The organism is Shewanella marinintestina (assembly GCF_023283845.1).
Taxonomy (GTDB): domain Bacteria; phylum Pseudomonadota; class Gammaproteobacteria; order Enterobacterales; family Shewanellaceae; genus Shewanella; species Shewanella marinintestina.
Genome location: NZ_JAKILC010000006.1, coordinates 1 through 57671, shown reverse-complemented (window position 1 = coordinate 57671; position 57671 = coordinate 1). Strand labels below are relative to the sequence as shown.

General features: G+C 41.5%; 48 protein-coding genes (1 of these 48 running past the window's edge). 24 read left to right on the top strand and 24 right to left on the bottom strand.

Annotation, left to right across the window (positions count from 1 at the left end; all coding sequences use genetic code 11):
* Window positions 1-31, top strand: the end of a protein-coding gene (phoR, locus tag L2747_RS08260; protein ID WP_248998595.1) for a phosphate regulon sensor histidine kinase PhoR. The gene continues 1280 nt to the left of window position 1, outside the view; only the last 31 of its 1311 coding nucleotides appear in the window; its start codon lies beyond the left edge, outside the window; the stop codon is at window positions 29-31.
* A 194-nt stretch (window positions 32-225) separates the two neighbouring features.
* Window positions 226-1197, top strand: a complete 972-nt coding sequence (locus tag L2747_RS08255; RefSeq protein WP_248998594.1) for a PstS family phosphate ABC transporter substrate-binding protein — start codon at window positions 226-228, stop codon at window positions 1195-1197.
* A gap of 73 nt (window positions 1198-1270) precedes the next feature.
* Here the strand turns inward: L2747_RS08255 and L2747_RS08250 are convergent, their stop codons facing one another.
* Window positions 1271-2155, bottom strand: a complete 885-nt coding sequence (locus tag L2747_RS08250) for a collagenase (protein ID WP_248998593.1) — start codon at window positions 2153-2155, stop codon at window positions 1271-1273.
* 142 nt (window positions 2156-2297) lie between these two features.
* Between L2747_RS08250 and L2747_RS08245 the strand changes: the two genes are divergently transcribed.
* The gene (locus L2747_RS08245) at window positions 2298-4082 is read left to right on the top strand and encodes a M1 family metallopeptidase (protein WP_248998592.1); all 1785 of its coding nucleotides are present in this window, start codon (window positions 2298-2300) and stop codon (window positions 4080-4082) included.
* Window positions 4083-6675: 2593 nt separating this feature from the next.
* Here the strand turns inward: L2747_RS08245 and L2747_RS08240 are convergent.
* Complete coding sequence (locus L2747_RS08240; RefSeq protein WP_248998591.1) at window positions 6676-7158, bottom strand: glutathione peroxidase; 483 nt, start codon at window positions 7156-7158, stop codon at window positions 6676-6678.
* Between the two features lie 363 nt (window positions 7159-7521).
* Here L2747_RS08240 and L2747_RS08235 point away from each other — a divergent pair, with 363 nt between their 5' ends.
* Both L2747_RS08235 and L2747_RS08230 read left to right on the top strand, forming a co-directional pair.
* Window positions 7522-8061, top strand: a complete 540-nt coding sequence (locus L2747_RS08235) for a YfaZ family outer membrane protein (protein ID WP_248998590.1) — start codon at window positions 7522-7524, stop codon at window positions 8059-8061.
* 366 nt (window positions 8062-8427) lie between these two features.
* Window positions 8428-10110, top strand: a complete 1683-nt coding sequence (locus tag L2747_RS08230; RefSeq protein ID WP_248998589.1) for a 7TM diverse intracellular signaling domain-containing protein — start codon at window positions 8428-8430, stop codon at window positions 10108-10110.
* 62 nt (window positions 10111-10172) lie between these two features.
* Here the strand turns inward: L2747_RS08230 and L2747_RS08225 are convergent, their stop codons facing one another.
* From L2747_RS08225 to L2747_RS08215, 3 genes are all read right to left on the bottom strand, one after another.
* Window positions 10173-10349 (bottom strand): hypothetical protein, encoded by a 177-nt coding sequence (locus tag L2747_RS08225; protein WP_248998588.1) that lies wholly within the window; start codon window positions 10347-10349, stop codon window positions 10173-10175.
* A gap of 229 nt (window positions 10350-10578) precedes the next feature.
* Window positions 10579-11925, bottom strand: a complete 1347-nt coding sequence (locus tag L2747_RS08220) for an RsmB/NOP family class I SAM-dependent RNA methyltransferase (protein ID WP_248998587.1) — start codon at window positions 11923-11925, stop codon at window positions 10579-10581.
* A gap of 278 nt (window positions 11926-12203) precedes the next feature.
* On the bottom strand, window positions 12204-12881 hold the full coding sequence (locus L2747_RS08215) for a DUF2461 domain-containing protein (protein ID WP_248998586.1): 678 nt from the start codon (window positions 12879-12881) through the stop codon (window positions 12204-12206).
* Window positions 12882-13052: 171 nt separating this feature from the next.
* Between L2747_RS08215 and L2747_RS08210 the strand changes: the two genes are divergently transcribed.
* Window positions 13053-13505 carry a YaiI/YqxD family protein gene (locus L2747_RS08210; RefSeq protein ID WP_248998585.1) on the top strand — a complete coding sequence of 151 codons (453 nt, stop codon included), beginning with the start codon at window positions 13053-13055 and terminating at the stop codon, window positions 13503-13505.
* Between the two features lie 85 nt (window positions 13506-13590).
* Here L2747_RS08210 and L2747_RS08205 read toward each other — a convergent pair whose 3' ends face one another.
* Window positions 13591-15678, bottom strand: coding sequence for a putative Ig domain-containing protein (locus L2747_RS08205; RefSeq protein ID WP_248998584.1), 2088 nt, complete (start codon window positions 15676-15678; stop codon window positions 13591-13593).
* Between the two features lie 470 nt (window positions 15679-16148).
* On the opposite strand from L2747_RS08205, the gene L2747_RS08200 reads away from it, so the two are divergent.
* Window positions 16149-16355 (top strand): AbrB/MazE/SpoVT family DNA-binding domain-containing protein, encoded by a 207-nt coding sequence (locus tag L2747_RS08200; RefSeq protein WP_248998583.1) that lies wholly within the window; start codon window positions 16149-16151, stop codon window positions 16353-16355.
* A 111-nt stretch (window positions 16356-16466) separates the two neighbouring features.
* Here the strand turns inward: L2747_RS08200 and L2747_RS08195 are convergent, their stop codons facing one another.
* Entirely contained in the window at window positions 16467-16775 is a 309-nt protein-coding gene (locus L2747_RS08195; RefSeq protein ID WP_248998582.1) for a putative quinol monooxygenase, read from the bottom strand.
* 381 nt (window positions 16776-17156) lie between these two features.
* Here L2747_RS08195 and gad point away from each other — a divergent pair, with 381 nt between their 5' ends.
* From gad to L2747_RS08175, 4 genes are all read left to right on the top strand, one after another.
* The gene (gene gad, locus L2747_RS08190; RefSeq protein WP_248998581.1) at window positions 17157-18551 is read left to right on the top strand and encodes a glutamate decarboxylase; all 1395 of its coding nucleotides are present in this window, start codon (window positions 17157-17159) and stop codon (window positions 18549-18551) included.
* A gap of 60 nt (window positions 18552-18611) precedes the next feature.
* Window positions 18612-20351, top strand: a complete 1740-nt coding sequence (locus L2747_RS08185; RefSeq protein ID WP_220781516.1) for an aspartate:alanine exchanger family transporter — start codon at window positions 18612-18614, stop codon at window positions 20349-20351.
* Between the two features lie 346 nt (window positions 20352-20697).
* The gene (locus tag L2747_RS08180) at window positions 20698-21789 is read left to right on the top strand and encodes a PfkB family carbohydrate kinase (protein WP_248998580.1); all 1092 of its coding nucleotides are present in this window, start codon (window positions 20698-20700) and stop codon (window positions 21787-21789) included.
* A complete protein-coding gene (locus tag L2747_RS08175; protein WP_012156171.1) occupies window positions 21783-22697 on the top strand; it encodes a pseudouridine-5'-phosphate glycosidase in 915 nt (304 codons plus the stop codon). Before L2747_RS08180 ends, L2747_RS08175 begins: the two co-directional genes overlap by 7 nt.
* A 76-nt stretch (window positions 22698-22773) precedes the next feature.
* Here L2747_RS08175 and L2747_RS08170 read toward each other — a convergent pair whose 3' ends face one another.
* Window positions 22774-24729, bottom strand: a complete 1956-nt coding sequence (locus L2747_RS08170; protein ID WP_248998579.1) for a beta strand repeat-containing protein — start codon at window positions 24727-24729, stop codon at window positions 22774-22776.
* 680 nt (window positions 24730-25409) lie between these two features.
* Between L2747_RS08170 and gltS the strand changes: the two genes are divergently transcribed.
* The 3 genes from gltS to L2747_RS08155 all read left to right on the top strand — a co-directional run bounded on the left by gltS (window position 25410) and on the right by L2747_RS08155 (window position 27705).
* Complete coding sequence (gene gltS / locus L2747_RS08165; RefSeq protein ID WP_248998578.1) at window positions 25410-26639, top strand: sodium/glutamate symporter; 1230 nt, start codon at window positions 25410-25412, stop codon at window positions 26637-26639.
* A gap of 194 nt (window positions 26640-26833) precedes the next feature.
* Window positions 26834-27313, top strand: a complete 480-nt coding sequence (locus tag L2747_RS08160; protein ID WP_248998577.1) for an RNA polymerase sigma factor — start codon at window positions 26834-26836, stop codon at window positions 27311-27313.
* Window positions 27314-27327: 14 nt separating this feature from the next.
* Window positions 27328-27705, top strand: a complete 378-nt coding sequence (locus L2747_RS08155; RefSeq protein ID WP_248998576.1) for a DUF6768 family protein — start codon at window positions 27328-27330, stop codon at window positions 27703-27705.
* A 148-nt stretch (window positions 27706-27853) separates the two neighbouring features.
* Here the strand turns inward: L2747_RS08155 and L2747_RS08150 are convergent, their stop codons facing one another.
* From L2747_RS08150 to pepT, 4 genes are all read right to left on the bottom strand, one after another.
* Window positions 27854-28384, bottom strand: a complete 531-nt coding sequence (locus L2747_RS08150) for an NUDIX hydrolase (RefSeq protein ID WP_248998575.1) — start codon at window positions 28382-28384, stop codon at window positions 27854-27856.
* 98 nt (window positions 28385-28482) lie between these two features.
* Window positions 28483-29256: a tRNA (adenine(22)-N(1))-methyltransferase gene (locus L2747_RS08145; protein ID WP_248998574.1), complete on the bottom strand. Its 774-nt coding sequence runs from the start codon at window positions 29254-29256 to the stop codon at window positions 28483-28485.
* 141 nt (window positions 29257-29397) lie between these two features.
* Entirely contained in the window at window positions 29398-30090 is a 693-nt protein-coding gene (locus L2747_RS08140) for a Rossmann-fold NAD(P)-binding domain-containing protein (RefSeq protein WP_248998573.1), read from the bottom strand.
* Between the two features lie 165 nt (window positions 30091-30255).
* Window positions 30256-31479, bottom strand: coding sequence for a peptidase T (pepT, locus tag L2747_RS08135; RefSeq protein WP_248998572.1), 1224 nt, complete (start codon window positions 31477-31479; stop codon window positions 30256-30258).
* A gap of 303 nt (window positions 31480-31782) precedes the next feature.
* Here pepT and L2747_RS08130 point away from each other — a divergent pair, with 303 nt between their 5' ends.
* Window positions 31783-32568 (top strand): ABC transporter permease, encoded by a 786-nt coding sequence (locus L2747_RS08130; RefSeq protein ID WP_248998571.1) that lies wholly within the window; start codon window positions 31783-31785, stop codon window positions 32566-32568.
* Window positions 32569-32723: 155 nt separating this feature from the next.
* Window positions 32724-33461 (top strand): hypothetical protein, encoded by a 738-nt coding sequence (locus tag L2747_RS08125; protein ID WP_248998570.1) that lies wholly within the window; start codon window positions 32724-32726, stop codon window positions 33459-33461.
* 91 nt (window positions 33462-33552) lie between these two features.
* Here the strand turns inward: L2747_RS08125 and L2747_RS08120 are convergent, their stop codons facing one another.
* Window positions 33553-33780: a hypothetical protein gene (locus L2747_RS08120; RefSeq protein ID WP_248998569.1), complete on the bottom strand. Its 228-nt coding sequence runs from the start codon at window positions 33778-33780 to the stop codon at window positions 33553-33555.
* A gap of 238 nt (window positions 33781-34018) precedes the next feature.
* Here L2747_RS08120 and rsmS point away from each other — a divergent pair, with 238 nt between their 5' ends.
* Entirely contained in the window at window positions 34019-34177 is a 159-nt protein-coding gene (gene rsmS / locus L2747_RS08115) for a pleiotropic regulatory protein RsmS (RefSeq protein WP_248998568.1), read from the top strand.
* A 115-nt stretch (window positions 34178-34292) separates the two neighbouring features.
* Entirely contained in the window at window positions 34293-35036 is a 744-nt protein-coding gene (locus L2747_RS08110) for a DUF599 domain-containing protein (protein WP_248998567.1), read from the top strand.
* 139 nt (window positions 35037-35175) lie between these two features.
* Here L2747_RS08110 and L2747_RS08105 read toward each other — a convergent pair whose 3' ends face one another.
* Window positions 35176-36495, bottom strand: a complete 1320-nt coding sequence (locus tag L2747_RS08105) for an ABC1 kinase family protein (RefSeq protein WP_248998566.1) — start codon at window positions 36493-36495, stop codon at window positions 35176-35178.
* 195 nt (window positions 36496-36690) lie between these two features.
* Between L2747_RS08105 and L2747_RS08100 the strand changes: the two genes are divergently transcribed.
* On the top strand, window positions 36691-38058 hold the full coding sequence (locus tag L2747_RS08100) for a leucine-rich repeat-containing protein kinase family protein (protein ID WP_248998565.1): 1368 nt from the start codon (window positions 36691-36693) through the stop codon (window positions 38056-38058).
* A 151-nt stretch (window positions 38059-38209) separates the two neighbouring features.
* On the opposite strand, the gene L2747_RS08095 is transcribed toward L2747_RS08100, so the two are convergent.
* The 5 genes from L2747_RS08095 to L2747_RS08075 form a co-directional block, all read right to left on the bottom strand.
* Window positions 38210-39499, bottom strand: coding sequence for a DUF3300 domain-containing protein (locus L2747_RS08095; RefSeq protein WP_248998564.1), 1290 nt, complete (start codon window positions 39497-39499; stop codon window positions 38210-38212).
* A gap of 107 nt (window positions 39500-39606) precedes the next feature.
* A complete protein-coding gene (locus L2747_RS08090; RefSeq protein ID WP_248998563.1) occupies window positions 39607-41154 on the bottom strand; it encodes an ATP-binding protein in 1548 nt (515 codons plus the stop codon).
* Window positions 41155-41157: 3 nt separating this feature from the next.
* On the bottom strand, window positions 41158-41844 hold the full coding sequence (locus tag L2747_RS08085; RefSeq protein WP_248998562.1) for a response regulator transcription factor: 687 nt from the start codon (window positions 41842-41844) through the stop codon (window positions 41158-41160).
* A 57-nt stretch (window positions 41845-41901) separates the two neighbouring features.
* Window positions 41902-42219 (bottom strand): PepSY domain-containing protein, encoded by a 318-nt coding sequence (locus L2747_RS08080; RefSeq protein WP_248998561.1) that lies wholly within the window; start codon window positions 42217-42219, stop codon window positions 41902-41904.
* A gap of 431 nt (window positions 42220-42650) precedes the next feature.
* On the bottom strand, window positions 42651-43094 hold the full coding sequence (locus L2747_RS08075; RefSeq protein WP_248998560.1) for an Lrp/AsnC family transcriptional regulator: 444 nt from the start codon (window positions 43092-43094) through the stop codon (window positions 42651-42653).
* 122 nt (window positions 43095-43216) lie between these two features.
* Here L2747_RS08075 and L2747_RS08070 point away from each other — a divergent pair, with 122 nt between their 5' ends.
* The 4 genes from L2747_RS08070 to L2747_RS08055 all read left to right on the top strand — a co-directional run bounded on the left by L2747_RS08070 (window position 43217) and on the right by L2747_RS08055 (window position 48200).
* Window positions 43217-43648: a DUF2000 domain-containing protein gene (locus tag L2747_RS08070; protein ID WP_248998559.1), complete on the top strand. Its 432-nt coding sequence runs from the start codon at window positions 43217-43219 to the stop codon at window positions 43646-43648.
* A gap of 448 nt (window positions 43649-44096) precedes the next feature.
* Window positions 44097-45008: a choice-of-anchor H family protein gene (locus tag L2747_RS08065; RefSeq protein ID WP_248998558.1), complete on the top strand. Its 912-nt coding sequence runs from the start codon at window positions 44097-44099 to the stop codon at window positions 45006-45008.
* A 78-nt stretch (window positions 45009-45086) separates the two neighbouring features.
* Window positions 45087-45554 carry a hypothetical protein gene (locus tag L2747_RS08060; RefSeq protein WP_248998557.1) on the top strand — a complete coding sequence of 156 codons (468 nt, stop codon included), beginning with the start codon at window positions 45087-45089 and terminating at the stop codon, window positions 45552-45554.
* Window positions 45555-45767: 213 nt separating this feature from the next.
* A complete protein-coding gene (locus L2747_RS08055; protein ID WP_248998556.1) occupies window positions 45768-48200 on the top strand; it encodes a TonB-dependent receptor in 2433 nt (810 codons plus the stop codon).
* A 95-nt stretch (window positions 48201-48295) separates the two neighbouring features.
* On the opposite strand, the gene L2747_RS08050 is transcribed toward L2747_RS08055, so the two are convergent.
* Window positions 48296-49135 carry a sulfotransferase domain-containing protein gene (locus L2747_RS08050; protein ID WP_248998555.1) on the bottom strand — a complete coding sequence of 280 codons (840 nt, stop codon included), beginning with the start codon at window positions 49133-49135 and terminating at the stop codon, window positions 48296-48298.
* A gap of 257 nt (window positions 49136-49392) precedes the next feature.
* Window positions 49393-51678 (bottom strand): TonB-dependent hemoglobin/transferrin/lactoferrin family receptor, encoded by a 2286-nt coding sequence (locus L2747_RS08045; protein ID WP_248998554.1) that lies wholly within the window; start codon window positions 51676-51678, stop codon window positions 49393-49395.
* 376 nt (window positions 51679-52054) lie between these two features.
* On the opposite strand from L2747_RS08045, the gene L2747_RS08040 reads away from it, so the two are divergent.
* Window positions 52055-53377 (top strand): M20 metallopeptidase family protein, encoded by a 1323-nt coding sequence (locus tag L2747_RS08040; RefSeq protein ID WP_248998553.1) that lies wholly within the window; start codon window positions 52055-52057, stop codon window positions 53375-53377.
* 94 nt (window positions 53378-53471) lie between these two features.
* On the opposite strand, the gene L2747_RS08035 is transcribed toward L2747_RS08040, so the two are convergent.
* The 3 genes from L2747_RS08035 to L2747_RS08025 form a co-directional block, all read right to left on the bottom strand.
* On the bottom strand, window positions 53472-54635 hold the full coding sequence (locus tag L2747_RS08035) for a tetratricopeptide repeat protein (RefSeq protein ID WP_248998552.1): 1164 nt from the start codon (window positions 54633-54635) through the stop codon (window positions 53472-53474).
* A gap of 341 nt (window positions 54636-54976) precedes the next feature.
* Complete coding sequence (locus tag L2747_RS08030; protein ID WP_248998551.1) at window positions 54977-56356, bottom strand: DEAD/DEAH box helicase; 1380 nt, start codon at window positions 56354-56356, stop codon at window positions 54977-54979.
* Window positions 56357-56935: 579 nt separating this feature from the next.
* Window positions 56936-57412 (bottom strand): PH domain-containing protein, encoded by a 477-nt coding sequence (locus tag L2747_RS08025; protein ID WP_248998550.1) that lies wholly within the window; start codon window positions 57410-57412, stop codon window positions 56936-56938.
* Window positions 57413-57671 lie beyond the last annotated feature (259 nt).

Genomic DNA, 57671 nt, shown 5'->3' with positions numbered 1-57671 from the left:
GATTGAGTTTAATCAACAAGATCGTGCTTAGTTGAGCGAGGTTGGAATAGAAATTTTAAAATAAATTTCACATAAAAACAGGCTTTTGCCTGTTTTTTTATATTTAAATTAAAAATAAGCTGGTTTGTCATCGAAGTGTCACTTAGGAGTAATAGACTTGTCATCATTGAAGTCAATACTGACAGCGTTTTAAGAAACTAAGATAGCTAAACACTGGAGCAAAGAATGAAACTGAAACAACTTGTTGGCGCGGTAAGCTTTACTGCAGCGACTGTATTTTCTGCAGCATCAATGGCTGCAATCGACCAGTCTTTACCAACTTACGAAAAGACTAGCGGCGTGTCAGGTAACTTATCTTCTGTTGGCTCAGATACATTAGCTAACATGATGACGTTGTGGGCAGAAGACTTTAAACAGCTATATCCAAACGTAAATATTCAGATCCAGGCGGCGGGCTCTTCTACTGCGCCACCAGCTTTGACTGAAGGTACATCTCAGTTCGGTCCAATGAGCCGTAAGATGAAGCCTAATGAAATTGAAGCATTTGAAAAGCATTACGGTTATCAGCCAACAGCTATTCGCGTTGCAATCGATGCACTAGCAGTATTTGTGCATAAAGATAACCCAATTGAAGGCATGAGCATCGAGCAGATCGATGGTATCTTTTCTTCAACAGATAAGTGTGGTGGTGGCGACATTCAGCGCTGGGGAGAAGCAGGCTTAGACGGTAACTGGGCAGCTAAAGATATTCAGCTTTATGGTCGTAACTCTGTATCAGGCACTTATGGTTACTTTAAAAAGAAAGCACTTTGTAAAGGTGACTTCAAAGCAAACGTAAACGAGCAACCAGGTTCAGCATCAGTGGTTCAGTCTGTTTCGCAATCTCTTAATGCGATTGGCTACTCAGGCATTGGTTACAAGACTGCAGGCGTTAAAGCCGTGGCTATCTCTAAGAAAGGCACTAACTACGTTGCAGCAACAGCAGAAAATGCGGCAACAGGTAAGTACCCACTTTCTCGTTACTTATACGTATATGTAAACAAGCACCCGAACAAAGACTTAGCGCCAATGGATCGTGAGTTCATCCGTTACGTGTTATCTATGCAAGGTCAGAAGATTGTTGAAAAAGATGGTTACGTTGCACTTCCAAGCAGCGTTATCGCAAAAGACCTAGCTAAAGCAGGCATTCGTCTTTAATAGTGAATATCTAAGCGATAAAAAAGGCCTCAAATGAGGCCTTTTTTATGTCTTATTTTTAATCAATACATCGCTATTTGGTCGTTGACTTTAGCTGTTTAAGCCACGCATCAAATTCAGCATCCATCGATGTACCCCAGTCCGTAAGCAAAGCCTGGTAACGTGGGTAATCACCTGTTCGGGTAAAGCCAAGCATGCTATCGACTTTGTCTTTATGGTTCTCAATCATAAAACGCACCGCTAAATAACCCCAACGATAAACTCTGTCTGTACCGCCGTTTTTTTCATAGCTAGTGTTGAATATATCGCTGAGTGGATAGCTTTGTTTATTGCCGATTAATGCTATGGCTTTTGGGTTGTTATCGCCCACCGATATGTATTCTGCAACGCCTTCACTCCACCATACCGTATGTGGATAAAGCGGAGCCGGTTTAGGACAGTATTCTGGGCCACTGTGTGAGTCGTGCAGTGACAGGCAAAAGTCACCATAAAGGTTAAACCGGCCATCGAGGTAGTGCACATATTCGTGGGCGAGGTTCCATACTTGGCCCTTTTTTTCATAAGCGACAAACTCCGCTTGATTGTCACTTTTCCAAGGTAAACCTTCTAGGTACATTCCACCGTTATCGCTTGGCACATCAAAATGTTGAGTGACATGTTCTACATAATCTTCTCTAGAGTGGTAAACATTGGCGCGCATGTTGTGGTTATTATCGTTGGCGACAGGTTTGTTTAACGTACCAAAGAGCTGGTGGAAATTAGCTTCTTGAGTCTGTAATAGCTGACAAGCATCGCTTATTTGCTGTTTAGTCAGGGCTTGTGAGCGAATGACAATGGTATCGCTACAGGCATGGCTTTGGCTGAGCACTGCGTCAATATTGGCTTTAGGCTCTGCTTGTGCAGCAAAGGGCAGTGCCGTAATAAGCGCTAAAGGCAATAGGGTATGTTTATTTTTCATGAGGGTTTCTCTGATTTGTTATTTTGCATACAATATTCAGTAGTGTTTCATTTAGCTGTAATGATGTCAAACTGGGCTTTTATTCCCGCGAAATAGCGCTAAAATGCAACAAATTAATCAGTGACTTAAAAAAGGATATGCCGTGTTAAAGCAATGGGATAATAATCATGACTACCACTCGTTTGCCAATAGCGATGAGGTTAAAGTTAACCACCTTTCGTTATCACTGACGACAAATTTCGAGACTAAGCAACTTACTGGACAGGTCGAGTTAACACTTGAGTATATAAACTCTCAGGCCACTGAGTTATGGCTTGATACCCGTGATTTAACAATTACGGCAGTTTTGTCTGCTGCTGGCGAAGCGCTTGAATATTGTCTCGATAAGCAAAATGACACCCTAGGTCAACGGCTCAATATTCAATTGGCAACAGCGACGACACATGTGGTGATCCATTATCATACCTCGCCTCAAGCTCAAGGTTTGCAGTGGTTAACACCAGAACAAACCAGTGGCAAACAACTGCCTTTTTTGTTTAGCCAGTCGCAGCCAATTAATGCGCGTAGCTGGATCCCTTTGCAAGATACACCTAAGGCGAGAATCACCTTTGATGCGGTTATAAACGTGCCTCAAGGTATGCGTGCAGTGATGAGTGCAATGAATGATGCTAGCGCAGAGCTTAATGGGGTATTTACATTTACCATGGAGAAACCCATGCCGACTCATTTGTTGGCAGTTGCTGTAGGGGATATTGCTTTTGGTGAACTAGGAGCACGTACTGGGGTTTACGCTGAACCTGAAATGCTCGCTGCTGCAGTGGCAGAGTTTGAAGACACAGAGAGCATGGTTGCTGTGGCTGAATCTCTACTTGGCCCATATCAATGGGGCCGATATGACATGCTGGTATTACCACCGAGCTTTCCCTTCGGCGGCATGGAAAATCCACGCTTGGCGTTTATGACACCAACATTAATCGCGGGTGATAAGAGCTTAGTTTCAACGGTTGCCCACGAGCTTGCTCATTCGTGGACAGGGAATTTAGTCAGTAACGCTACTTGGCGCGATTTATGGTTAAACGAGGGTTTTACCACGTATTTTACCAATCGCATTGTTGAAGCTGTCTATGGCAAAGAGTTAGCTGAGCTTGAAGTGGTACTTGAAAATGGCCGTTTACAAGAAGCCATTTCAGCTACGCCTATCGCGCAACAGACATTGCCAGCCAACATGCAAGATCAAGATCCTAATGAAGCCTTTAATCGTTTTACCTATGACAAGGCATCAATGTTTGTGCATGACTTAGAAAAGCGTTTAGGTCGTGAGGCCTTTGATAAGTTCTTATTTGATTATGTACAGGCATTTGCGTTTGAAGCCATCACCACTGAAACCTTTATTGATTATGCTAAACAAACCTTGTTAAAGCAGCACAGCGATAAAATCACTGAAACTGAGCTATTGCAGTGGGTTTATGGTGAAGGCATGCCGAGCTGGTTTGTTGCGCCAACTTCAAACAGTTTAGTTAAGGTCACTATGGCGCTGCGAGCATTTGATGACGGGGCTGCAGCAAGCAGTCTAATGACCCAGGGCTGGCGTGTGCACCATTGGCAGTACTTCTTGAACAACTTACCAGAGCAAGTCTCTCATCAAGCCTTGAGTGATTTAGACTATACCTTTGAATTTACCCAATCAACTAATGCTGAAATTGCTTTTGACTGGTTTAGAGTCGCTGTCCGCAATCGCTATCAAAGCGTTTTGCCTTATGTAGAAGCTTATCTTATTAAAATCGGCCGAGGTAAATTTGTTAAGCCACTTTATGCCGAGTTAGTGAGTGCGGGTTTTGCGGTTGATGCCAAGCAAATTTACGCTAAAGCACGTGAGGGTTACCATCCGTCAATAGCGGTTATGCTGGATCAGCAGTTATTGAAGTAGTGTAAATTAGCAACGCTAGCCTATTTAGGGCTTGAGTTATTAGCAAAAAGGCAAAAAAATGGCAACCCAATGGGTTGCCATAAAAATATCTAACTCGGGATAAACTTTGTGCGCTAGCTAAAAGCTTATTCCGAAGGGCAAACCGAGTAGGGATGCCAAGGGAATGATGATGAACAATGAAACTAGCCTGAAAAGCTAAGGTTAAACCAAGATGACTAGTTAACAGTCATTTTCATTTAACGAGAATCGGTTCATATAGTCAGAGTGGTTATTTGCCTGTTAGTTCCCAGAACTTAGCAATAAAAGTAAAATTATTTCCAGGTAATAATTTAAGTGCTTTAAATACAACATTTTAGTTGTCTGTTTGATTTTGCTTTTAATCCAGAACCAAATTGAAACTCCGTTCATCATTAACGCTTAGACGCTGGCGAAGGTATTATAAGTAGCCTTGTTCACTGCCATTTGCCTTGTGACATCTAAGCCGTTTTAGAAAGTAGAGGTTATGGTAAAGCTGAGGCCGTTACGCGGTAAGGTTAGTCTTGAAATTTAAAGGTAAAAAAATGGCAACCCAATGGGTTGCCATAAAAATATCTAAATCGGAATAAACTTTGTGCGCTAGCTAAAGATTTATTCCTAAGGGCAAGCCGAGTAGGAATGCCAAGGGAATGATGATGAACAATGAAACTAAGCTCTAAGAGCTAAAGTTAAACCAAGATTACTGATTTACAGCAATTTTCATTTAACGAGAATCGGTTCATATAGTAAGAGTCGTAAACTTTCAATTAGTTCCCAGTTAATAGTGAAAAATGTATTGTTTTTCTATTTTAAGCTTAAGTATCTGTATTTTAATATGGTTTAAACTATGCGTTTTTATTTTTTGCGACCAGTAAAGCCTACGTTGTTGGCCAATATTTGACATAAGCTAAATAGCTATCGTTGGCGATGAGCAGTAATTGTGGGCTGAGATTATGACCTTGCAGAGAGCCTGGATATGGTAAAAGTCCACCAGTAGAAATTTGGTGTGAAAGGGTAAAAAAAAGGCAACCCAATGGGTTGCCATAATAATATCTAACTAGAAATAAACCTTGATGCGCTAGCGTAACGTTTATTCCTAAGGGCAAACCGAGTAGGGATGCCAAGGGAATGATGATGAACAATGAAACTAAGCTGCAGGAGCTAATGTTAAGCCAATATAAAAGTGTTCGAATCTTATATATTCACTTAACGAGAATCGGTTCATATATTCAGAGTCCCTAATTCCTATTTAGTTCCCAAGAAGTGACTATAAAAGTATATTCTATTTTTCAACTGTGCTTTAGTCGTTGTATTTAAAGCCTATTCTGCTTTGTTTTTTATTGGGTATGGCTTTGCTTTTTCATCTATAGTCATAAATATTGATAGCATGTCGGCAATAGTCATGGCAAAGGAGAGGGTTATAATGAGTCAAAGTTTGGTAGAAAGGTTAGCGAATAGCTAAAAAAAATGGCAACCCAAAGGGTTGCCATAACAATATCTAATTTGGAGTTAGTCGTTGTGCGCTAGCTTAACGTTTACTCCGAAGGGCAAACCGAGTAGGGATGCCAAGGGAATGATGATGAACAATGAAACTAAGCTGCAGGAGCTAATGTTAAGCCAATATGTAAGGGTTAAGTCTTAAATATTCACTCAACGAGAATCGGTTCATATAGTCAGAGTCCGATTAAATAAAATAGTTCCCAAGGTTGAATAGTTTTATTCATCCTTACACCTAAGATAGATGGAAGTTGCTGTTAAGTTGTTGATTCTATTTGTTTATTTGTTTATTTGTTTATTTGTTTATTTGTTTATTTGTTTATTTGTTTATTTGTTTGTTTTTTATTTATTTTTAATTTTTATGCGCTGTGGTTAAAGAGTGGCTCGTTGTTGATGTTATTCATATCGATTACGGCTTTATGCGTACTCAAGTAGGAAGCTTAACGAGTTTTTATCTCTTTAAGTATTATTTTGATTAGACGAGACTTTTGAACTTGTGAGTGAAGCAAAATAAAACTAACCGAAGAGGTTCTGTTGAGTAATCAAAGCCTAAATTCAAAGTAAAAAAATGGCAACCCAAAGGGCTGCCATAACAATATCTAAGTAAGAATAAGTCTTTGTGCGCTAGCTAAACACTTATCGTTACAGGCAAACCTAACTAGAATGCCAAGGAGAATGATGATGAACAATGAAACTAGCTATAAAGCTAATGTTAAGCCAACAAATAAGTATTTAATTCTTAAATGTTCCCTATAACGCGAATCGGTTCATGTAGTCAGAGTGCATAGAGCTCGATAAGTTCAATATCGCAACAAGTTTTCTATCATTAGTTTATAAAATGCTTTTAAATGAAGGCAGTAAAACTGCAGGGATAAAGGCAAAAAAAGGGCAACCCAAGGGGTTGCCAGGTTGATCTACATTGAGATCAAGGGGGCTGCGCTAGAAGCCCCAGGGAGAATGATGAACATGAAAAATATCCAATGCTCACAAAGTTAGAGACGGTTTAATAGATAAAGTTCAAAAAAATAAGCGATAAAAAATGATTTTTTTTTGTGCAAATTTAAGCCTATGACTTATCAGGTTAAAGTAGATCTATAATATCTTTTTCTAGAGCCATAGGTTTGGTGGTTGGTGCAAATCTCTGCACGACTTGGCCCTGTCTGTTGACTAAGAATTTTGTAAAATTCCATTTGATTTTTTCAGAGCCTAATAGACCTTTTGCTTCTCGTTTTAAGTAGGCGTAAAGCGGTGCTGAATTGTCGCCATTGACTTCAATCTTTTCAAACAGCGGAAAGGTTACACCAAAGTTTAACTCACAGAATGAGCTAATCGATTGGCTATCGCCCTTCTCTTGATTACCAAATTGATTACATGGGAACCCGAGGATCACTAGACCTTGGTTTTGATATTTTTGATAGAGAGCTTCGAGATCTTTGTATTGGGGAGTAAATCCACATTCACTGGCTGTATTCACTATAAGAATAACTTTGTCTTTGTAGTCGGCAAGGGGAACCGTTTGTCCTTGAATATTGTTAGCCGAAAAGTCATAGACTGTCTTTGTCATCGTTAGCTCCTTAGGTGTTTATTGTTGATTTAAGGTTGTATTTTGTTACTCAGTATACCTTTATATAATTTAATTCACTCAACAAGAAATAAACTTTTAATTAGCCCTAAGAATTTCTAGCTATAACTGGTTAGATAATTGTAATCATAGCCAATCTTCAGCCTTTAAACTGATATGGGATCGATTATTTTCTCTTGTGTTGTCACCCCTTGTTGCAAGTGTATGGTTTTCGTTTTTTTAGTTGCGATCAGGTTTGGTTAATGTAGGCTTTTCAATAAATCTTTCTCTAAAAATTAGGTTTATCTAAAAAGCTAAGATCAGTTTGTGTATGCTCTTGGCAAAGTTAAAATACAGAGACATTTAATGACTAGGAAATCCCTATTAGCCGCAATTTTACTTTCGGCTTTTTCAATTAATGCAAGTGCAACAGACTTCACATTTGGCTTAAATGACGACATGTTGTCGACTGAATTGCAGTTTGATGTCAATAAAGATGTAAACGCATCTGTAGAATATATTTATGCGGATACTGGCGGGCAAATGTTATCTGGTGCTATGCACGTTGCACATGATGCGGGGATCCACCACTTTGAATTAGGCGCTAAATTTTCACAAGTCTGGTCTGATAGAAGCCCGAATGGTAATTTTGTTGGGATTGGCGGTCGTTATGCATTACATTTAGGCTCAAATGTATCATTACAAGGTTCAGGCTATTATTCTCCTTCAGTCTTATCTTTTGGTGATATTGATGGATCTTGGCAGTTTGATGGAAAAGTGCAATACGCGCTTAATCCGGCATTGGCATTATTTGTAGGCTATAGAAATATTCGCCTGCAATATGATGAGCAATCTAACTCAACGCTAGACTCCGGCTTTTATCTAGGCGCAAAAGCATCTTTTTAATGCATTATCGGAGTAATTAATCGGTCTACTATAGCTAAGTCGATGCAAAATCAACTTAGCTATTTTTTGCAATGAGCTAAATAATTCGCTGCTCATTTGTTCCACACTCATTATCTTTCCTGCTATTAACCCCAACATTCGCCATAGAAAAACAGCTCGCCGCTGGCAATAATCTCCACAATAATTCACTAAAGAACGTTAATTTTCTAGATCAATGGCATTCAGTCTCTCCATTAAATACCTTAAGAAAACGCTCTATGACTAATTAAATTGCTGCTTATATAGTGATTCTGTACACTTTGATTGGTATTGCCATTAGAACTGCAGTGGTTATACATTCTAATTAACAGGCGGGTTATTCGAGTAATGCCAATAAAAATAATATTACTGCTATTGATGCTGGCGTACAGTGGACTAACAACGGCTGAGCAAAGGGCGATTATAGAGCCAACTTTTATATATAATGCGAGTGCTGAAGAATCAGTGCCGCAACGATTTAATGACGTGATGCCTTGGGTTGAAAGTAAAACTGATCTCGACGGTGTTAAGTTGTCGGGTGGTGATTACTGGATGGTGTCAGCGCTTATGGTCAATAGCCAGCAAACTCGCTGGATTGTAAATGTTAAAAACTCCATTATTGAATCTATCGACTACTGGGTCTTAGGCGATGATGGTTCGAGACAACATATCCATAGTGGTTATTACGCTCCTTATGAGTTTTTGTTTAATTACGGCAGAAGCGTCGAGTTAAATATTGGAGTTAACTATTGGTTAGTTACGCGTTTCGATAGCCGTTACTTTTCTTCTCAACCAAAATTACAATTAGAGGAATATCAGCAATATAGGCTCCAATCCGATATTTATGCGATGTTGGTGTTGTTATGTTTAGGCGGCTTGCTCTTTATCGCTATTTACAATGGGCTTATCTATTTGTCTATTAAAGATAAAGCATTTCTCTATTACGCGTTATATGTATTGTGCTATGGAGCTGGGTGGGCGCTGACATTTCATATACCGGCTCATCTATTTGATGTTTATGGCTTAGAAGTACACCATCTGTTTTTTATCTCACTGCCTATTTTCAACATATTATTTTATAAACACTTTTTAAAACTTCCTGAGTTGTCTCCTAAATTGTGGCGCTTAAGTTTAGGCTTGCTATGGCTTTGCATCATTGCGCTACCAAGCAGTATTTTTTTGCTGTCATATACAGCTGTAATAGCGTCAGTGTTGATTATGCTTTGGATTGCTCTAGCAATGGTCTGCGGTAATGTGTGTTTATTGAAAGGCTTTTATCCTGCGCGATACTTTTTATTGGCTTTTACCTGCTTATTGTTACCCGCGGTGATGATTTTACCCGGCAATATGGGACTGACTCCGGACTTTTTCGATAACGCTGAGCTAGCGACACTACTTGGTGGCACGGCTGACGCGCTTTTACTGTCTTTTGCTTTGGCTTATAAAATCCGTTTATTGTCAGATGAGAAAGAGCGTCATATTGAAACACTTGAAGTTGCGAGGAAAAATGCCCGTACAGACAAACTAACGGGCTTACTTAATCGTGTTGCTTTTGATGACAATATGAGTAATGGCTTGCCGTTGGGACCTAATGCATCGACGCAGATGTGTTTAGCATTAGTTGCGTTGGAGGGGTTACCGACATTGACTAAGAGGTTAGGGCATAACGAGGTTGATAATCTCATTTGTGGGGTTGCGGATTCTCTTGAGTTGCTTTGTGAACAAAGCTTTTTGCGTGGAGAAAGTCGTGAGTTTTGCCATAACTACCGTATTGCTGAAAATCATTTTGTGATTGTTTGTGAGGCAGAACGTTTTAGTAAGGTTCAGCAACAGATAAAAGAAATTCAGGTGAGTTATTTGGTTGGTCAATATAGCGAAGTAAGTGTGCATATAGGCTGTAGCGTCAACACTGATGCTCGCGATCTTCGCCAATGGTTGAGACAAGCTGAGCACCAGTTATATAGTAACAAGAGTGATAAACGCCGCGAGTTATATACTCAAGCATTACGTCAATCAGGCTCAATTGAATAACCTAAAGTGGCTTTATTCAATTGAGCTTTAATATGTTTTGGCTAAAGGCCCTTGTATTTTATCTAGCTGGCAGGAAAGTTGAGCACTTTGCTCAACTCTTCCTGATACATACGTTTATGATTGTTTCGCTGCTCGCGTTTGCGATACTTTTGACGTTGATTTTTATCGTTTGCTTTATCGTCAAAATCCAACTCGTTTTCCCATTGGCTCTCTTGGTCAAAATCGTAAGTGTTTCTCATACTATTTTCCTAATTGACAGTGACTAGACTATTTGCGGCAGACTCAGTTCGAGGTGATGATTTTCGATAAGCAGGAGTGTAGAAAATTGAAGTGACGCTTCAGTGACAATCTCGTGACAAGCTAATGAAATCCAATTGGTATTAGTTGTGGTTAGGATTAATTAAGGCGGAGTAATACAAAAAACGCCATCAGGGTGATGGCGTTTTTGTATTATGCAGGTGATGATTACTAACGTTTAATCATCTTGGCAACGAACATACCGTCACTATTGGCATCTTGAGGCCAAATGGTTAGCATCTCGACTTGTGTCCCTTTAAAAGGATGAGTTAATGTGCGCAATTCAAACTCTGGGTTTGCATTTAAAAAGGCATTAACAACCTGCTCATTCTCAACTGGTGATAGTGAGCAGGTGGCATATACCAATTGCCCTTGGGCTTTCACGGCTTTTGCACTGCGAGTTAAGATATCCAGTTGTAAAGCATGCTTATCAGTTACTACATTTACGTCATCTAGCCAGCGCATATCGGGGTTACGTCGCCATGTTCCTGTACAACTGCAAGGCGCATCGACTAGAACTCCGTCAAATGTGTTCGCATCTACAGGTAGTGCTTCACTTTTCCACGGCGCAACGTTAATCCCACTAAATCCAGCGCGTTTAGCTCGCTTAGTCAATTCTTCCAGTGGCTTACGACGAATATCTGATGAGATGATGCTGCCATCAGCTTTTGAGTTTTGTCTTAGCATTAATGAGCGTAGTTGCAGGGTTTTTCCGCCAGCACCACTGCAAGTGTCCCACCAATGCTGCTCAGCTTTTGGCGCACAAATTTGGCCAATGACCTGTGAACCTAAATCTTGGATTTCTAGTTCGCCGCGCTGATAAGCGCTAATGGCATTTAAATTGATGCTCTTAAAACCAAGGCTTAATGCATCATCAAAAAATTCGCTAGCAGTTGCTTCAACATCATCTTTTGCAAGCGAGTTAATCAGTTGCTGCTGGCTAAGGGTTTGCGCGCGTGCCCAAATAGGAGGGCGAGAACTCATAGCCTCAACAATTGCAAGTTGCTGAGTGTTGTCAACGTCAGTGACTTGCCAGAACCAATCTGGTAGTAACTGAGTGGTCACTAAGCTCGGCATTTGCAATTGTTGCTGCAGATAAGCACATTTGTCTGTGACGGAGTCTAAGGTGCTCTTTGAAGCTGATAGCTTAAATTGCTCTGATTGATTAGCGAATTCTTGCCAAGCCTCACTAAATTGAGTCCATTTATGTGACTCTAGTTCCGCTACCATCGCTAGACAGGCAAACCAACTCGCATCTTGTTGCTGGCTAGTATGGACCTGTTTAAGCCAGCCCCACCAACGAAAAAGTGCAAACAGACTTTCACGGATCACGCGTCTATCTTTAGAACCGTGTTTTTTATTGGTTCTGAAGTATTCTCCGACAATGCGATCTGCTGGCAGCTTTTCTTGCATCACGCTGGTAAAGAGCTGATGTATAGTGTTGCTGTAGCTTAATGCTCGCTTTTGCGCTGGAGTTTGCGCTTGAAAAGCATCTAGAGGTGATGAAGGTTCTACCATTACTTTGTGCCTGAAGCAGCCACGTTAGGGCTGAAAATAATAACTGGCGCAATTGTAACAGAGATTTAAGCTAAGAGCAGTGTAGCGTACTCGAAAGCCTTAGTTGTGCTGAGATTGACGCGGCAATATTGAGCAGAAGAAAACTCAAATACCTTAGGTTAAACCACTAAATCTTTCATGTTTAACGACTGCCCCAAAACTTCGAGTTGCAGCCGCTAAGCTTTAGCCCCGCGATTTGTTGGGGCTTATTTGACTCAATTGTTCAGTTAGCTAATGTATTAATAGTCTAAATCTAACGCAAAACATAAATACCGCATTAGCTGTTGGCATGCGGCAAACTCTTGGGCACAAGTCTCGGCAAAATCTGCTTGGCATATTTGGTCAATAGTTAACGGCTTAATGGCAATAAAGTCTTTTCGTTTTAATTCATCAAGCATGGGGTGCTGTTTATCGTAACCTTTAGGTGGTCGAATAAGTTGACTGCCTTGCATTTCAAACCCTTTAGCGGTTAATTCGCGCAAGGCTTTTTTATAGCCATTGGGGTTTTCATCTATACAGGTTCGAATGGCGTTGAGTGCTTTTGACTCTGGATGCCAAATCCCTGCACCGATAAAACAGCGGTCATTCGCAATGTGTAGGTAAAGCGCTGGAGCATGTACATCTTTGCCTTGAAAATGCCTAAATTGAATACCGATATTGGTTTTATAAGGCGTTTTATCTTTACTAAATCGACTATCGCGTTGAGGGCGCATCATGCTGCCACCAACCTTTTTAGCTACGGCTGTTAAGCGAGGTGACATCCCTTGAATATGTGGCTGCATAGCCTCGATAAACAATAATGCTGGTGTACGCACCTTATCTTCATACTGTTGTTGATTGGCTTTAAACCACTCTCTGTCGTTATTAACTGAAAGTAGATTTAAAAAATTAAAACATTCAGGAGTAAATACGCTCATAGGAATAACGACCTAGCTGTAATTTATAGAAGAGGCATCTAGCTAAATCATATCTTAGGCGAGGACATTTTATCTAGTGATTATTAGGTACTATGGCTAAGGTAAATGCTCAATAGCTGTTATAATTCTCAGTTGATTTTATATGGCAGCGAGCCAATGTGAGGAGTGGTAATGAAAGTTTGGGTTGATGCTGATGCATGTCCTGGTGTGATCAAAGAGATTTTATTTAGAGTCGCAGATAGAGCTAAAATTGAAGTCACACTGGTGGCTAATCACTGGATGCGTATCCCGCCATCAGCTTATATTAACTTAAAAACCGTTTCTTCGGGCTTTGATGTGGCTGATGACGAAATCGTCAAGCTATTAACCGCTGGCGACTTAGTGATTACGGCTGATATTCCGTTAGCTTCAGAAGTGATAGACAAAGGTGGTGTCGCGCTAAACCCACGCGGTGAGCTATATACTGAGCAAAATATTAAATCGATTTTAAATATGCGTGACTTTATGGACACCATGCGAGCTAGTGGTGTGCAAACTGGTGGGCCTGCAGCAATAGGTGCAAGTGAGAAGCAAGCCTTTGGTAATCAGTTAGACAGATATATTACTAAGCACCATAAGCCTTAAGCAAAGTTGCGGCAAAATAAAAGGAGAACAAATGTTCTCCTTTTTTAATATCCATCTCATTTTTCTAGGCTAATTAGTTACCGAGTTACTCGGTATCAGCTATACCTGTCCACTCGATGTTAGCTTTAATTGGCTCAACAATCGCTGAGTCATCATCTTGGGCTAAATGACCTGTGATGCTGAAAACAGTTTCTACAGGTAGCGCTGTAGGTACAATAAACTGCGCTACACAGTAGTTGAACTCTTCGTTGCCATAGTCAAGTAACTCTGCTGATATGCCGTTTTGCTCCAGACCATTAGCTGTTAGCTGAGGAGCGTAAAATTCACTGACTTCTTCACAAGTAAGGTCTTTACCCTTGTGATCAAAGTACATTTTAACTTTACTGCCTCGCTTGTTCATTTGTAGGCTAATATCAATTAGATTGTATTGACCTACTTCTGCAAGGCTTGGCATTTCTATTGGGAAACTGCGCTCTTCTGCATTGTCATCAGATTCGATGTCTAAACGCTGCTCTGCATCGTCATCATTCTTGAAGAAAGTATAACGTTCGTCATGAATGCTAACGGTTAACGCACCTTCACCAATACCAGCTAACGCTTGCTGTGTGGTTACTTGGTTCGTTTCTAAACCATCGTCGCCATCAAAAGTCGTTTCTAATTTATCACCAGTTACAGTGTAAGTTCCGACTTGTTCTGATGCGTCTTCAGAGCACTCTGTTAGGTTGTTTAGGCTACGTGCATTCATAAACACTTTGCCATCTTCAAACTTGTAGGTTTCACACCAAACGCGGGTAAACTGGTTTACATTATCGGTACCGTCATCGCTACCGTATTCTAGGGCATACCAAGTGTTAGCTTCTAGAGGGTGCAGATCTGGCTCTGGAGTAATATCATTGTTCGCTACACTCACTTTAAGATCGGCTTTAACTGCGGCATTTACACCGTCGTTAGCTGTCACTGAAATAGTGAAATCGCCTGCTAGCTCAGATTTACCTGTTAAGCGTAGGTCGTCTTCTTGTTCAATGTTAAGAGTCACACCTTGCATATCTGTTGTAGCGACTAACTTAAGTGTGTCTTCATCGGTGTCTGTAAATAGGTCATCAAGGTCAATAACTGCATTGATTTCTGAACCTTGAGTGATGTTTAACTCTTTCAGTTCTGCTTCAATTTCTGCTTTTTCTTCGTTATCAATTGTCGGTGCAGTGTTAGGGCTAGTGACTTCTATTTCGATTTCTAGTGGGTACGAACGAGCTCCTTTGCTATCAGTTGCATAAACATGAAGTTCAATTTCACCAGCGTTAACAGGTGTGCCGCTCAGTACGCCAGTTACCTGGTCGAACGCTAGACCGAGTTTAGCCAATGTTTTTCCATCTTCACTTTTAACTGAAATGGTCAATTCATCGCTATCTTTATCGCTAAATGCTGTAAGTAGTTCTATAGGAGTAATGGCTTGTCCTAGAGATACGCTGATCTCTTCAAGCTTATCTTGCTGTTCTTCAGTTAAAGTGATTTGTGGTCTGTGATTTGGTGTAAAGCCATCATTATCAATTACAGGCGCGTAATCTTCTAAATCATCTTTGTTTTCAACCTTGTCAGCAACATCAGAGACTAAATCATCTAGGATACTATCTGTAACGTTGGTGTTTTCAACTTGGGCATCAACTAAAGTTTCAGCGATAACTTTAATACCTTGAGAAAGCTGATCACCGGCATTTGCATCTTTAATATAGTCGCCGAATAACTGTTCAGGCTTGGCATTTAAAGCTGCAAATTGCTCCGCGACTTCTGCTTTTGCATCTTCAGCGGTAACGTTATTAGCTTGCATTTTTTCAACAACAAGATTAGTCATTGGGTTGATAACGCTAGAATTTGCAGGAGCAGCTAGCTCGAAGTCTTTTGCAACAATACCGCGATCGCTATCAAGTGTGGTACCTGCAACAGCTTTAACGCAAATGGTTTGCTCTTGGTATTTGTTATCAACTTTTGCAATACCTTGCTCATTAGTTACGCCAACTTTCGTGTCGCACTTTTCGCCCGCATAAATATCTGCATTAACTAAGTAACCATCAATAGCTTTAACTTCAAACGTTTTTACTGAGTTGTCGTCATCACTGCTACCACAACCTGCGAGAATAATGCCTATAGAGGCGGCAAGTATGCTTAACTTTTTCATTATTAATCCTTAAGAATGAGTCCGTTGACTCTTAGATATGCCATTCGGTAAATAAAGGGCGACAAGATATTAGCAGGGTCAACAAATTGACAAATTGATGAAATTCACATTTACAATTCATAAAATTCAATAAAAGTAGTGACTTATGTGAACCTTGATGTTTTTACATTAATTTGGTGACAGTTATCACTATCTGCTGAGTATATTCCTGTTGGTACTTAATCTTGCTTAAGTCAGGTTTGTTTTAGTGAAAACTCTTTATCATTTTAAAGAGGGCGGATTTTTAATAGTGAAAGCAATTTTTTGTCGCGACTTGTTAGTGAGCTGATTTTAACTTTTAATTTTGCTTGCAAAGTTACTACTATTTTTAAGTTTTGTTGGTAAACAAAGTTAGTGTTGAGCAACGGCTTGCAGCTAGATATTCAACTATAATCCGAAGAGGACGTTAATCGATTAAGTAGGTAAGCATTATGGCTGAACTTAAAGTAGAAGCGATTGGTGGTGGCCTAGGTTTAAAACTGCCCAGAGAAATAGTTGAACAATTGCATGTTCAAGCAGGTGATAGAGTTAGCCTAGAGAAAATGCCTCATGGTTGCTTTCGCTTGGTGACTATTGAAGATAAGCTTGCTGAGCAGATGACAATGATTGAAGACTTTATGCATGAAGAAGATGCCTAGTTTATCAATCACTATTAGCCAGTTATATCTTCAAGTATTGTCAGCGTGCAGGTTCATCAATTTTAATCTTGCTCTAGATTTAAATTGATGACTTGGACTATGTCGCTTATTTCACTTTGGTAACGACTCTACCCCTATTTGGGTCATTTCATTGACTGTAAATGATCTTACCATTCCTTGTGTCGCCACAACGTAATCCTTTATTGGCTGCGCGCCCATATGGTCTTGCCAGAGTTCTCTAGAGGACCAGTTTTCAAAAAAGATAAAATGTGCTGGGTTTGCATTATCTTGATGCAAATCATACTGGATACACCCCGCACCACAGCGAGTAATGTCAATTAGCTTGATTAGTTCTGCTTTCACTTGTTCAACACTGTCTTCATTAGCAATGATGTTAGCGACAATTGTTAGTTTAGCCATGTTTGCTCTCCTAGATTGAGCTGATGCAGCTATATTAAGTTGTACCTTAATTATAATAAACTGGCTTTTGCTTGATTGATTATCAAAATAAAACTGTTAATCGATAGGGCAAGGGGATTTGAAAGTGCTCGGTTTCACTGGCTGCTTATAACGATTGTGGCGTGTTATATGCTTACTCTTCTAATTCTAACCTAGTTTTAATAACTGTTCGGTATCCTATTGTTGATGTTTATATCTTTACAGTGTTTACCTATTGGTTTTTTATTCTTTTTATTTTGTTTTTTGTCTTGCTGCACTTAAAACAAAGTTATATGTTGAATGTGTCAGCTGTGTATCACCAGCGAGTAGGAAATTCTATTTATTTCATTGGAGTAAAATATAATGCCTCTTCATGCGAAAGATTCTGTGCGAGACGACCTGCTAGATGATATTTACTCATCGACAGATTTAGCGCTATCTATGCCCAAATATAAAATGCCCGAGCAAGAAAATAATCCGCGCCATGCTTATCAAATTGTCCATGACGAGCTCATGATGGACGGTAATTCACGCCAAAACCTTGCTACTTTTTGTCAAACTTGGGTTGAAGAAGAAGTCCATAAATTAATGGACGAATGTATCGACAAGAACATGATTGATAAGGATGAGTATCCCCAAACCGCAGAGCTTGAAGCCCGTTGCGTGCATATGCTTGCAGATCTATGGAACTCTCCAGATGCTGAAAATACCTTAGGTTGTTCTACCACAGGCTCAAGCGAGGCGGCAATGCTTGGCGGCATGGCGCTGAAGTGGGCTTGGCGCAAGAAAATGAAAGCACTAGGAAAACCGACGGATAAACCTAATATGGTCTGTGGCCCAGTGCAAGTATGTTGGCATAAGTTTGCTCGATATTGGGATATCGAGTTACGTGAGATCCCGATGGAAGGGGACCGCTTAATTATGAATGCTGAAGAAGTCATTAAGCGCTGTGATGAAAATACCATTGGTGTAATTCCCACTTTAGGGGTGACATTTACCTGTCAATACGAGCCTGTAAAAGCGGTACATGAAGCACTTGATAAACTTGAGCAAGACACTGGTCTGGATATTCCTATTCATGTTGATGCCGCCAGTGGTGGTTTTTTAGCGCCATTTTGCCAACCAGAACTTGAGTGGGATTTTTCACTGCCACGAGTGAAATCCATTAACGCTTCAGGGCATAAATTTGGTTTAAGCCCGCTTGGAGTGGGTTGGGTTATTTGGCGAGATGCAGCTGCGTTAGATGAAGATTTGATTTTCAATGTCAATTATTTAGGCGGCAATATGCCAACATTTGCGCTGAACTTTTCTCGTCCTGGTGGACAAATCGTTGCGCAGTACTACAACTTTTTACGCCTAGGTAAAGAGGGCTACAGAAAGATCCATCAAGCTTGCTATGACACCGCGCAGTACCTTTCAAGTGAAATAGAAAAGCTGGGCATGTTCGACATTATTTATGACGGACATGGCGGGATCCCTGCGATGAGCTGGTCATTGAAAGAGGGCGTTGATCCTGGGTTTAACTTATTTGACCTCTCTGATCGCATCCGCTCACGAGGTTGGCAAATTGCAGCTTATGCAATGCCACCTAAAAGGGAAGATTTAGTGATAATGCGTATTTTAGTACGCCACGGCTTTAGTCGTGACCAAGCTGATTTATTGGTTGCCGACTTAAAGCACTGTGTTGACTTTTTCGCTGAACATCCGATTTCACATGGTAGTGATTCAAAAGAGTCTTCAGGTTTTAATCACGGTTAATGGGTAAAAGGTCATCTTTATAGGTGGCCTTTTTTTATCAACTTAGTTTGAGACATGATGATGAATATTTCTGAATTTTTTGGTTTTGTATTTGGTTACATTGCTCATAACCCCTTTGTATTTTTGTTTTTAGCCATTGCGATTGGTTACCCGCTTGGAAAGGTATCAATCAAAGGAATATCTTTAGGCTCCACCGCTGGAACGCTAGTGGCAGGTGTGGCTATCGCGTTAACCGCTTTCTCTGTTTATGGTCTTAAGATTGAAGAGCCTGGATTGGTATCTGATATTTTCCTTATGATGTTTATGTATGCAATTGGCATGAAAGTCGGTCCGCAGTTTTTCTCTGGGCTGGCAAGAGGCGGGTTGGATTTTGTCGTTATTGGTTTAATTGTTGTATTTAGTAATTTTCTTATCGTGTATTTTGGCGCGAAATTACTCGACTTAGCGCCGGGCTATGCTGCTGGAATTATATCGGGAAGCTACACGGTAACCGCGGTAATGGGCGTTGCACAATCGGCAATTTCCTCTGGCGCATTTAAAGCTCCAGCTGGCATGACCTTAGATCAAGTTAGCGCTAATATAGCCGCGGGCTATGCTATCAGTTACATCTTATCTAGTGTATTTATTATTTTATTAATTAAGTATTTACCTGCAATGTTTGGCATTGACCCGGTTAAAGCGGGTAAAGACGCTGAGGCAGAGTTTGGCGTGGGTGATGACATTGAAGCCCTGCCAAGTACTAATGGTTTTTCAAATATTGGTGTATTGCCTTTAGACATTAGGGCTTACAAAGTCGAGCATCAAGAGCTAGTAGGGCAGAGCATTGAATCACTATTTCAGCGTTTTCCTCATACCGCTATCTTAAAAGTCGTGCGCGGTGATGATGTTTTTGATGCGGCTGACAACCCTAAGTTGCAGTTGGGGGATGTGATTGGTATGCGGGGCGATTATCATGTTTTGATTGACGATGCGGCGTTTGTTGGCGAAGAAGTGGATGAGCCTAGGGCGCGAAATGTCGATATTGAAGTGGCTGATATCCATCTTGGTAAATCGGATTTCAGCGGTAAAAGTATTAATGAAATCAGTGAAAAAGTGGGTTTTGGTGTTTACATTAAAGCCTTATTTCGTCAAGGGCACCAGTTACCTGTGACCGGGCAAGCCGTAGTCGAAGTAGGCGATGTGCTGCGCGTTGCAGGATCTGACTGGTGCGTGCAACAAGTGGCTAAAAAGTTAAATAGTACACCGATTGTGGAAAGCACATTAACCGAAACATTCTATCTGGCATTGTCATTATTGATTGGTTATATATGCGGCCACTTTAGTGTCACGTTAGGCGGTATTCCTTTTGCGTTAGGCACGTCGGCAGGCTGTATGTTAACCGGTATTATTTTCTCTTTCTTAAGAACGCGTAACCCAACCTTTGGCGGCCCTATGAGTGAGGGGGCAAGAAGCTTCCTGCAAGACATCGGTTTGAGTCTATTCGTTGCGGTACTTGCAGCCACTGTGGGGCCTAAAATTTTAGCTTCATTCCAAGGTATTGTAGTGATAAAAATTGCGGCGTTAGGATTAACGGCTGCACTTGTCCCTCCTTTGCTAGCTTGGATATACGGCTTGTACTTCCGCAAAATGAATCCGGCTATATTGGCGGGTGCATGTGCTGGCGGGCGTAATAGCACTCCAGCAATGAAAGGTGCGCAAGATGTTTGTCAAAGTGACATGCCAGCGGTCGGCTATCCTGTCCCTTATGCACTGACGTCGATGATCGTGCTGGTACTGGGTTACTTAACTATGGTGATTTAACTTAAGCAATCATGACTAATATCGAGTAGTTCTCAATAGTCATGATTGATGGATGCCCATGGCCAATATGGTATGGGTATCCGCTTTTCCCCTATATTACCGCTAGAATATTTTACTGACAATCTCTTTCGTTCACTACTATTCAGTCGTGGTGATTTTCTGCTTTATCAGTGCTTTTTATTTGAATGATGAGCGCAATTAAATTCTAGTCTTGCTCACAAATTCTCTCTTTTAAATCTGTTTCGCTTGAATATTTAATCTAATAAGCATACCCTTGCATCAAGTTTAAACTAAAGTTTGGTATCCAAACAAATGTTTGTTTGGCCGTGTCGACTGGATAATAATAATGACAGAACGCGAACTCGAGATACTATCACTACTTAAACAAGACCCACTGATCCCCCAGCAAAGTATTGCAGATCAGCTAGGCATTAGCCGTTCAGCCGTGGCTGGACATATAATGAATTTGACCCATAAAGGCGTGATTAAAGGTAAAGGTTATATCCTAGCCGAATCTCGCTATGCCATCGTAATCGGTGGTGCCAATATGGATATTCTTGGCCGTCCCCTTAATACCCTACAGGTTGGTGACTCAAACCCTGGTAGTGTTAGCTGCTCTCCAGGTGGTGTTGGTCGAAATATTGCGGAAAATCTCGCCAGACTTGGTTCAGACACTCATCTTATCAGTGCTCTAGGTAAAGACACCTATGGACAAATGATCATGAGCCAGTGCCAACAAGCTGGCATTGATATGAAAGCCTGTATCCACCTTGATGAGTTTGCAACCTCTACCTACTTGTCTGTGCTTGATGGCGATAGCGATATGCATGTTGCTATTAATGATATGGCCATTCTAGATAGACTGAGTGTGGCAGTACTTAGAAGCCATGAAGAAGTATTGCGCCGCGCAGATCTGATAGTCGTCGATGCTAACCTTTCTGCTGACTCACTGGAATATATCCTCAGCAACTTCTCAGACCGTCCTATTTTTGTCGACACAGTGTCTTGTGCAAAAGCTAAGAAAATTGCGCCATTTTTAAGTTCAATTCACACCTTAAAACCAAATCTTAAAGAAGCTGAGCAATTATCAGGGATCAGTATCAGTCATTATGACGAACTGCCTGAGCTTGCTAACTGGTTCCATAAGCAAGGTGTTAAGCGCATTTTCTTGAGCTTGGGAAGTGATGGTGTGTTTTACAGTGATGATGGATCTCAGGCATTAGTACCCGCTATTCCAGTTGCGATGGTAAATGCAAATGGCGCAGGCGATGCTTATCTTGCGGGCTTAGCTCATGGCTGGATCCAAGAATGGAATACCGAAGAATCAAATAAATTTGCTATGGGAGCCGCGGTTGTTGCCTTGTCTCACTTAGCCACAATCAACCCTAATATGTCAGAAATCACCGTTAAGCGTGTTATCAAGGAGTCGTTATGTTAGAGCAGTACCTAGATATTAATCCTGAAGTTGCAGCAGCATTAGCAGCAGGTAAGCCAGTCGTTGCATTGGAATCGACCATTATTTCTCACGGTATGCCTTATCCGCAAAACGTAGAAACGGCGCTTAAAGTAGAACAAATTATTCGTGACAACGGTGCAGTACCAGCAACAATCGCAATCTTAAAAGGTCGCCTAAAAGTGGGTATGACTCACGAAGAGATTGAATATTTAGGTAAAGCAGGTCTTGACGTTATTAAGACTAGCCGCCGTGATATTCCATTTATTGTTGCTAAAGGTGTTGATGGCGCAACGACTGTTGCATCAACCATGATTTTAGCGCAAATGGCGGGTATTAAAGTGTTTGCAACGGGCGGTATTGGTGGTGTTCACCGCGGTGCTCAACAAACTTTTGATATTTCAGCGGACTTACAAGAGCTAGCCAATACTGATGTAACAGTTGTTTGTGCAGGTGCTAAGTCAATTCTAGATATCGGCTTAACGCTAGAGTACCTAGAAACTCAAGGTGTACCCGTTATTGGTTACCAAACTAGCACACTACCAGCATTCTACACACGTGAGAGCGAGTTTGGTGTTGATTATCAACTTGATACGCCAGCGCAAATTGCTGCAGCAATGAAAGCTAAGTGGGATATGGATCTTAAAGGCGGCATCGTAGTTGCTAACCCTATTCCTGAAGCACACCAGTTAGATCGTGCGATGATCGATCAAGTGATTGCTGACGCAGTTGCAGAAATGGACAGCAAAGGCATTTTCGGCAAGGCTTCTACGCCATTCCTATTGGCTAAAGTGGCTGAAACCACTAAAGGCGTTAGCTTAGCGGCAAACATTGAGCTTGTGTTCAATAACGCAAAGCTTGCTGCTAACATTGCGGTTGAATACGCAAAGTAAGTTATTGCTTTAATATAAAGTAAAAAAGGGGAGCTAAATAGCTCCCCCTTTTTATTTGACTTGCAGTAAAACTAAATTAGTTTTGTACGATAGTCGCCATATTGCCGTAACCACCCGTTTGGGTAATGGTAGCTGTATCGGCTAGACCATTTTGAGTGATAGATGCTGAGTTAAGCGCTACAGCAGTACCAACACCATCTTGGTTAATTGTTGCAGTATTACCATCACCAACTTGTAGTACAGTTGCTTCGTTATATGCACCACCAAGTTGATAAACGAAAGCATCGTTATCAGCGCCAGTTTGGTCGATATCTGCTGCACCAAACTCACCAAATTGCTGTACATTAGCTACGTTTAATGTGTTGCTTTGCATCACATCAGCAGTGTTTTCTAAACCTGATTGAGTCACTGTTGCATCTAACTCAACGCCTGTTTGGTTAACGGTTGCTGATCCACCGATAGTATCTGTTTGGTTTACTAGCGCAGTTAGCACTGAGCCAGATTGATTTACGATAACAGATGACGCATTTACGCCTGATTGGTTAACTGTAATAACTGAATCAGCAGCTTCGTTTTGATATGCCGTTACGTTACCTGCTTCACTTGCATTGACCTGGTTAACAGTCACTGAAGAGTTATCTGATTCACTCTCTTGGTCGATATCAACAATATTGTTGTTTCCATCTTGGGTGACCGTCGCTGTAGCCAGATAAGACGTATCTTGATTGATATTAACGTTGTTTAAGTTGCCTACAGAGGTAATTGATGCAGATGCTGGTTCATGAGCACCAAATCCGTATTGACGGATAACAGTCGTATTGCTGTCACCAGTAGCAGAGATAAACGCAGTGCTGTCATCTACATGCTCTTGGTTTACCGACCCCGTGTTACCAGAACCATTTTGGCTAACCGTTATGGTTGAGTCAAATGCATGGTCTTGAAAAACCGTCATTGAGTTATTGCTGCCATTTTGGCTTACGTCTGCATTTGAACGGTCTGCATTACCTGTTTGAGTGGCGGTAATAGAGTTGTTGGTGCCGTTTGTCTGGCTTGCAATAATTGAAGAATTCGAACGGTTGTTTTGCACAGTCGTAATTGTTGAATTATCTGAATTGGTTTGCGATGCAATGACTGAAGCTCTATTTGTAGATTGAGTGACGCTAATGCTTGAATCAAATGAGTTATCAGTCTGGTCAACATCTGCAACGTTACGATTACCACTTTGCATTACTGTTGCTAGCGCATCAGTAGAAACATCTTGGTTAGTTGAAGCAGTGTTATTTGCACCATTTTGAGTAATGGTTGCACCTGCTGGGTTGTGAATACCAAAACCATATTGGCGAATATCTGCGGCGTTAGTATCACCAGTTTGGCTCACTTCTGCATTACTGTCATTAACGTGCAGTTGGTTAACTGTTGCGCCGTTATTGGTTCCATCTTGAGTTACGGTAGCTTCACTTCTGAAGTTGTGATCTTGTGTTACAGAGGCTGTGTTCGGGCCTAAACCTGATTGCGTAACTGTAACTGTTGAGTCTTCACTATTACCAACCTGGTTGATTGTTGCAGTTTGGTTTGAACCTGATTGTATAGCTGTGGTGGTGTTTCTGTAACCTTGCTGAGTAACCGTCGCTGCTTGGCTTGCACCAGATTGTGTCGCAGCAGCTTTATTGCCATCACCATTTTGATATATTGTAGCTAGTTGACCTGTATCCGATTGTGTAACCGTTGCGTCATTACCAAGCCCCAGCTGCTCTACATCTGCATTATGGCCTGTACCAGACTGATCTGTGCTGGCAATGTTTGAGGTACCGTTTTGAGCAACTGTTGCTATTTGGTCTGCACCTGATTGCAGCACAGTTCCATTGTTGCTGTCGCCAGTTTGAGTTGTATTTGCTAGCTGGTTATCACCAGACTGAGTCGTCGCAGCGACATTAGAGTTGCCATTTTGGTCAATAGTTGCATCGTTAGCTAGTGCTAACGCTGGGTTCAAAGCAATCGCAACAGCGGCAGCAATCGGAAGTAACTTTCTCATTCGTAATATCCTTTTTACATTAAATTTAACGTGCAGGGTTATTGGTCGATCTTCGATGCATTCATACGAATGCTTAGTCATACATACAGCTGGTTAGTGTGAGTAACCAAGCATTGAAATCTTATTTATTAACCTAGCGGTGTGGTTTAAAGCCAAGACACCCTTGCTATTGCAGGATTGTCATTTGTCCACTTTATGGTTAATTGAACGCGAGAAATTATGGAGGGAGAGGTTTTTTATAGCGTCCAGCATTGGTATTAAAGCTAAGACTCTTAGCTACTACTAGTATATTTTCACCTAGTAGGTTTGGCTATTTTTTAGCTGTCACAACTTGCCGTTTATTCTTGTTGCTTAATGGTTTACGAGTTTTTCTGTGCTTAAATATTGTTAATCGGCGATAGTTTATCGCTGCAACTATTGTTTTACGTCTGTGAGGCGTAAAAAATAAACTAGGAATGATTAGGCGACGCTCATGTATAGGCGTGAAAATTCAAAATAAAAGACAATAATAGGGATGATTATTGCTGAGATTACCTCTATGATAGTGTTGCTTTATTGTTAATTAAGTCATTATTTTTATGGGTTAAGTATTGCGATAAATCATCATTTGATACCGGTTAAACTTGATAATAATTTGCCGTCATACTGTCATTATTTTAATTGAGGGATGATCAATAATCATGGAAGTCCAGTTAATAGAAATAGAAGATTTTGTCTCGTTTACCTTAGCTATTATTGCGCTATTTATTGGTAAAAACATCATATCTCGTTATGAATTACTTAGAAAATACAGTATCCCTGAACCCGTTGTTGGCGGATTTGCCTGTGCAGCGATTGTCGGTATTCTTTATTATGCGTTCGATATTCAAATCGAATTCAACTTGGCCGTTCGCGATACCTTGTTACTGTATTTTTTTGCCGGTATTGGTTTAAAGGCTGACTTTGCCACTTTGATTAAAGGCGGCAAACCACTACTTATTCTTATTTTGTTAGCCAGTGTGTTTATTTTTCTACAGAACTTTACCGGTGTTACCATCGCGTCGTTATTTGGACTCGACCCTAAAGCGGGGCTAATGTCTGGTTCTATTTCACTAATAGGCGGTGTTGGCACCGCGATGGCGTGGACGCCGACGTTTGTTGAGGAACTTGGAATTGCTAATGCCAATGAACTGGGGATAGCATCCAATACATTAGGTTTAATTTCTGCTTGTGTAATTGGTGGCCCCATTGCTGCTTATTTGATGAAGCGTCATCAAGTTAAGGCTAACCAAGACGAAGAATTGGATATTGGTACTAGCCATCAGGCCAGTTCATCGCACATTAAAGTCGATTACTTTGGAGTATTACGGGCTTGGTTATGGTTAAACGTCACGCTTATTATCGGTTACTTTATTGATATTGCTCTGCAAGGTGCCGGTTTAAAGTTGCCACTTTTTGTGGCTTGTTTACTCGCAGGTATTATCGTTGGTAATACTGGGCGAGCCGTTCTTAATCGCCGTAAAGTTAAAGATAGAGCTTACTTGGATGATGCTGGTCAAGGCTTGTCGCTTATTCAAGATATTTGCTTAGGTATGTTCTTAACTATGGCATTAATGAGCTTGAAGATATGGGAGCTTGAGGGAAGCTTGCTTTATATTTCGGTCATTATGTTGGTGCAAGTGACGCTTTCAGTGCTGTTTACCATCTTTGTGGTGTTTAGGATGATGGGCAAAGATTATGAAGCTGCAGTTATTTGCTCGGGTTTCGGTGGGGTCACACTGGGATCTACTGCAACTGCGATTGTTAATATGACGGCGGTGACTCAGCAGTATGGTGCAGCCCATAGAGCCTTTATTATTGTGCCGCTAGTCTGTGGCTTCTTTATCGATATTATCAATGCGATGATCATTAACTTATTTGTCTATTTTTAACTTCTCTTTTTAGTACTAACTTTTAAGCTTAATAGGCAATAGTGGTGAGTAGAAGGGAGCATAGGCTCCCTTTTTATTTAGGTGAAAAGAATTAAATAAAATCGCGTGAACCTTTTTAGCGATTGCATCGTCTTTATTAAAAACAACCTAGGGAGAGCCTTATTAGCATACAACAAGCACAAGTTGAGCTATGGGTGTTGGAGGCGCAATCTGGCGATAGCAAAGCATTTTCTGAACTGTGCCAACACTTTTACCCTAGTGCTATTAGTTTTTCGATCAAACTCTGTGGCGACATTCATCTTGCAGAAGATGCGGTACAAAGTGCTTTGCTGAAGTTATCAAAGACGATAAGCAAGCTGCGAGATCCTGCCGCAATAAATGCTTGGGTATTTAAACTAGTGCGCTGGCAAGTGCTAGATATGCTTAAGCAACAAAATCGCTATCGCTCGATGGAGGGTACTGAGCCACTTTATAGTGAGGATCAGCTTGAGCAATATGATTTAGCTAAGGCGATTGCTGCACTGCCGGATATTGAAGGGCAAGTAATTTGTCTATTTTACTTAGCGCAGTTGGATCTTAATGAGGTTGCGGCAGTGCTTGATATCCCAACAGGGACAGTTAAGTCGAGATTATTTCGTGCAAGGGAGCGCTTAAAGCAAGCGTTACAAACATAAGATTAGGAGAGGTTATGGATATCGATGACAAAATTCGTCAGCAGTTGAGTAAAGAGTCAGAAGCTATCAGTCATCAGATTAAGCGCGATCCAAGCTTATTTTCCATGCTTGGCGATGCTTATAAGGGACGTCTTGGGGGCTGGATGATCTTAATGAGCATCGTTGCTTTTATGCTGAGCCTGTTGATGCTCTGGTCTGGCTATCAATTCTTTTTTGTGGCGGTAAGCTCAGTTGCATTGATTAAGTGGGGCGTAACACTGCTGCTAGCCAGTATGATGCAAATTGCCATAAAAATGTGGATCTATAACGAAATGAATCGCAATGCCACAGCACGGGAGATAAAGCGCTTAGAGTTGGCTATTGCCAAGCTTCAGACCAAGGCTGGTTCCTAATCAAAAGGGATAGCTGTAACAAGAGCGTGAATGGCTTAATTCACGTTCTGTGGCGCTAACGGCTAAAGTTTTACTACGAAAATTTAACGGCTAAAGTTTACCGACTATGATTTTACGAATATGGCTTAGCTATATCGCGTTAAGCTGCTTATAAAAGCTCGGCAACAATCTGTTTTAATAAAAAGGTTTCTCGCTCAATCGACATACCCTTCTTAGGGCTATTGGCGATGGTGTGCTCATTGTGAGCAATGGCTTGGTGGATGTTAATCCAAACCGGCGTCATACCATTTTGTATTTCATGAGCTTCTAATTTGGTTTCGCCAAGCTCTGCATGAATATCACAAACAAAGCAGAAAGAATCCATATGTACTACTTCGAAGCCACCTCTATTCCAAGGACGAAACTCTTCGTAGCGGCCAAATTCACTGATGATTTCGATATGCTGTGCGCCAGTTTCTTCTTCTAATTCACGGATGAGACCGCTTTGAATATCTTCACCCTCATCAACCCCACCACCGGGAATACTGTAGTCATGGTAGCGCTCGGTGTAGAGCATTAAGATCTCTTCACCTTTTAAGATAATCCCGCGAGCAGCTTGGCGATGAAAGCTAGTGCTACGTAATTGCTCGTCATTTAGGTGATTAATATCGCTATGAACGGTAGATTTTAACAGACGCATTAATAACTCTTTTTGGCTGATTTATTCGAAAGAGGGCGAGTATAGCGCTTATTGGTAGTCAATTTTAGTCCAAGGCATTAATCGTTGGCTTGATAGAACTAATTATTGAGTAATGCTTGATAGTCTTTAATAATCCGCTTAAGTATGGTGATTTCCCCCTTGTTTGAGAGGGATTGGCTAATGTTTGAGTTGACTAAACCTTGCTCGATCCGTTGATAGTGATTAAGCAAACTTTGTAGATAGGCTTTATCTATATCGCGGCTAAAATCCCACATTGCGCTGCCAACAAGGCTCACAGGCTCATTTGGCACATCAGTATTTTCAGGCAACTGCGGAGATTTAATTAGATGGATAATTTCGTAAAAGCGTTTATTTTCCTGAAGCAAATGTTCGCTGAGAAGTCCCATACCTAAGTCCTGCATTGCTTGGCGTACTTTATAGGTGTGGTGCACGGGGCAAATAATAAACTCAAGAGTATGATTAGGATGACGGGCAATGATCTCTGCGACTAAGCTAATCGTCAGATCGCCACCCACTCCAGCGATAATTATCAGTTGTGACTCAGAAATCGGTGCCAGTTGAATCTTACCAACATCAGCGCAATGTATCTGCCACACGCTATTGTGTTGATTAACATTTTGATTTGAGCTTATTTGTACTGTTGAGCCTGTAACTGGATAAAAACGAGTTAGTTTTTGCTCTATTTCGTGCATGAGTTCTGGCACAACATCAACAAAGTGGATAGCCTTGGCAGCATTACGTTTAAGCAAGGCTGCGCCCAATAGCCCATGATCACAACAACAATCCCAAATATGCTCATATTGGTCGTGAATCATGTTGTTAATGTACTGTAGGCGCTGGCTAATCTTCAAGGTTGTACTCAATCATGGGTAAAGTAGGCGGCTATTTTACGTGATGCTATAGGTGCCGAGTCAATAGCGATTCATGCAATAGTTAGCCTGTATTGAATGAGCCGTTAAGGGTTAATAATGACAATTACTGAAAAGTTATAGTTAAGACGTTAGCATCTCAGCATTTGATACTACAATGACGCGTTGGATTGAGGCATTGTCAGGATCTTGAGCACTAATGGCATAAGCTAGTATTGAGGCTGCAACTTGCTCAGCTTCAATTGGGCAATATTTATGTAATGGCCCAATAAAAAGTGGCGAGATAAGACTAAACAACCCTTTCCCCGCATCTTCTAATATGCGATTTTCCCCGCGCTTACCTAGCAATAAACTGGGTTGAAACAGCCATAGTCGCTTGGGTGATGATGCTTGCTGACTCTTGGCTAACAAGTCGATTAGTTCATTCTGAGCTTCGCCTTTAACACGATTATAAAAGGCTTTTGACTGACTATTGGCGCCTAATGCGGTGATCACAAAATTAGCGTTTGCTTGGCATCTTGTTATAAATTCAATGCAGGCTGTTTTATCTACAGCAATAAAGGCTTGCTGGCTACCAGCTTGTTTGATGGTTGTGCCGAGGCAACAAAAAGCATGATCTATGTTAAATGGCAGCGCTAGCGTTGGTAGTTGACTTAACTGGCATTGTATAAAAGTGACTTTTGTTGCTGCAGTTTCCTGATACTGCGGCAGTTTTCTACCAACGAGTAAAATGTGTTCGTAGCAGCCACTGTCGATAAGTTTTTGCAGTAATAGCTGGCCAATGAGTCCTGTAGCGCCGATAAGTGCCGCGTTCATAGTGTTCTCTAATTAATGCCTTTTAGTAGCTTAAGTGTAGAGAGCTAAAGGTGGGAAGCAAATACTTTTATATTGTTATTGTGACTATAAGTTGTCGATTTTAGTCAAAGCTCACTAACAAAAAGGCCTGAATGACAGGCCTTTTTTTGCATATAATCTAATAATCTATTTGTGACTAGCGGTTAGCTTAGCAATTTCAATTAGTGTTTGCGTAGCTTGCTCCATTGACTCTAAACAAGCATATTCATGCTTACCGTGGAAGTTATGGCCACCAGTAAATAGATTTGGGCATGGCAGCCCCATGTAAGATAAACGCGAACCGTCTGTACCACCACGAATTGGCTTTACAATTGGTTGGATATTTAAGTTTTGCATCGCTTGCTTAGCAATGTCGATAATATGTGGGTGTGGCAATACTTGTTGCTTCATATTTAAATATGAGTCTTGAATATCAATGTTTAACTGGCCAATAGTCAATTCCGCATTATATTTTTCAACAAGATCCGTTAGCCAGCGCTTTCTTTGCTGGAATAGTTCTAAATCAAAATCGCGAATGATATAGCTAAGTGTCGCCTTTTCCGTCACGCCTTCCATGCTCATTAAATGGAAAAATCCGTCGTAATCTTGACTGCATTCAGGGGTGTCTTTTAGTGGCATTTTAGCGTGGAATCGAGCCGCAATGGTTTGAGCGTTAACCATAACGCCATAGGCTGTACCTGGATGGCAGTTATTGCCAGTCGCGGTGATCACTGCTGTAGCGGCGTTAAAGTTTTCATATTCAAGCTCACCAACTTGACCACCATCGACGGTATAAGCCCATTGTGCGCCAAACCCTTCAACGTCAAAGTGGTCCGCGCCGCGACCAATTTCTTCATCAGGGGTGAAGCATAAACGAATTTTACCGTGGGGGATCTCTGGGTGCTGCATCAAGTAGTAAAGCGCTGTTACAATTTCAGCAATCCCAGCTTTGTCATCACCGCCAAGTAAACTTTTGCCGTCGGTGGTGATTAAAGTTTTGCCAATATAAGCATTTAGGCTGGTAAACTGTGTTGGAGAAAGCACCTCTTCAAGGCCTAACTGAATATCTTTGCCGTTATAGTTTTCAATAATTTGTGGGTGTACATTTTCGCCACTGTAATCTGGCGCCGTATCTAAATGCGCAATAAAACCAATGCAAGGTGCATCGGCAACATTTGCTGCAACAGTTGCGGTTAAGTAACCTTTATCTGACAATTGTACTTCTTCAAATCCTAAGCTTATTAGCTCTTGGCGAAGATGTTGAGCAAATTTAAATTGGTTGTCAGTGCTAGGTACGCTTTGGCTTTGGCTGTCAGATTGGGTGTTGAAACTGACGTAGCTTAAGAACCGTTCAAGTATCTGTTGCTTCATAATCGTATTTTCTAAAATAGCAAAAAGTGACCAGAGTCTAACAAGTCAAAACCTCAATTCATTAGATATTGATCAAGTTTTTCTAAATGGCCACAGATTTCTTCTAGGTGCTTTTAGGGGAAACTTTCGAAACTAAACCTAAGTATTTTGCGCTTAGCTAACGATAAATCGATTTGTTTTTACATTTAAACAATGCGTTGAGTTTCTTATTTACTGTTAGCCATTCAGGTTTAAGGTTACTCTGGCAATATAAGTTTGGTTTTATTGTGCAATCATTATTTTTAGCAGATCCGAGAGATAAAAATGGATATAGGTTGGTTACAGTTGGGGTTATTCATGTTGGTACTATTGGTGCCAATGGCAATAGGCCGATATTTTCAGCTGCAACTGACTCGTGACATGACTTGGGCTGTTGTTCGTATGACCCTGCAGTTAGTGCTAGTGGGCTTATATCTACAATATTTGTTTGAATTAGATAATATTTGGATCAATTTTGCTTGGTTATTGTTGATGGTACTAGTGGGCAGTAGCGCGATTATTACTAAAGCCAAATTACCTAGAAAGGTGCTCTATTTCCCTGTGTTTAGTGGCTTAATTTTAGGTTTAGTCCCTGTACTTTGGCTTATGATTGTTTACCTGTTGTCACCAGAGCCTTTATACACTGCACAATACCTAATTCCGACGGCAGGCATGTTACTTGGCAATTGTTTGAGTGGCAACATTGTCGCTTTGCAGCGACTTTTTGGGGCTTTTAACGATAGGAAAGCCGAGTACCATGGTGCATTAGCATTAGGCGCAACAGCAAACCAAGCGAGCCTGCCTTTTTTACAAACCGCAATGCAGCAAGCTTTTGCACCAATACTGGCGTCGATGGCAACAATGGGTCTAGTGACTTTACCTGGCATGATGACTGGACAAATCCTGGGGGGAGTCGATCCGCTTATCGCCATTAAATACCAGTTGGTTATTTCGGTTGCTATCTTTGTGACGTTAGTGGTTTCTGTCGCAGCGACATTGGTCTTGTGTGTTCGCCGGGCTATCACTTCTACAGGGCGAGTCAAAATCGCTTATGAACAAAACTCCGATTAAATCATTTGACTCCTAATTTGTGCTAACAAGTTAAAAAAAATCAACTAATCTTGATAGTTGTAGCGCTTGTGATTCTTTTATACCGACTTGGTTAAGTATCGTGCCAGGTATTTATTCCACTGCGCCTAATACTCTACAGGGGAAATGGATAGCCTATGTTTAAGTCATTTATTATTGCGTTAGTTTTGTTTATTTTGGGGTCGAGTTACACGGTTGCTGAAGAGTGGCAGTTTGAGATCTCTCCATATCTTTGGGCGGTGAGTCAGCAAGGGCAGACTGGCTATGTAGACAGAAATAATCAGTCAGTCATTGTTGATATCGATATGTCGTTTAGTGAGATTTTTGACAATTTAGATGGTGCAGCATTAGTTAATTTACAAGCACGTAAAGGTAACTGGGAGCTGTGGTTAGATCTGGTATATATGAGACTTGAGTATGACGCCGAAGTTGATAATGCATCTGCTAAGTTAACTGCCAAACAAAAGTTACTGGATTTAGTTAGTGCCTATCGTTTTTCCGAACAGGGCAATATGCAATGGTACAGCTTTGTTGGCGTTAGGTTTGTTGACGTCAACAATAAACTTGATGTTCGTATTATTGATCAACAAAGAACGCCTAGCTTTGGTGATGACTGGATAGACCCAATGTTTGGTTTGAAAAACCTGTGGGCTATCAATGAGACATTTTATCTTAATAGTCGTGCTGAGTTAGCAGGCTTTGGCGTCGGAAGCCAGCTTTCTTGGGCGTTAAACTTTACCTTGAATCAGAGTTTGTCTGAAAACTGGGATCTAAAGTATAGCTTTAGGTATTTAGATATTGATTACGATGAAGATGACTTTTTGTTTGATATGGCATCAAGTGGTTTTGGTGTGGGAGTAACCTATCAGTTTTAATATACGCACTGTTCAGCGTGTAATCGATAAATAAAAATGGCTGCAAACCTAAGTTAGCAGCCATTTAATAGACTTGGTAAAAAGCAGGTGTTTAAACCACCAACTCCATATCAAGTTCGATGTCTGTGCAGCCTTTTTTGCAGCAAATACCCGATACACTATCTTCTTGCCCTTTAGTTGGCAGCTTCATTGAAAGTGCTTGGTTACATACAGGGCAGAGAACGGTATTACCTTTAAAAACTCTTTTGATTAAGTTTTTTTGCTCGATAAAAGATTTTGCTGTGGTGTCATTAATCACCGAGAAATCCATCTTTGCCATAGTGTTTTTTATTGCCTTTGTATTTGCTCTGCACAACGGAGGTTGCACCTTAATAGCGTGAGTATATCTAGGCTTTCGATGGTAATAAAGCCTTAGTATCGGGTTTGCTGCGATAATTTGATTTGAGTAAATCAGTGCTTTGGGCTGAGGTTTTACAATTGAGGCAAGCTAACTCTCTGAGTATACTAGCGCATCCAGACTTTCTGCCGATATTGCCCAAGTGCAAGAGTGAAATAATATGAGCGAAAAAAATCCTGCTAGCCCGCTAGATAGCGCCCCGGAAGAGGTTAAGCTTGCGGTTGATCTTATTTTTTTGCTAGAGAGTAATAAGATTGATGTTGATGTGGCACTAGCAGCGTTAGAAATTGTTAAACAAGACTTACAAGCCAAGCGTTAACTTAGCGCAAAAAGTGAACGCTTAGCCATTTTATTTTGTGTCTGCGGTGAGACTTAGTGTTAATCCTGTCTCAACTTGCAGCAACGTTATTGAACTTTATAGTTGGTTTTTTATTATGGAATCAAGCACGACCATCTCGCTACTCGACCTTGTTGCGCCATTTTGCTTTATCGTGAGTTGGGTCGGTTATACCTATTTTGCCAAACGTAAAGCCAAAACAACTAACTGCATTGCCCGCTGTTTGCATCAACATCGGATCCACTGGATGCATGAGCTCATTGGGCGTGAGGTGAGAGTTGGTGAGGCGGCATTGTTAGCTAACCTTGAGCGTAATATTGCCTTTTTTGCGTCAACAACTTTACTGGTATTAGCTGGTGTACTAACACTCTTTGCTCAAGTGGAACGTTTAGAGGCTGTGATAGCAACGATTCCCTTTGCTGCTGAGCCGAACCATGCGCTAGTTCAAGTCAAATTAGGTATGTTGACCTTTATTTTTATCATGGCGTTTTTCCAGTTTACCTGGTCGATGCGTCAATATGGATTTTTGAACGTCATGGTTGGCGCTGCGCCAGTAGATAAAGAAGGTAAGAATGAGAATCTACGCCGTTATGCTAAGCAAATGGCTACAGTGCAAGATCAAGCGACTCATTCTTATAACTATGGTTTGCGTTCATATTACTTCTCTATGGCGGCTCTATGCTGGTTCTTCCACCCAATAGCCTTTATCGCAGCGAGCATTTTTGTGGTTGTGACACTGTATCGTCGCGAGTTTAAGTCCAAAGCCGTTATTGCGATTACTAAAGGGCAAGAGCTACTAAGAGCTGAGAGAGAGAATAAGTTTAAACCTGCAGATGAATAGGGGGCTAAGTTAATAATTAGCCAAATGAAACAGCAGTCTGAATAGTTACAGCTCTCGCTCAGCGAGAGCACACTTAGACACAGCACCATCGTGTTAGCATCGGAGCAACATTTTTTTAGTTACTTTTATTTTTAGCCACTTAGCCACTAGTCATAAATTGCTTAAATATCGATTTTACATCAACTTGTGCATTAAGCTTTGAGGCTAATAAATACATGCCAGCCAGTTTTCGGTGAATAAAAATGGCATCGACTGGCGGAGTGTGCCATTTATCGGCTTCTGAGCTCATTGCCATTCCTGCAGCTTTGATCCGTTGGGCTAAATTACTGCTGCCAAAGTCATACTCAGTTTCACCTCTTAGTGGTTCACAGGCCTGATAAAAAATATCCACGATAAGTGCTTTTTGTTGCGCATCTATTGCGTCTCTAAAAAATCCAATCTCCTGCGCAGCAGCCGCCATCTTTTCACGGTCATTATCAATAGCGGCCTGCATCAATTGTTTATATTGCTGGGATAATGGTTTTGGGATCTCACGAGTTGCGCCAAAGTCGAGCAAAACGATTTTTCGAGAATTAGTTTGGTACTGAAAATTGGCAAAATTAGGATCGGACTGGATCAGATTGAATTCAAATAATTCCCTAAAGAAAAGCAGCAGCATTTTACTGGCAATTGCGTTACGGCTGCCTTGGCTTAAGTATTCTGCGGACTCAATATTTTCACCTTCAACATATTCCATAACGAGAAGGTCTTCGGTACATAGATGCTCAATAGGGCTTGGAAGAATGAAGGATTCATCATCACTTAGTAACGTTTGATATCGCTTAAGCATGTTGAGCTCAATTCGATAATCAGCTTCAGTGTGTAACTGTTTTTTGGCTTCAGAGAGTAATCGATCGAATTGCACATTCTTGGGAATTAATTGCGAAACACGCAACAAGGTCGCGACATTATCAATATCACTGTCGATGCTATTACGGATCCCCGGGTACTGCACTTTCACTGCCAGCTCCGTACCATTGGCTAAAGTGGCTTTATGAACCTGACCAATTGAGGCTGCCGCAAAAGGACGCAGCTCAAAGTGAGCAAAGGGTGATAACCAATCTTCACCCCAATTACGCTTGAGGATCTCAATGAGCTGTTTGTGGGGCATGGTTTTAGCGTCAGCACGTAGTCTAGCCAGTAGCTCACTCAGCTCTTTTGGCATTAATTCGCCAGAGTCCATAGACAGCATTTGGCCTACTTTCATCGCCGCGCCGCGCATTTGCGCTAATTTGTCTGCTACATGAGAAATATTTTTTGGAGTGAGTACTAAATCTTGTAATTTCGGAGACTGTCCCTGACTTAGTTTCTTCGCACCTTCAAGCATGATGTTTCCCGCTAAGCGGGAGGCCAATCCGCCTAGAGATGAAAAGCGTGATAAGCGGCTCGTTGGTACCTTAGCGGTTTGAGATTTATTCATTTTTAGGCCTTCTCAATAAAACAGCTTGATATTATTAATGTCTAAAATCATCTGCTTTTTCAATACGCTAAAAAACTGATATGGATCAGTGCTGAATCAGATTTAGCTGCCGAGACGATAAGGATACAACTTTATATGCACAAGAGAATCCTATAGTATTGCCGGCTATTTTTCATCTGAGCTAGGGTTTAGGTTTTGCATACTATTGAGCAGTTACAGTCAGGAGAGTTGGCCGGTGTGAGCCAACTGTATTTGAAGCAAGGATTAAGCGAGTTTCCGTTAGAGATTATTGAGCTAGCAGATAGCTTAGAAGTGCTTGATTTGTCTGACAACCAGCTTAGCGATTTGCCTGACAGTTTTGCTAAATTAGCCCAATTAAGAATTTTGTTTCTAACTAATAATTGCTTTGAGACTATCCCAGCAGTCTTAGCCATGTGCCCTAAGCTTGAGATGATTAGTTTTAAATCGAATAAGCTTCAGCAGATTGGTGAGCAAGTATTACCTGACAATACGCGTTGGTTAATTTTAACTGATAATCAGCTCACATCCTTGCCTGACGATATGGGGCGATTACATCGCTTACAAAAGCTTGCGCTAGCGGGCAATCGGTTATCTAAATTGCCAGAGTCAATGGCGAATTGTCGCGCGTTAGAGCTGGCTAGATTGTCTGCCAATGCGCTGGCTTCGCTACCTAACTGGTTGTTCCAAATGCCAAAACTAAGCTGGTTAGCCCTTGATGGCAACCCGCTAAATCAAGCTGCGAGTTATCAAGCTTTACCGAGTGATGAAGTCAACATGCCTTTGATCAACCTTGAGGATATAGAGCTCAAAGAAGTGATTGGTCAAGGTGCTTCAGGGGTGATTTATCGCGCTAAATGGATTAAGCAACCCAAAGAGCTCGAGGGCACAGATGCTTATATCGCGGTAAAGATTTTTAAAGGCGAAGTTACCAGCGACGGTTATCCTAAAGATGAGCTGCTTAACTGCTTACAAGCGGGGCAACACGATAATCTAATCAAGGTTGTTGCGCAGATAAATCAAACCGATACGCTAGGTTTAGTGATGGAGCTTATTCCGAGCCAATACGCTAACTTAGGCTTACCGCCGTCACTGCAAACTTGCACGCGTGATACTTTTACTGATGATTCAAGTTTTACATTAAATAGCATTTTAATGATGTTAAAACAGATGACATCAGGCTTAAATCATTTGCACCGTCATCAGGTAAGCCATGGTGATATTTATGCTCACAATACAATGTATCAAGGCGCTGATGTGCTTTTTGGCGATTTTGGCGCAGCGACTAATTTGCAAAAGTTACCTTTGTTGCAAAGAGAAGCCATGCAAAGTATTGAAGTACGTGCATTAGGCTGCTTAATTGATGATTTGTTAGCGCATTGCTTACAAGCAGAGTCAGCTTCGCAAGCTGTGTTAACCGAGCTGACAGCGTTGCGAGCTGCGTGTATGCAGCCAGATCTCACTTTACGACCGCGCTTTGATGAAATTGAAGTATTACTACAGCAGTATATCGAGCGAGTAGAAGCTGAGAAGACAGTTGCTTAAAGGTTTGCGGTTGTCATTTATAGCAGTGCTTTATCAGCCATGTTATTGAGTCGGATATGAGTGAATGAGCCTTATATTTGATTAATGAAAACGCCATCAATGGTTAATTGATGGCGTTTTTTTCTTTAGCCCAAACTCAACAATCAATAATTTAATCTTTTCTGTGACGATGCTGGCTCTGACTTTTGTTATGGCTGTTGTAGCCTTTGTTAGTAGGTTGATACCTATTTGCTCGTGATTGCGGGTTTGATTGCCGCTGTTTGCTTACCGTGGCTTTATGGCTTTGATGGTGGCGTTTGTCTGCTTGTTGATGCTCTCTTTTGGGTTGGTAGCTTTTTAGCTGTGAATGAACTTTCGAGCGCGCATGGTTTGTTACTGGCTTAGGGCTGTTCATACGCTCATGGCTGCTTATGCGCTCATGGCTGTTAACTCGCTCACTGCTGTTTATACGGTTCATCTTACGAACTACATCGTCTGCGCGATTTAGATCTCGGCGGTGCAGATTGGCTTTATACGAGCGCTTTGGCGAATAAGGCGTTCGCGCATGTTTGTTGTCATTCGCTCTATTTGGCTGGTGGCGATTATATTTATGCCTAAGTGCACCATTGCTATAAGCCACACCGCGTCTATGTTGTGGTTTATGTGCCCAGCGTTTGGCACCGTGACTGGTGACGATACGGCCGCGGTGACGATATTTATGTGAGTTATGGTGATGTACTACAACCACATGGCGTTTATGCCAATGGAATGCACTAAAGTAATAGTTAAAGCTAATGTGCACGCCGGCGCGCCAATAGAAATGGCCATAACCGGGTCTAACGTAACCTGGATAAACCGCCCAATATACCGGAGGATAACGATACCAACGCCAATAACCGTAAACAGTTCTCGGGTCGTAGTAGGGCACGTAAACGATCTCTTTTCTTACAGGCTCAATAATGATCTGATTACTCACACGAGTGACTTGCATGTTTTCCATCTGCTCAAGGCTATTGGCATTGTCTGCCTCTTGCCTCAGCATTTGAATACTGGCGAGCACCTGAGCTTCATCTTGTAAAAAAGCGTCACCCAATGACTGGGTCCAATCAAGATCTTCACTGAGCTTTTGCAATACATTGGGAAACGCAATCAGCGCCACCACACTTGGGTCCCAATCTTTATCCTGGGCTTTATCGATTTGTTTTTGGGTCGATAAGTGCTGTTTCGACTGCTGCCAGCGATGAGCCTGAACCACTTCAAGCGGGTAGGTCGCTGCAATAAGGATATGGGTCAGTAAACTATCGGGATAAAGGGCGATAGGTGCCAGCATTTGTGCAAGCTGTCCCTCACTATATTGAATTTGCTCAAACTGATTTTGTTCGGCGTTGACTGCAGTCACTGGCATTATCAAAGGCATTGCGATAACAAGTGACAGGCAACACCATTTTTTGAGTCTGTTCATGTGAACTCCTGACCTTTTTATACGTTAGCTGCAGTATAAAAAAGCCAAGATGAACATAAGCTGAAAGTGAAAAACACACTGTAGGTAATCTAAAACTAATAGGCTAGCTAGTGTTTAAAGCTAAGCTGAAACTTAGCGCCGCCGAGAGTTGTTGAGCGGCTAACCGCTAATTGGCCTTGATAGCTGTCGACTAAGTCGCGCACAATCGCCAGACCTATGCCGTGACCTTGCTGATAAGTATCTGCGCGAATACCACGTTCAAATATTTGTGTATGCAGCGCTTCATCTATTCCCATGCCGTCATCTTCAATGGTGATGATAAGCTGAGCATGCTCGATTTTTACCTGAAACAGCACTTGGCTGTTTGCCGCTTTACAGGCGTTATCTAACAGGTTGCCAAGGATCTCGGTTAAGTCGCTCGCATCACCCTTGAAAACAGCGCTGCTATCGACATCTTCAGTGATGGTTATTGCTGGCTGGCAGTAAATTTTGGGCAAGTTACGTACTAGCTTGTCTGACACCTCAACCACTGCAACGCCCAAATGCCATGCTGACCCTGCTGCTGATTGTGCGCGCTTAAGCTGATGGCCGATAATACGATTAATATGGCTAACTTGGTCAAACGACTGGGGGCTTAAGTCTTTTTGACTTTGAATCACCGCCAAAGGTGTTTTCAAACTGTGGGCGAGATCAGCTAAGGCGTTTCGATAACGTTTACGTTGATTTTGTTCGGTATTGAGCAAGGTATTAAGCTGTTTCGCCACCGCGTTAAGTTCAGTCGGGTAGTGCTCATCTAATTTATTGGCTTGGCCGTTTTCGATAGCGGCTAATTCGCGTTGCAAGCGAGTCAGCGGTTTTAACGTCCACCATAGCCACAATATTTGAATCGTGAGTAGTGCAGCCATTAAAATCAATAACCAGCGCCAAAGCTGTTGATTAAATGCCTGTACCTGCAGCTGATAATCGTGTTGATCTTTGATGATATAAACCGTAAAGGGAAAGCGTGTCAGTTGCGGTTCGCCCAGTTTGTTGAGCTGCTCAGTTTCGAAGCTGGCACTAAAGCCATAAACCAAATGCGGTTCACCGTTAAGCATAATCTCACTAAACTGGCCTTGGCCTTTTTCCGGCTGCGGAAATATTGCCGCGGTATGCACTGCAGTCGTTATCGCTGCTGACAGATCAATTCCAAGTAGAGAATTTGAGCGCCATGCGACTTTGCGAGCATCTTTATTATTCGGGTTGGCTTGCTGGTTTTTTGTTGTGGACTGATTTTCTAAAGGCTTATTTTCGATAAACTTTGCCGCAAAGTCATCATCTGCATCATCTGCATCATCTGCATCAGCTGGGGAAGGCGCGCTTGTCTTTACTGGAACCGTAATCAAAGCGTATAAACCGGATTGAATCACATTGAACTGATTTTCTAATAGCACTTCAGGCATTAATAGCTGTTGGTTGTCGACTTCGGTCACCGCCAAAATGGAATAAACATATGCTTTTAGCTCTTTGACTGAAGCGCTTTTTACTTGCAGTTTAAAGGCATCATTTAGGGTGACACCAACAATGGGCAATAACACTAACACCAGCAGCATTGCACTGATGATAAGGCGCGCCTTTAATGAATGCATAAGTTGAGGCAAACGCTTAAGTCGATGCATTGGTTAATCGCTGTGATTACTAAGAGAGACAAGGCGATAGCCTTGACCGCGAAGGGTTTCAATCAGGCCTAGCTGATTATCTGGGTCGAGTTTTTTACGTAAACGGCGAATAAACACCTCAATTACGTTTGAATCTAAATCAAAATCTTGATCGTAAATATGCTCAGTTAGCACGGTTTTTGATTTCACCTCGCCGATATGCAGCATTAAATACTCAAACAATTTGTACTCAGAGCCACTTAAAGTAATGGCCTCGCCAGACTTAGTGATCTCCAAGCTACTGGTGTTTAAGCTAAATGGGCCATTGGTGATTATCGGGCTGGCTTTGCCCGCAGATCGGCGAATGAGTGCTTTTAAGCGCGCAACTAATTCTTCTGGATGAAATGGCTTGGTAAGGTAGTCGTCGGCGCCAGCATCTAAGCCTTCAACCTTGTCTTGCCAGCTATCACGGGCGGTTAAAATAAGGATAGGAAAACTAATCTCAAGGGCTCTTAACTGAGTAATAAGTGCGATGCCATCAAGCTTAGGCAGACCAACATCAATAATGGCGGCATCGTAGTTATACTCGCGGCCTTGAAACAGACCTATCTCCCCATCATCGGCGGTATCGACGGTGTAATTAGCATCAATAAGGTGCTGTTTTAGATTAGATTGCAGCTCTAAATCATCTTCAACTAATAACAATCTCATGCTCTGGTCCCTTGTTGTACGGCGCGATAATAAAGCGTTGCAAGCGATAGCCTAGTGCTAGTTGCGAGAAACACGACCTGTTTTGGCATCGACTTTGACATAAAACACCACACCGTCATTCGACAGTAGCTTTACGCTATAACCAGGATTGCCATTTACTCGGCTCGACTGCACTTTTAGCACTTTGCCGCGATACTGACGTTTCGCCAACTGTACTGCCTGCTCTTTACTGCTGACCTTTAATTTTTGCTGCTGTTTGTTTGCATTCATCGCAACTGCTGACAGCGCAGTATAGCCATGCACGCCAGCCGCCATTACAGGGGAGGCTGTGCAAAGTGAAAGTGCGACCAATATAGTAAATAAAGCAGTTTTCATTAACGCTACCAAAGAGTTGAGATACAGCCAGTTTAAAAGATCCTATTCGATTAGTCATTAGCTTGCCAATGCTTGGCTAAGCCAAGGCATAGATATACCTCAGATATGCCAAGGACTAGATCTGCATAGGGCGAGAACTATCCTATCTATGCCAAGTTAAGGCATAGATATACATAAGATTAGATGAACACTGGCTGAATGCGGTGGGTTGGATTCGCAGTAGAGTTTGTTGTCGAGTTGCTTATTAGAGTAGGCACTAGAGTTGGTTTTAAAGGTATCTGTAGAGGCGTAATGCAGCGAACACTTTTGTGACCCTGTGAGTGAAACGAAGCTTTGCACTACTTATAAAAGCATGGTGTGAACTGGCTATTAGATAGAGTTATCGTTGCAAGTATGTCCTATATCCTGCTTCCCCCTTATTAAGAATGCGATTATGAACGGTCATCCTTGGTTGACTCCATAACCACATGAGTTGTAATCATTGCTGCGTGGGGGAGCATTCCAAGAGTGCTAGAATGAAATGCTTTATAGCTTTTTAAATCAGCAGTTTCTACTCGTAATAAGTACTCAAACCCTCCTGTCACGTTATGACATTCAACCACTTCACGTGATAGGGAAATGGCATCTTCGAAGCTTTTCTGTGCTTGGCTTGTATGTGTAGAAAGACCGACTGTAACGTATGCAACAAACCCGCGACCCAAAGCACTGTTATCGAGCACGACACGGTAGCCTTTAATGATGCCTTTATTTTCTAATTCTTGAACTCGACGTAGGCATGCAGATGCTGATAGGCCAATTTTTTGTGCTAGCTCAGCATTTGTGATCCTTGCGTTAATAGTTAACTCTTGCAAGATTCTTTCGTTAAATTTATCCATTTTCTATTTTTGTTGTGAAATATTTATTTTTACCACAATAAATGTAAGCACATTTTGTGTAAAGCTATCTATAGTAGATCCAACAATTACATGAGCTATGTTTTAGCTGATAAGGTCAATTAATGAATAATCTACCAGATGAAACGAAAAAACGATTTGTGGCGGTCCTAAATAAAAAAATGGATGTTGGACGTACTGTTAATGTTCTTGGTCACATGAGTGTTGGACTGTCGAATTTACTGACACCTGATGATGCAGTCTATGTTGACTATACAGATCGCGATAACAATATCTACAGTGGTGTATCCCATTACCCATTTATCGTTTTGAAAGCAGATAACTCCAATAAAATTAGGAAGGTGAGAGAAGAGGCTATTACCCGAGGAATAACATTTACTGTTTTTGTCGATACAATGATCGTAGGGGGCTCAATCGTGCAGCAATCCAAGACCAGAGAAACGCCAGAATTAGATCTAAATTACCTTGGAATTTGCTTGTTCGGAGAAACAGAAGTTATTCGAGAAATAACAAAGAAATTTAGTTTGTACGGTTAGCTAAACAATTACTGGGTGCCGAATGAAACCATTTATTAATATTGGACTTTAATTTGGCTGAGGCTTTAGTGTTTAGGAGGTGTCTGCACATACTATCGTTCCTTAATATTTATGTGATTAGGACATCCTGTCCAGCGCCCGCGGCAGGCGATTAGCAACCATGAAGTAGAAATGCAGAACCGTAGCCTCAAAATGTTATCAAGTCTTCATTTTAAGGCTGACCCACTTTGGGGCAAAAGTATGTTATGAAACCTACAAAAAACACGATTCCCCATCGGAGTTACCGAGCTCATTGAAGACAAATCGTGTGAGCGAGTCATGGATGACGAGGTAGTTTTAGTAGAACCATGGACGGCGATTCTGAAGCGCATCCGCTTTAGAACGTTCAGCTTCTGTTCACACTCAGTGGACTCTAATGGCTTCATTAAGCAAGCATTTCGAGGTGAAGATGAACACAAAACAAAATCATAAGCTCCACATGGATAATCAAAAGAGCATATTAATGCGAGCGCTGAGTGTTAGCTTGTTAACACTCTCAATGGGGGCCGCTCTGCCTGCGAGTGCTAATTCGGATATGAGCCTGCTTTCGCAGCCGCAAAGCATCTCAGTTGCGCAAACAATTATTAGCAATGAGCAAAGTGCTCAAACGACTCAATATGGCAATACTTTATCTGAGCAACAAATCAGCAAGCTTGAGCAGCAAAGACTTTTGCAAGCTAAAGGGCTGGACGGCGATGAGGCGCAGCCTGCAAAACTCACTCGTGAGCAGAACATTCAAAACCATATTGATAAGGCGTTAAAGACTAAACAAATTGCTGATAAAAATAATGCCAATGTGCAGTTTGCTAATGGCGTCTACCGAGATTTTTATATTTACGATGCTTATAGCCGTTTATTCGTCGATAACGATTACGACGGTTTTTATCAGACCTTTAGCGTGACTTTTGATGCCGATGTTGAAGGCTATTACATTAATGAACGAGCAGAGGTATTTGCAGAGCTTTATTTGAGTCGTAATGGCGGGCCTTGGGAGCATTATTACACTACCGATGTATTCACTATTTTTGGCAATGCAACCGATGATGACTTTGAGGTATTAACCACTTTAGATTTTGGTTACCGCACTGATCATTATGATGTGCTGATTGATTTATACGAAGTGGGTTATGGCGATATTGTCGCGACGGTAAGCTCGAATGATTTCGATAGCCTGTATGCGCTGCCGTTAGAAAGCAGTGATAGAGACGATATCTATATTGATGATGACTATCACGCTGGCAGCTTGTCGCTCTCTTTGATGACGATGTTATTGCTGTTGCTCGGGTTTAAGTTAAACCGAGCTAGAAAAATTAGCCGTTGACCTTGCTTGAGTGACACGCAAAAATTATGCATCTGATTTGAGCATAAACCAATTAGTATAAGAACCAAGGTAGCACACATGGAATTAGCTAACCCAATATCGCCAATCACTCAGGTTACAATTAAGCCAACGAATGCCGATACAGTCTTGTGGATGTGGGAACATTTAGTGCCTTTTTCAGCTGCTCCCACTAGCTTACAAGGCGAGATCATTAGAGTGTTAGAGTTATTAGCTTGGGAGGCGCAAGCTAATAGTAATTTAAACTGGGATGACAGTTTTGATGAGATGCTGATTTTCTTAAGAAAAGTGTTTCTCTCAGCTGAGTTTCCGTTAGCACAACACTTTAGTATTGAAACCAGACTTTCTATAGAAGCTGACATCAATCGCTTAGCTAATTTTGTACTGCCAACAGAGTTAGATAGCCGTATTTTCAGTGAAGAACAACCCTACATCAAAGATGATCTTTATGACCGCTTAGCGGGGCATTTAGTTGATTACTGCCGCGCTTATCCGCAAATTATTCCCTACTTGAATGTGAAGTCTTAAGTATGGGTGCTTGTTATTATTGAATGTGATCTAAGTCACGTATCTTGTTGGTTTCTAACAACTAGTTGTGAATTTACATTGTAAACAATTTAAATAAAATTAAACAAAAACAATCACAAACGAAATGCAAATGTATCAGCATTGAAACAGGTGTTGCTTTGTTAATGAGAATCGTTATCATCCTGCCGCATAATACTAAAGTGGGGTTAATTGATGAAACATTTTCGCTATTCAATGTTAGCAATTGCATGCGCATCGACATTTTTACCAGCGATGGCTTACGCAGAAGAAGCAGAGCAGGGACTAGATAATGTAGAGCGTATTACGGTTTATGGTCGCCAGAATCAGGTGGTGATGAATTCAGGTTTGGCGACTAAATCAGATATGTCGCTAATGGAGACGCCAGCAGCAGTTGTGGTGGTCGATCAAGAGCTTATTCAAGCGCAGGCAGTAACTAACCTGCAAGATCTTGTGCGTAATATCAGTGGTGTCACCCAAGCGGGTAATAACTATGGTATCGGCGATAACTTAGTTATTCGTGGCTTAGGCGCAAACTATACTTACGATGGCATGTATGGTGGTGCGGGGCTTGGCAACACATTTAACCCGACTCGTTCACTAACAAACGTTGAATCAGTTGAAGTGCTAAAAGGTCCAGCAACAGGGCTTTATGGTATGGGCAGCGCTGGTGGTGTAATTAACCTTATTGAAAAGAAACCGCAGTTTGAATCTAATCATGCGTTTACCGCTGAAGTGGGTCAATGGGATACATACTCGCTTGAAGCCGATAGCACTGCGGCCATTACCGATAACCTTGCTTACCGAGTTGTGGCTAAAACCGCACGTAGTGATGGTTACCGAGAAATAGGCACTGACCGTGATGAAATCTACACTTCACTTAAGTACGTTATGGCGGATAACCAAGATGTCATGCTGTCGGCCAGTTACATTAAAGATGCCATTGCTGTTGACTCGATTGGTCATCCTATTCGTATTTTTAACGCAGAATCTGTAGGGGGCAAAACGGCAGGTGACGTGACTTGGGAAGATTTAATTAATGATCCTAACAATAACGGCATTCAGCTAACAGACGCGCAGCGTAAGCAGCTGGCTGATTCATTGGCTTCAAGTGATGGTCTAACTCCATATGCGTTCGGTAATGCCGGTATTATCTCGCCAATGGCTAAAGATAATGAAGGCGAAGAGCTGCGCTTTAAGTTAACTCACAATATCTATTTCACCGATAACCTGTTTTTAAACCAGCAGCTGCAATACCGTGATTACACTTCAGGTTTTGCCCGCCAAACCGGTGCTTATAACTATGTTTATTGGGATCGTCGTGGCGCTATTAATGCTGACCCACGTGCTCCTCTGGTTGAAGATGACGTACTTTATCCGTTTGCGGCTCGTCGCCAAGAATACCGTAAAGTGGATGCTGATGAGTCATCTTGGCAGTATTTTGCTGATCTTCGTTATGACTTCCAAATAGGCGATATTGATAACGAATTATTGATTAATGCCAACTACGAAGATAGAGATATCGCATTCAAACAATACTCTATTTACGATGCCGATAAAGTCATCAAAGACAAAGCTGGCAATACAATTTATCAAGGCAGCCTGCCATACATTTACGATATCCGTAACCCTAACTGGGGTGAAGGTAGCTTTGAAGATTATGACCCGTTACTCACCAGTAACTATGACAAAAAAGTCAGTGCATGGGGCGTTGGCGTGCAGCATGTGGGTTATTTAGGTTACGGGTTTACATCGCGCATTGGCGTGGCGTTTAACCAAATTAAGCAGACCTATGAGCATTTAGGTGTTGATCCACGTTATAGCTCAAGCCGAGCAGCGCCAACACCAGAGGCGGATACCACAGATGACGGCATTACTTACAACTTAGGTTTGACTTACATGCCAACTGACGATCTATCGTTCTTTGTTAACCACTCTAAAGGCCGCACCGCTTATAGCATTTTAGGTAGCATTGCCGGCAATGATACCGATAGAGATGACAGTGAATCAGTGAGTGATGATTTGGGCATGCGCTTTAAAGCTTTTGATGACCAAATGTTGGCATCATTAGTGTTGTTTAAGAGTTCACGTACTAACTTGCAATACACTAACCCTGATTACGATGAAGGCGTTTCTGGTCCGAGTGTACCTAAGTACTATTACAACGGCAGTGAAGAAACCACAGGTGTCGAGTTTGACATGAACGCGCACCTTAATGAGCAGTGGATGGTTAATGTTAATGCGGTTTACCAAGATGCCCGTGATAAGAAAGATCCAAATCGCTCAAGTTACGATACACGCCAAAAAGGTGTGCCGTATGTAACAGCAAGTGCCTGGGTGACTTATGGCGCAGATTGGTTCTCGCTTGCAAGCCCACTTAATATTAGCTTAGGTGCCAAGTATGTTGATGACAGAAGTACTAACTCAAGCTCTTTCGGTATTCCAGACGGTTATGTACCAAGCTACACAGTGCTAGATACGGCTATTAGCTATGATGTTGATGACTGGAAATTACAGTTAAACGTCAATAACTTATTTAATGAAGAGTATTACAGCAAAGCGATGTTCTTAGGCGGCATGCCAGGTGAAGAACGTAATGCCAAGCTGACCTTAACTTATCGTTTATAGGTGTTGGTTTAGGTTTATTTTAGCTTTTTAAAAAAGAGACAAAAAATGCAGCCATTGGCTGCATTTTTTTGTGTTCGCAAGCTGGGAAGTAAGAACTATTTCCCTGGAAGGTATTTAAAGCGCTCCATCTGCTCTTTATGAATCTCAATAATCTTTGCAACTTGTTCATCAGACAAGACTTCACGCCATTGATTCTTACTTCCTTTGCGGAAAAATGAATTTGCATTCTCATGCTTTTCTACGAATCCTTTTTTTACCTCTTGAGCTTTTAGTTGAGCAAAAGAGGAATGTTTAATCGCATTTTTCAACCGATTAGGGTCTTTCTTTAAACCTAAAAAGGACTCAATTTTTCTGAATACTTTCTTTGGGTTATCTAAAATATCTTCGTAACGTAAAATTAAGCGTGATGCTTCAGGCTGCTGAGTCCAGCTAGAAACATGCATTGACCATGAGGTGATAACTTGTGGTACGTTTTCTTTTTCGTTAGGTGTTCCCGTCATCTCTTCTGCCATATAGGCGATGGTTTCATCTATGGTGTAATCAAAGTATTTAGCCATTGAAACGGTAACATCCAGAGGGTTTCTAACAATATAAATCGCTCCAGAAGTGACAGAAGAACGATGCAGTGGATGGCCGTTAAACTCACCTAAATAATTATGGGTTTTTACAAAAGTCGTACCATTTGCTTGTCGCGCAATATCGGCTTGCACTAGTGGCCTGAGAGCGCAAATCTCTTCTAACGAAAGCTCGGTTGTTGATTGGTCTTGAGCAATATGCGGTTGAAACCTATGGGCCGCAGATTCGGCTGTTGATATCGTATGCATAGTGTTGATATCGATAGAGTGGTCAAGGTTTTGAATGTAGTTTTCAATAAAAGCGCGAACCCAAGTGTTGCCAGATTTAGGGTAAGAAGCGACCCAAAGTATATTCCCCATGACTAATCCTTTACTGCTTATGATTATTATTAGGCTTTCTTGCCATTGTTTGCAGGCTAAAATTACCGATAATTCGCTTAAATGGCAAGCGGAAGTGGCTGTTTGTTAACTTTATTGTAACGCGTGGTTTATTGAGAGGCTCTGCGAGGGATATGCTATATAAGTAAATTAAGTTAACGAGTTAGCACCTTTATCTTGAATATAAAAAATGCAGCCAAAGGCTGCATTTTTTATTAATGTGTTTACGTTAACGAATATTAGAACTGGTAGTTCACGCTAACATTGAAGTAACGACCTGGTTGAGTAAAGTCCTCTTTTTCTAGATCCATACTCGCGCCAAGTAGAAATACTGATTGGCCCGCTACATCGGCGTAGTCGATATACTCTTTGTCAAATAGGTTATATACGCCAGCTCTCAACTTCCAGTTATCGTCAATGCGTAAACCAAAGGTTAAGTCCATCACTGCGTAACCGCTGGTACCGTAAACTTCATTAAACTTCTCTTTAGGAATACAGATCCCCATGGCACAAATATCATCTTCGGCTAGCTCGATATCATTAGTGCGACTCATATCATCCGCCCAGCGAACCACTGCGCCAAAATCTGCTTCCATATCGGCAATATCTGTATACCAATTAACACCTGCGTTGCCTTTTAGTGGGCTAACACTGTTAAGGTAATCACCGTTTTCATCTTCACCGTAGGTGTAAGAGATATTCCCCCAAAGCTCAACGCTATCGGTTAGCCAATGATTAATCTGAGCTTCCGCGCCGTACAAGATCACTTCATCACGATTGTAGTACTGGTATTTGAACTCCATTGGTTCCATTACTGGAGGCCAACCTGGAGTGATTGAAGGCGGCTTATAGCTCACATACTGCCAGTCAATAAAGTCTTTAGCCTGAGTGTAGAAAGCGGTTAATTCATAATTGGTGTCGCTGTGATTACCGCGAACACCGATTTCCCAAGTATGAGATTGCTCAGATTCTAAGTCATAGTTTGCCTGAATAAGAACATCTGTCATTGAACCTGCATCAACTTCCAACTCGCCCCATTTTTGATCTGGGGTTGGCATCTTATAGCCGTAAGCATATTGACCGTAGACGCTAACAGAGTCTGATAGTTGGTAAACTAGACCAATTTTTGGTGACCAGAAATTGTCACTCATAGTCTGGAAGTCTTCAGCGTCTTTACCCGCATCAATCGCTTGTTGCTGATCAGGAGTATTGCGGAAGTAGTCATAACGTAGACCAGCAATTAGATTCAAATCGCCGTCGAGAAGAGTGACGTCATCTTGCACAAAAATACCTAAGCGTTGGCTGTCGGTAGTGGCAAAAGTAAATGGCGTTTCGGTTTCGCCTGTAATAGGGTCATTTACCACACGGTGACGTGACATGGTTGAAAACTCATAGTCTAAGCCATAAGTGATCTGGTGCCCGTAACTGTCACCACCAATATACTTACTAAAAGTGCTGTTAATTCCGATGCGCTGATCTTCAAAACTGTAATCGCGGACTTCACTTAATCCATAAACATTCTCAGGTTTAGCATCATTCCACTCAAAGTAATCTCTATGCTCAAGCTGCTCAGTTTGACCAAAATAAGCGGTAACCGTCAAAGTATCATGCATCTGAGTAGGCTTACTTGATACTAGCTGCAGTGCACCGTTAATGACCTGAGTATCTCGATCCGTATCGATATTTTCTTCAAGTGCATTGTCTTTATCAAATTCGTACTCCCAGCGCTTCAGCGTTTGCTCTAGATAGTCCAAAGTTAGCTGTATAGATGTGTAGTCATTGAAGTGGTATTTGCTCTTAAATAGTACACTGTCTTGGACTAAATCGCTGTCAGGCTGAGTATCATAATAGTTAGGTAGTTCTTCGCCTGTGCGGTGCTGATAAGTCAGGAGGTTTTCAAAACCACCATAGGCTGCAGCGCTGGTAAAGCCTGCACTATATTCGTTGTTAATGCCGCTGTAGCCGGTATTAAGTGATACATAATAGTCATCACCATTTAAGTAGTCGCTAGCGTCTTTAGTACGCATAACCACAACGCCACCTAATGCATCTGAGCCATACATGGTTGATGCAGCCGCTTTAACGACTTCAACCTGCTTTAAGCTTTGTACTTCAGTTAAGCCCCGGCCTGTGCCTTCAGCGCCTGGGCCAAGTGGAGATGCATATTGGTTGTTAACGCGAACGCCATCTTTAACCATCATGACGCGGTTACCACCGATACCACGAATCGTGACCGATGTCGGCTTACCTGCGCCACCTTTAACGGCAATTGCAGACTCGTTTCTGAATAAGCTGCCAAAGTCATTACTCATGCTTTTTTCAATAGCATCTTCATCAATCACCATGATCGAGCCCGCGACTTGTTCAATTTCTTGTTCCATACGTGAACCTGAAATAACAATCACTTCCTGCATTTTAGCAATGGGTGCTGGTGGGGATTGAGAGTCGATTGAGGCCTCTTGAGCCTGGGCATTGAGTACTGTGCTGACCGCTATAGCGATTACACTAACTTTAAGCTTGTTCATTACGCACCTTAACTTTTTAACAAAATGAGAATTATTCTCTTCTTTTAAACGCGCGCTATCTTATACCCTTATTGGGGTAGGGTCTCGCTGAGACACAGCCTATTTATGGGCTTTACAATAGAAAAAAACAAATATTGAAAGCAGATCACATTTCCATTTAGAAAGAGAGTTTTTGTTATCTTTTTAGTAACTTAAAGGTTTGTGTTTTTTGACAAATGTATTCAAAGGTTACATTGGCTGTACAGGCGTGAACTTGCATGTAGATGTTAGGTTTATTAGCTATGGCTGGTTTACATGTTAAGTAACTGTGTTAGCTTGGGGATCAATATCTTACCGATTTTTAGTTGAACAAAAATATGACAAAAGAGGCATAAATATGAGAACTGCTGTTATTCCTTCACTGGCATTATTATTGAGCTGCTCATTAAGTGGCAGCGTTTTAGCGACAGAGTTAGCGCAGCCAAGTGCTAAGGCGATGGCCAAACTAGAAGCCTTATATTTACATTTGCATCAAAACCCTGAGTTGTCATATCAAGAAAAGGCGAGTAGTGAGCGAATTGCTAACGAGTTAAAAGCGCTTGGCTTTGAGGTGACATCTAATATTGGCGGTTATGGAGTTGTTGGCGTACTAAAAAATGGTGAAGGGCCGACGGTAATGATCCGTGCAGATATGGATGCACTACCTATTACTGAAGCAACCGGTAAGTCTTATGCATCAAAGGTTAAAACCTTAAATACGAGTAACCAAGAGGTTGGGGTAATGCATGGTTGTGGTCATGATATTCATATGACTAGTCTTGTGGGTAGTGCTGAACAACTGGTTGCCAATATGCACAAATGGCAAGGTACGTTAATGATGGTGGCGCAGCCAGCTGAAGAGGTGGGCGGTGGAGCTAAAGCTATGCTTAAACAGGGACTTTTTAAAGACTTTGCCACACCTGATTATATATTGGGTTTACATGTGAGTGCTTCGCTTCCAGCAGGTAAAGTCGGCGTGACTTCAGGCTATGCATTAGCCAATGTCGACTCAGTTGATATTACGGTCAAAGGTTTAGGTGGACATGGTGCTTATCCACATTTAACTAAAGACCCAGTGGTACTCGCATCGAGAATCGTGCTTGCGTTGCAGACTATTGCAAGTCGAGAGCTTTCACCGCTAGAGCCGAATGTTATTACGGTTGGCTCAATCCATGGCGGTTCCAAGCACAATATTATCTCTAATGAAGTCAAATTGCAGCTAACGTTGCGGTCTTACAATCCAGAGGTTCGTTTACAGCAAATCGAAGCGCTGAAGCGTTTAACTGCTGGTATTGCCATGAGTGCTGGGCTTGACGAGTCGTTGTATCCAGAGGTTTATGTTCATGAAGATGAGCGTATTCCCTCAACATATAATAATCCTGAGTTAGCCGCTAAGGTAAGAGCCAGTATAGAGACTGAGTTAGGTATAGATAATGTAGTTGCAGCTGAACCGGTAATGGCCGGAGAAGATTTTGGGCTCTATGGTTTAACCTCAGATAAAAGGCCAATTACGTTATTTTGGCTCGGTGCTGTTGAGCCAGAGGCTTATGAGAAAAGCATAGCAACAGGTAAGTCGTTACCGTCACTGCATTCAAGCCAATTTGCGCCTGATTATCCTAAAACGCTAAATACTGGAGTACGTGCAATGAGTAAAGCGGCATTGGATCTATTTAATCAATAATGGACTTTGCTTTTACTATTAACGCTAATGCTCTGCAATGAAAGCAGATTTTGCTGAGCATTCGCTAACAAACCTAGCTAGCAGCGGATCGCTATTAACGTTTATTTTCAATTTTGGACAACAGGGCAAAGGTTTCTTGTTGAAGCTGAGTCAGTTCTCTTTGATTTACGATAGCAACAGACTGATTAACTGCGTCATAAGCTAATCGATAGTTGTATTCCAATAATTCTAGCTCCGCCAGATTATTTAAAGCTACGACTTGGCCTGCTGGTGATCCCGATTTTTTTAGGTAATCAAAAGCGAGTTGATATTGGTTGCGAGCCTTATCGTAATGATTAAGACGTTGATAAATATAGCCAGCCCAGTTTGAGATATAACCTAAGTACAGCCAATCTTGGCTTTTAGCCGCTAATGTTCTCGCTTGGGACAATAAGCTTAGCGAGAGTTCGAGTTCTTTATCATCGAGTTTTATTTGAGCATCAATAAATTTTAGTCTGGCTATCTGACGAACATTATCGGTATCGGCTTGCGTTATAGTTTGCTCAATTCTATTTGCTGCTTGTTTAAGCTGTTTGTTTTCAAATTCTATTTTTGCCATTAAACGGCTTGCTATTAAGTTGCCAGTATCATCATTCAATACTTGTTGTAAGCTAGCCACAGCTTTAGCTTTCTGGTTATTTTGAATCTCTTTTAGCGCTTGAACAAGCGTAGCTGTAAACCAATTTCTATTGGTCGTTTTTCTGAAGTGACCACCGGAAAATTGTTTAATTTGGCTTACAAGCTGGCTTTGTAGTACTTCGATAGAATCACCCTTTAATACACCTTCATTTATTTTTTTGTGAGTAATTAATCGATAGTTTAACTGTAAGCTAGGGGTCGTTGAAATAGACGCTTCTACAAGGAGTGATGCGCCAGATATAACAAATAAACGATTCAGATCGATTGTTTGTTTATCATCAATAAAGCTAGAGGATTGAGAAAGCTCCGTTATGACATCTTCTGCAAGTAGTACCGGATAGTTGGCTGAGGTGCCTAGCTGATTGATGACTTGTTCCATACGAGTATAAGCTTGCCAATTTAGCTGTTTGCTTTCAATTGTCTGTTGAATCGGCAGTACAATAATAGCTCCATCAGAGAGTTTGGTTTGTTTAGATGAAGATTGATTAAACAGCACTACGGCCACTCCAGCAGCAATCAAAATAATAATCAAGATGAGTTGTTGTGGTTTCTTGGCTAGTTTCTCGATGAATGTCAGCATAAATATCCTTATTTAATTAAGCCCAGTATAACTAACTCAAATAAATAAGGTAGGGCTTAATTATTTGAAACCATACAGTTTGCTCTAGTTTGTGAGTTTTTTGTTGCAGCAACATAAGCGGCTGACTCGCAAAAGTTTTAGTTAGACGGTTGAATATTGAAGAGCAATAAAAGGGAGTGTTAAGTCAGCTAGATTTAACTAATAAAAGAGCTGCGGTTTAGTCGCTTTGGCGGTTAAGCAAATTTAGACGCAGAGTATATTACGAATTAACAAGGCAGGAGCTAGACTGACTAAATTGTCCGTTTGGCTTAATTGCTATTCCAAACGGACAGTATATCGATCTATTTGTTTAACTTCGACTTTGAAAAAGCCCACGGATCTTGCGGTAATGACGGATTGCTGGCATCAGAACGAGACTCGGTTTTATTGTCAGGTTTTATCACCGCTTTATTATTGCTAAAGTCATTACTGCGCTGCTTAGGCTTACTATCGCGTGCAGGTTTTGCTCGGTCAGTGCGTGGCTTTTTATCACCACTTGGAGCAGGTTTGTTTTTAGGCTTATAGTTTAAAATTGAAATAGGCACTTCTTTACGTGGTGCAAAGCCTTCAATTTCTCTACGCTCAATTAAATGGCCTAAACGGCTCTCAATCATACATAGGTTTTTAAAGTCATCTTTTGAAACAAGTGCAACTGCTTCACCGTTAGCGCCAGCACGACCAGTACGGCCGATACGGTGAATATATTCATCGGCTGGGTAGGGTAAATCGTAGTTAATTACCAATGGTAATTCATCAATATCTAAGCCGCGCGCCGCAATGCCTGTGGCGATAAGTAGGCCGATTTTGCCTGACTTAAAGTCCGCAAGAATTTGTTCACGAATTTCTTGGCTGCGACCGCCATGAATACATTCTGCGGTAATACCACGCTTTTCAAGCTGGCTAACCAGCTTGGCAGCACCTTGCTTGGTCTCAATAAAAATAAGCGCTTGTTGCCAGTTATTTTCTTGAATTAAATGGCTCAGTAGTGCTGATTTTTTGTCTTTATCAACGGTAACTAACCACTGCTCAATCTTAGGCTTGTTGTCAGTGTTATGGGTCACTGAAATTTCGATTGGGCGAGTGATAGTCGCTCGCGCTAACTCTTTAACTTGACGTGAAAGCGTTGCAGAGAACAATAGACTTTGTCTGTCTACTGGCAGCTTTTCAATGATTTTATTGATGTCTTCAATAAAGCCCATATCCAGCATTCTATCGGCTTCATCAAGCACTAGAATTTCTAGCTCATCGAAATGAATCGCACGCTGAGTATACATATCGAGTAAACGACCTGGTGTTGCAACCAGAATATCCACACCTTTAATCAAACGCTCGCGCTGTGGCTTTGAGTCCACCCCGCCATACATAGCCATTGAGGTCAGGCTTAAATGCTTACCATAGTGGCTAATGTTATCTTCAACTTGCACGGCAAGCTCGCGAGTCGGCGTTAAAATTAACGCGCGAATACGCTTTTTACGTTGGGTTTCACTCTGACTCAGCATCTCTAAGATTGGCAGCACAAAGCTTGCTGTCTTACCTGTACCAGTTTGCGCAGCGGCAATCAGGTTACGCTGACTTAAAATAACAGGGATTGTTTTTGCCTGAATAGGAGTCGGGCTAGTGTAGCCTTGCTCTGTTACGGCGTTAACAATAGGAGTGCTTAGTCCAAGCTTAGAAAACGGCATGCGAGTCTCGATTAGGTGTCTGATTTATCTATTGCAGTTATCGGTTTGGCGCAGGTTGGCGCAGATAGACGCTGATAACTGTGTTGCTGTTTGCCATTATAACAGCATGTCGCCAATCGCGCTTTAATGATGTTGCTTGCTAGCGCGACAAACATAGTTTGGCATATGCATGCTGCTCGATAGCAAAACTCATAAATTCGCGAGATATTTTTAGTTTGAGTGGGGATATTTAGCAAAAGCTGTTCGAATTACCTGCGGCAGATACTACGCATGGATGGTAAATTCCATTTTTACACGAGGTTAGTACAGAATGATTTTGCGCAATTAGAGCCATAACAAAAGCACTAACTTATTTTCGGACAGAAATCGTTTAGAGTTTAAGTTCTAAACTATACGATTCACATTATCATTAGTAATGACTATCTTAAGAAAGCGGGCTTATGTTCACTAAGAGATGGATGGATCGCAGTTCATTACCCTAACCAGAAATCTAGTTAGGCGTTCAAAATGAACAGCCCTGTGCGGAGCCGTATGCAGGGTAGTGTGGGGGCTGGAGGTTAGAAACCTCCGGCTACCCGATTATGTGACTTTCTCTGTTTTCTTCGACTCGATTATGTCTTCTAGCTGCTTTTTAATTTCTTTTGGATTTTTGACATTTGGAACAACAACCCAAGAACCAAATGCATAAATTCTGATCGTCGAATAATCCAAAAACCTACCGAATAAGGTTGTAACCGTTTCTACGTTTTCAACATTATCTAAGGTAAGGCTGTCTTCAAATACAGTCAGAATTCCTTGAGTTACAGATAACTTGTCACCCTTAACAGAGACCTTTACAAAATATGGCTGTAATATTTCGCTTGATTGTTTAAGGACTAAGATCGCAGGCAATACAACCATACTTAGCAGCACATCTGCACTAAAATCCTCACCAATCAGCAACTCACCAATTACAGTAAACAACCAATAAACAATTGCCAACCCGATTAACTGAGCAAATATGTCGACAATTTGCTCGATAGCGCATGGCAGTTTTGCCACCTCAATTTTATACAAACTACTCAATATAACCTCGAATTACCACTGGCACATAACGCCTGCATAACACGTTTACTACTATGCAATTATACTCAATATTGACACCTTAAAACGATAAACACCCGACAACCAGAGATGCCGAGTGTAGTAAATCGTGTTGATGCATTTGTGTACGCCCAGCATGGGCATGAACTAATGAGGTGAAAGTCCTCTGTAGGAAGGTCACCGTTCAATAACATGCTGTTATTAAACGTTAACTACTAGCGAATGGCAAGGG

What these genes read in the sequence shown, in the direction of transcription:
- L2747_RS08255 (WP_248998594.1), top strand. Translation starts at nt 226, where the DNA reads ATGAAACTGAAACAACTTGTTGGCGCGGTAAGCTTTACTGCAGCGACT.
- L2747_RS08250 (WP_248998593.1), bottom strand. Translation starts at nt 2,155, where the DNA reads ATGAAAAATAAACATACCCTATTGCCTTTAGCGCTTATTACGGCACTG.
- L2747_RS08240 (WP_248998591.1), bottom strand. Translation starts at nt 7,158, where the DNA reads ATGACAAAGACAGTCTATGACTTTTCGGCTAACAATATTCAAGGACAA.
- L2747_RS08235 (WP_248998590.1), top strand. Translation starts at nt 7,522, where the DNA reads ATGACTAGGAAATCCCTATTAGCCGCAATTTTACTTTCGGCTTTTTCA.
- L2747_RS08230 (WP_248998589.1), top strand. Translation starts at nt 8,428, where the DNA reads ATGCCAATAAAAATAATATTACTGCTATTGATGCTGGCGTACAGTGGA.
- L2747_RS08225 (WP_248998588.1), bottom strand. Translation starts at nt 10,349, where the DNA reads ATGAGAAACACTTACGATTTTGACCAAGAGAGCCAATGGGAAAACGAG.
- L2747_RS08220 (WP_248998587.1), bottom strand. Translation starts at nt 11,925, where the DNA reads ATGGTAGAACCTTCATCACCTCTAGATGCTTTTCAAGCGCAAACTCCA.
- L2747_RS08215 (WP_248998586.1), bottom strand. Translation starts at nt 12,881, where the DNA reads ATGAGCGTATTTACTCCTGAATGTTTTAATTTTTTAAATCTACTTTCA.
- L2747_RS08210 (WP_248998585.1), top strand. Translation starts at nt 13,053, where the DNA reads ATGAAAGTTTGGGTTGATGCTGATGCATGTCCTGGTGTGATCAAAGAG.
- L2747_RS08205 (WP_248998584.1), bottom strand. Translation starts at nt 15,678, where the DNA reads ATGAAAAAGTTAAGCATACTTGCCGCCTCTATAGGCATTATTCTCGCA.
- L2747_RS08200 (WP_248998583.1), top strand. Translation starts at nt 16,149, where the DNA reads ATGGCTGAACTTAAAGTAGAAGCGATTGGTGGTGGCCTAGGTTTAAAA.
- L2747_RS08195 (WP_248998582.1), bottom strand. Translation starts at nt 16,775, where the DNA reads ATGGCTAAACTAACAATTGTCGCTAACATCATTGCTAATGAAGACAGT.
- gad (WP_248998581.1), top strand. Translation starts at nt 17,157, where the DNA reads ATGCCTCTTCATGCGAAAGATTCTGTGCGAGACGACCTGCTAGATGAT.
- L2747_RS08185 (WP_220781516.1), top strand. Translation starts at nt 18,612, where the DNA reads ATGAATATTTCTGAATTTTTTGGTTTTGTATTTGGTTACATTGCTCAT.
- L2747_RS08180 (WP_248998580.1), top strand. Translation starts at nt 20,698, where the DNA reads ATGACAGAACGCGAACTCGAGATACTATCACTACTTAAACAAGACCCA.
- L2747_RS08175 (WP_012156171.1), top strand. Translation starts at nt 21,783, where the DNA reads ATGTTAGAGCAGTACCTAGATATTAATCCTGAAGTTGCAGCAGCATTA.
- L2747_RS08170 (WP_248998579.1), bottom strand. Translation starts at nt 24,729, where the DNA reads ATGAGAAAGTTACTTCCGATTGCTGCCGCTGTTGCGATTGCTTTGAAC.
- gltS (WP_248998578.1), top strand. Translation starts at nt 25,410, where the DNA reads ATGGAAGTCCAGTTAATAGAAATAGAAGATTTTGTCTCGTTTACCTTA.
- L2747_RS08155 (WP_248998576.1), top strand. Translation starts at nt 27,328, where the DNA reads ATGGATATCGATGACAAAATTCGTCAGCAGTTGAGTAAAGAGTCAGAA.
- L2747_RS08150 (WP_248998575.1), bottom strand. Translation starts at nt 28,384, where the DNA reads ATGCGTCTGTTAAAATCTACCGTTCATAGCGATATTAATCACCTAAAT.
- L2747_RS08140 (WP_248998573.1), bottom strand. Translation starts at nt 30,090, where the DNA reads ATGAACGCGGCACTTATCGGCGCTACAGGACTCATTGGCCAGCTATTA.
- pepT (WP_248998572.1), bottom strand. Translation starts at nt 31,479, where the DNA reads ATGAAGCAACAGATACTTGAACGGTTCTTAAGCTACGTCAGTTTCAAC.
- L2747_RS08130 (WP_248998571.1), top strand. Translation starts at nt 31,783, where the DNA reads ATGGATATAGGTTGGTTACAGTTGGGGTTATTCATGTTGGTACTATTG.
- L2747_RS08125 (WP_248998570.1), top strand. Translation starts at nt 32,724, where the DNA reads ATGTTTAAGTCATTTATTATTGCGTTAGTTTTGTTTATTTTGGGGTCG.
- L2747_RS08120 (WP_248998569.1), bottom strand. Translation starts at nt 33,780, where the DNA reads ATGGCAAAGATGGATTTCTCGGTGATTAATGACACCACAGCAAAATCT.
- rsmS (WP_248998568.1), top strand. Translation starts at nt 34,019, where the DNA reads ATGAGCGAAAAAAATCCTGCTAGCCCGCTAGATAGCGCCCCGGAAGAG.
- L2747_RS08110 (WP_248998567.1), top strand. Translation starts at nt 34,293, where the DNA reads ATGGAATCAAGCACGACCATCTCGCTACTCGACCTTGTTGCGCCATTT.
- L2747_RS08105 (WP_248998566.1), bottom strand. Translation starts at nt 36,495, where the DNA reads ATGAATAAATCTCAAACCGCTAAGGTACCAACGAGCCGCTTATCACGC.
- L2747_RS08095 (WP_248998564.1), bottom strand. Translation starts at nt 39,499, where the DNA reads ATGAACAGACTCAAAAAATGGTGTTGCCTGTCACTTGTTATCGCAATG.
- L2747_RS08090 (WP_248998563.1), bottom strand. Translation starts at nt 41,154, where the DNA reads ATGCATCGACTTAAGCGTTTGCCTCAACTTATGCATTCATTAAAGGCG.
- L2747_RS08085 (WP_248998562.1), bottom strand. Translation starts at nt 41,844, where the DNA reads ATGAGATTGTTATTAGTTGAAGATGATTTAGAGCTGCAATCTAATCTA.
- L2747_RS08080 (WP_248998561.1), bottom strand. Translation starts at nt 42,219, where the DNA reads ATGAAAACTGCTTTATTTACTATATTGGTCGCACTTTCACTTTGCACA.
- L2747_RS08075 (WP_248998560.1), bottom strand. Translation starts at nt 43,094, where the DNA reads ATGGATAAATTTAACGAAAGAATCTTGCAAGAGTTAACTATTAACGCA.
- L2747_RS08070 (WP_248998559.1), top strand. Translation starts at nt 43,217, where the DNA reads ATGAATAATCTACCAGATGAAACGAAAAAACGATTTGTGGCGGTCCTA.
- L2747_RS08065 (WP_248998558.1), top strand. Translation starts at nt 44,097, where the DNA reads ATGAACACAAAACAAAATCATAAGCTCCACATGGATAATCAAAAGAGC.
- L2747_RS08060 (WP_248998557.1), top strand. Translation starts at nt 45,087, where the DNA reads ATGGAATTAGCTAACCCAATATCGCCAATCACTCAGGTTACAATTAAG.
- L2747_RS08055 (WP_248998556.1), top strand. Translation starts at nt 45,768, where the DNA reads ATGAAACATTTTCGCTATTCAATGTTAGCAATTGCATGCGCATCGACA.
- L2747_RS08050 (WP_248998555.1), bottom strand. Translation starts at nt 49,135, where the DNA reads ATGGGGAATATACTTTGGGTCGCTTCTTACCCTAAATCTGGCAACACT.
- L2747_RS08045 (WP_248998554.1), bottom strand. Translation starts at nt 51,678, where the DNA reads ATGAACAAGCTTAAAGTTAGTGTAATCGCTATAGCGGTCAGCACAGTA.
- L2747_RS08040 (WP_248998553.1), top strand. Translation starts at nt 52,055, where the DNA reads ATGAGAACTGCTGTTATTCCTTCACTGGCATTATTATTGAGCTGCTCA.
- L2747_RS08035 (WP_248998552.1), bottom strand. Translation starts at nt 54,635, where the DNA reads ATGCTGACATTCATCGAGAAACTAGCCAAGAAACCACAACAACTCATC.
- L2747_RS08030 (WP_248998551.1), bottom strand. Translation starts at nt 56,356, where the DNA reads ATGCCGTTTTCTAAGCTTGGACTAAGCACTCCTATTGTTAACGCCGTA.